Source organism: Lysobacter sp. HA18 (assembly GCF_054057595.1).
The window spans coordinates 412,501-470,171 of sequence record NZ_JBSRZL010000001.1 but is presented as its reverse complement, the minus strand read 5'-3'; the positions used below and the strand labels follow the sequence as shown (position 1 = coordinate 470,171).

51 protein-coding genes and 2 rRNA genes (2 of these 53 only partly in view) are annotated in these 57,671 nt (G+C 65.8%); 12 read left to right on the top strand and 41 right to left on the bottom strand.

The window, feature by feature from the left end; all coding sequences use genetic code 11:
* Together ACVWWW_RS02245 and ACVWWW_RS02240 are read left to right on the top strand one after the other, a co-directional pair.
* On the top strand, positions 1–875 hold the 3' portion of the coding sequence (locus tag ACVWWW_RS02245) for a sensor histidine kinase (RefSeq protein WP_051235618.1). The gene continues 265 nt to the left of window position 1, outside the view; 875 of the gene's 1,140 nt are visible here — the last part of the coding sequence; the start codon falls outside the window, past its left edge; the stop codon is at positions 873–875.
* Between the two features lie 46 nt (positions 876–921).
* Positions 922–1,524, top strand: coding sequence for a response regulator transcription factor (locus ACVWWW_RS02240; protein WP_027084061.1), 603 nt, complete (start codon positions 922–924; stop codon positions 1,522–1,524).
* Positions 1,525–1,530: 6 nt separating this feature from the next.
* Here ACVWWW_RS02240 and ACVWWW_RS02235 read toward each other — a convergent pair whose 3' ends face one another.
* The 21 genes from ACVWWW_RS02235 to ACVWWW_RS02135 all read right to left on the bottom strand — a co-directional run bounded on the left by ACVWWW_RS02235 (position 1,531) and on the right by ACVWWW_RS02135 (position 21,824).
* The gene (locus tag ACVWWW_RS02235; protein ID WP_027084062.1) at positions 1,531–2,907 is read right to left on the bottom strand and encodes a M17 family metallopeptidase; all 1,377 of its coding nucleotides are present in this window, start codon (positions 2,905–2,907) and stop codon (positions 1,531–1,533) included.
* On the bottom strand, positions 2,904–3,620 hold the full coding sequence (locus ACVWWW_RS02230) for an HAD family hydrolase (RefSeq protein WP_027084063.1): 717 nt from the start codon (positions 3,618–3,620) through the stop codon (positions 2,904–2,906). Before ACVWWW_RS02230 ends, ACVWWW_RS02235 begins: the two co-directional genes overlap by 4 nt.
* Positions 3,621–3,655: 35 nt before the next feature.
* Complete coding sequence (locus tag ACVWWW_RS02225; RefSeq protein WP_027084064.1) at positions 3,656–5,059, bottom strand: ATP-binding protein; 1,404 nt, start codon at positions 5,057–5,059, stop codon at positions 3,656–3,658.
* Positions 5,060–5,262: 203 nt separating this feature from the next.
* Positions 5,263–5,946, bottom strand: coding sequence for a response regulator transcription factor (locus ACVWWW_RS02220; protein WP_027084065.1), 684 nt, complete (start codon positions 5,944–5,946; stop codon positions 5,263–5,265).
* Between the two features lie 126 nt (positions 5,947–6,072).
* Positions 6,073–6,405 carry a hypothetical protein gene (locus ACVWWW_RS02215; RefSeq protein WP_051235619.1) on the bottom strand — a complete coding sequence of 111 codons (333 nt, stop codon included), beginning with the start codon at positions 6,403–6,405 and terminating at the stop codon, positions 6,073–6,075.
* Between the two features lie 110 nt (positions 6,406–6,515).
* Positions 6,516–7,439: an arginine deiminase-related protein gene (locus ACVWWW_RS02210; protein WP_027084067.1), complete on the bottom strand. Its 924-nt coding sequence runs from the start codon at positions 7,437–7,439 to the stop codon at positions 6,516–6,518.
* A complete protein-coding gene (gene dusA / locus ACVWWW_RS02205; RefSeq protein ID WP_027084068.1) occupies positions 7,436–8,440 on the bottom strand; it encodes a tRNA dihydrouridine(20/20a) synthase DusA in 1,005 nt (334 codons plus the stop codon). Before dusA ends, ACVWWW_RS02210 begins: the two co-directional genes overlap by 4 nt.
* 215 nt (positions 8,441–8,655) lie before the next feature.
* Entirely contained in the window at positions 8,656–9,129 is a 474-nt protein-coding gene (locus ACVWWW_RS02200) for a DUF4189 domain-containing protein (RefSeq protein ID WP_196804432.1), read from the bottom strand.
* Positions 9,130–9,163: 34 nt separating this feature from the next.
* Positions 9,164–10,267, bottom strand: a complete 1,104-nt coding sequence (locus ACVWWW_RS02195; protein WP_027084069.1) for a type IV secretion system protein — start codon at positions 10,265–10,267, stop codon at positions 9,164–9,166.
* Between the two features lie 46 nt (positions 10,268–10,313).
* Positions 10,314–11,087: a hypothetical protein gene (locus ACVWWW_RS02190; RefSeq protein WP_027084070.1), complete on the bottom strand. Its 774-nt coding sequence runs from the start codon at positions 11,085–11,087 to the stop codon at positions 10,314–10,316.
* Between the two features lie 25 nt (positions 11,088–11,112).
* Positions 11,113–13,578, bottom strand: coding sequence for a VirB4 family type IV secretion/conjugal transfer ATPase (locus tag ACVWWW_RS02185; protein WP_027084071.1), 2,466 nt, complete (start codon positions 13,576–13,578; stop codon positions 11,113–11,115).
* 72 nt (positions 13,579–13,650) lie between these two features.
* A complete protein-coding gene (locus ACVWWW_RS02180) occupies positions 13,651–13,965 on the bottom strand; it encodes a VirB3 family type IV secretion system protein (RefSeq protein WP_027084072.1) in 315 nt (104 codons plus the stop codon).
* A gap of 18 nt (positions 13,966–13,983) precedes the next feature.
* Positions 13,984–14,298 (bottom strand): TrbC/VirB2 family protein, encoded by a 315-nt coding sequence (locus ACVWWW_RS02175; protein WP_051235625.1) that lies wholly within the window; start codon positions 14,296–14,298, stop codon positions 13,984–13,986.
* Positions 14,299–14,343: 45 nt separating this feature from the next.
* Entirely contained in the window at positions 14,344–15,114 is a 771-nt protein-coding gene (locus ACVWWW_RS02170) for a lytic transglycosylase domain-containing protein (protein ID WP_027084073.1), read from the bottom strand.
* A 184-nt stretch (positions 15,115–15,298) separates the two neighbouring features.
* Complete coding sequence (virB11, locus tag ACVWWW_RS02165) at positions 15,299–16,333, bottom strand: P-type DNA transfer ATPase VirB11 (RefSeq protein ID WP_036143299.1); 1,035 nt, start codon at positions 16,331–16,333, stop codon at positions 15,299–15,301.
* Between the two features lie 10 nt (positions 16,334–16,343).
* Positions 16,344–17,588, bottom strand: a complete 1,245-nt coding sequence (locus ACVWWW_RS02160) for a TrbI/VirB10 family protein (RefSeq protein WP_036143301.1) — start codon at positions 17,586–17,588, stop codon at positions 16,344–16,346.
* Entirely contained in the window at positions 17,585–18,310 is a 726-nt protein-coding gene (locus ACVWWW_RS02155; RefSeq protein ID WP_456998737.1) for a TrbG/VirB9 family P-type conjugative transfer protein, read from the bottom strand. Before ACVWWW_RS02155 ends, ACVWWW_RS02160 begins: the two co-directional genes overlap by 4 nt.
* Positions 18,311–18,342: 32 nt before the next feature.
* Complete coding sequence (locus tag ACVWWW_RS02150; RefSeq protein ID WP_027084077.1) at positions 18,343–19,239, bottom strand: type IV secretion system protein; 897 nt, start codon at positions 19,237–19,239, stop codon at positions 18,343–18,345.
* Positions 19,236–19,679, bottom strand: a complete 444-nt coding sequence (locus ACVWWW_RS02145) for a hypothetical protein (protein ID WP_027084078.1) — start codon at positions 19,677–19,679, stop codon at positions 19,236–19,238. Before ACVWWW_RS02145 ends, ACVWWW_RS02150 begins: the two co-directional genes overlap by 4 nt.
* A 220-nt stretch (positions 19,680–19,899) precedes the next feature.
* On the bottom strand, positions 19,900–21,612 hold the full coding sequence (locus ACVWWW_RS02140; RefSeq protein ID WP_051235630.1) for a type IV secretory system conjugative DNA transfer family protein: 1,713 nt from the start codon (positions 21,610–21,612) through the stop codon (positions 19,900–19,902).
* Complete coding sequence (locus ACVWWW_RS02135; RefSeq protein ID WP_027084079.1) at positions 21,609–21,824, bottom strand: hypothetical protein; 216 nt, start codon at positions 21,822–21,824, stop codon at positions 21,609–21,611. The genes ACVWWW_RS02140 and ACVWWW_RS02135 overlap by 4 nt, the downstream gene beginning before the upstream one ends.
* A gap of 136 nt (positions 21,825–21,960) precedes the next feature.
* Here ACVWWW_RS02135 and ACVWWW_RS02130 point away from each other — a divergent pair, with 136 nt between their 5' ends.
* From ACVWWW_RS02130 to dnaG, 4 genes are all read left to right on the top strand, one after another.
* Positions 21,961–24,096, top strand: a complete 2,136-nt coding sequence (locus tag ACVWWW_RS02130; RefSeq protein ID WP_196804433.1) for an ATP-binding protein — start codon at positions 21,961–21,963, stop codon at positions 24,094–24,096.
* Between the two features lie 27 nt (positions 24,097–24,123).
* Positions 24,124–24,567, top strand: a complete 444-nt coding sequence (locus ACVWWW_RS02125) for a GatB/YqeY domain-containing protein (protein ID WP_027084080.1) — start codon at positions 24,124–24,126, stop codon at positions 24,565–24,567.
* 69 nt (positions 24,568–24,636) lie between these two features.
* Complete coding sequence (locus tag ACVWWW_RS02120) at positions 24,637–25,671, top strand: YihY/virulence factor BrkB family protein (protein WP_155914463.1); 1,035 nt, start codon at positions 24,637–24,639, stop codon at positions 25,669–25,671.
* Between the two features lie 178 nt (positions 25,672–25,849).
* Entirely contained in the window at positions 25,850–27,601 is a 1,752-nt protein-coding gene (gene dnaG / locus ACVWWW_RS02115; RefSeq protein ID WP_027084081.1) for a DNA primase, read from the top strand.
* On the opposite strand, the gene ACVWWW_RS02110 is transcribed toward dnaG, so the two are convergent.
* The 7 genes from ACVWWW_RS02110 to ACVWWW_RS02080 form a co-directional block, all read right to left on the bottom strand.
* Positions 27,602–28,729: a GGDEF domain-containing protein gene (locus tag ACVWWW_RS02110; protein ID WP_027084082.1), complete on the bottom strand. Its 1,128-nt coding sequence runs from the start codon at positions 28,727–28,729 to the stop codon at positions 27,602–27,604. It abuts the gene before it with no gap.
* 67 nt (positions 28,730–28,796) lie between these two features.
* On the bottom strand, positions 28,797–29,933 hold the full coding sequence (locus ACVWWW_RS02105; RefSeq protein WP_027084083.1) for an acyltransferase family protein: 1,137 nt from the start codon (positions 29,931–29,933) through the stop codon (positions 28,797–28,799).
* Between the two features lie 22 nt (positions 29,934–29,955).
* Entirely contained in the window at positions 29,956–31,227 is a 1,272-nt protein-coding gene (locus ACVWWW_RS02100; protein ID WP_027084084.1) for a Xaa-Pro dipeptidase, read from the bottom strand.
* Positions 31,228–31,317: 90 nt separating this feature from the next.
* Positions 31,318–32,346 carry a heme o synthase gene (locus ACVWWW_RS02095; protein ID WP_081672331.1) on the bottom strand — a complete coding sequence of 343 codons (1,029 nt, stop codon included), beginning with the start codon at positions 32,344–32,346 and terminating at the stop codon, positions 31,318–31,320.
* Entirely contained in the window at positions 32,258–33,418 is a 1,161-nt protein-coding gene (locus tag ACVWWW_RS02090; protein ID WP_027084086.1) for a COX15/CtaA family protein, read from the bottom strand. The genes ACVWWW_RS02095 and ACVWWW_RS02090 overlap by 89 nt, the downstream gene beginning before the upstream one ends.
* A gap of 5 nt (positions 33,419–33,423) precedes the next feature.
* Complete coding sequence (locus tag ACVWWW_RS02085) at positions 33,424–34,008, bottom strand: hypothetical protein (RefSeq protein ID WP_027084087.1); 585 nt, start codon at positions 34,006–34,008, stop codon at positions 33,424–33,426.
* Positions 34,005–34,721 (bottom strand): SURF1 family protein, encoded by a 717-nt coding sequence (locus ACVWWW_RS02080; protein ID WP_027084088.1) that lies wholly within the window; start codon positions 34,719–34,721, stop codon positions 34,005–34,007. Before ACVWWW_RS02080 ends, ACVWWW_RS02085 begins: the two co-directional genes overlap by 4 nt.
* Before the next feature lie 69 nt (positions 34,722–34,790).
* Between ACVWWW_RS02080 and ACVWWW_RS02075 the strand changes: the two genes are divergently transcribed.
* Entirely contained in the window at positions 34,791–35,021 is a 231-nt protein-coding gene (locus tag ACVWWW_RS02075) for a twin transmembrane helix small protein (RefSeq protein ID WP_027084089.1), read from the top strand.
* Between the two features lie 73 nt (positions 35,022–35,094).
* Here the strand turns inward: ACVWWW_RS02075 and ACVWWW_RS02070 are convergent, their stop codons facing one another.
* From ACVWWW_RS02070 to coxB, 5 genes are read right to left on the bottom strand one after another with little or no spacing between them, the layout of a single operon-like run.
* Entirely contained in the window at positions 35,095–35,973 is an 879-nt protein-coding gene (locus ACVWWW_RS02070) for a cytochrome c oxidase subunit 3 (RefSeq protein WP_027084090.1), read from the bottom strand.
* Positions 35,974–36,010: 37 nt separating this feature from the next.
* A complete protein-coding gene (locus ACVWWW_RS02065) occupies positions 36,011–36,577 on the bottom strand; it encodes a cytochrome c oxidase assembly protein (protein ID WP_027084091.1) in 567 nt (188 codons plus the stop codon).
* Positions 36,574–36,708: a hypothetical protein gene (locus ACVWWW_RS02060; protein WP_456998623.1), complete on the bottom strand. Its 135-nt coding sequence runs from the start codon at positions 36,706–36,708 to the stop codon at positions 36,574–36,576. Before ACVWWW_RS02060 ends, ACVWWW_RS02065 begins: the two co-directional genes overlap by 4 nt.
* Before the next feature lie 13 nt (positions 36,709–36,721).
* Positions 36,722–38,341 (bottom strand): cytochrome c oxidase subunit I, encoded by a 1,620-nt coding sequence (gene ctaD / locus ACVWWW_RS02055; protein ID WP_027084092.1) that lies wholly within the window; start codon positions 38,339–38,341, stop codon positions 36,722–36,724.
* 28 nt (positions 38,342–38,369) lie between these two features.
* The gene (coxB, locus tag ACVWWW_RS02050; RefSeq protein WP_051235635.1) at positions 38,370–39,326 is read right to left on the bottom strand and encodes a cytochrome c oxidase subunit II; all 957 of its coding nucleotides are present in this window, start codon (positions 39,324–39,326) and stop codon (positions 38,370–38,372) included.
* A gap of 291 nt (positions 39,327–39,617) precedes the next feature.
* On the opposite strand from coxB, the gene putA reads away from it, so the two are divergent.
* Positions 39,618–42,842, top strand: a complete 3,225-nt coding sequence (gene putA, locus ACVWWW_RS02045; protein WP_027084094.1) for a bifunctional proline dehydrogenase/L-glutamate gamma-semialdehyde dehydrogenase PutA — start codon at positions 39,618–39,620, stop codon at positions 42,840–42,842.
* Between the two features lie 543 nt (positions 42,843–43,385).
* Here putA and ACVWWW_RS02040 read toward each other — a convergent pair.
* A complete protein-coding gene (locus tag ACVWWW_RS02040; RefSeq protein ID WP_027084095.1) occupies positions 43,386–44,747 on the bottom strand; it encodes a porin in 1,362 nt (453 codons plus the stop codon).
* A gap of 192 nt (positions 44,748–44,939) precedes the next feature.
* Between ACVWWW_RS02040 and ACVWWW_RS02035 the strand changes: the two genes are divergently transcribed.
* Positions 44,940–45,632: a rhomboid family intramembrane serine protease gene (locus ACVWWW_RS02035; RefSeq protein ID WP_027084096.1), complete on the top strand. Its 693-nt coding sequence runs from the start codon at positions 44,940–44,942 to the stop codon at positions 45,630–45,632.
* Between the two features lie 86 nt (positions 45,633–45,718).
* Positions 45,719–46,039 carry a DUF1820 family protein gene (locus tag ACVWWW_RS02030; protein WP_027084097.1) on the top strand — a complete coding sequence of 107 codons (321 nt, stop codon included), beginning with the start codon at positions 45,719–45,721 and terminating at the stop codon, positions 46,037–46,039.
* Between the two features lie 3 nt (positions 46,040–46,042).
* Here the strand turns inward: ACVWWW_RS02030 and ACVWWW_RS02025 are convergent, their stop codons facing one another.
* From ACVWWW_RS02025 to gpmI, 3 genes are all read right to left on the bottom strand, one after another.
* The gene (locus ACVWWW_RS02025) at positions 46,043–47,449 is read right to left on the bottom strand and encodes a S41 family peptidase (RefSeq protein ID WP_081672334.1); all 1,407 of its coding nucleotides are present in this window, start codon (positions 47,447–47,449) and stop codon (positions 46,043–46,045) included.
* A gap of 100 nt (positions 47,450–47,549) precedes the next feature.
* A complete protein-coding gene (locus tag ACVWWW_RS02020; RefSeq protein WP_027084098.1) occupies positions 47,550–48,806 on the bottom strand; it encodes a peptidoglycan DD-metalloendopeptidase family protein in 1,257 nt (418 codons plus the stop codon).
* A 3-nt stretch (positions 48,807–48,809) separates the two neighbouring features.
* Positions 48,810–50,345 (bottom strand): 2,3-bisphosphoglycerate-independent phosphoglycerate mutase, encoded by a 1,536-nt coding sequence (gpmI, locus tag ACVWWW_RS02015; RefSeq protein WP_027084099.1) that lies wholly within the window; start codon positions 50,343–50,345, stop codon positions 48,810–48,812.
* A gap of 143 nt (positions 50,346–50,488) precedes the next feature.
* Here gpmI and ACVWWW_RS02010 point away from each other — a divergent pair, with 143 nt between their 5' ends.
* Positions 50,489–51,163 (top strand): hypothetical protein, encoded by a 675-nt coding sequence (locus ACVWWW_RS02010; RefSeq protein ID WP_027084100.1) that lies wholly within the window; start codon positions 50,489–50,491, stop codon positions 51,161–51,163.
* A gap of 678 nt (positions 51,164–51,841) precedes the next feature.
* Here the strand turns inward: ACVWWW_RS02010 and ACVWWW_RS02005 are convergent.
* Both ACVWWW_RS02005 and ACVWWW_RS02000 read right to left on the bottom strand, forming a co-directional pair.
* Positions 51,842–53,257 carry a M16 family metallopeptidase gene (locus tag ACVWWW_RS02005; protein ID WP_027084102.1) on the bottom strand — a complete coding sequence of 472 codons (1,416 nt, stop codon included), beginning with the start codon at positions 53,255–53,257 and terminating at the stop codon, positions 51,842–51,844.
* A gap of 10 nt (positions 53,258–53,267) precedes the next feature.
* Positions 53,268–54,653, bottom strand: coding sequence for a M16 family metallopeptidase (locus tag ACVWWW_RS02000; protein ID WP_036143314.1), 1,386 nt, complete (start codon positions 54,651–54,653; stop codon positions 53,268–53,270).
* Positions 54,654–54,778: 125 nt separating this feature from the next.
* Here ACVWWW_RS02000 and ACVWWW_RS01995 point away from each other — a divergent pair, with 125 nt between their 5' ends.
* The gene (locus tag ACVWWW_RS01995; RefSeq protein WP_196804435.1) at positions 54,779–55,174 is read left to right on the top strand and encodes an MAPEG family protein; all 396 of its coding nucleotides are present in this window, start codon (positions 54,779–54,781) and stop codon (positions 55,172–55,174) included.
* 278 nt (positions 55,175–55,452) lie between these two features.
* Here the strand turns inward: ACVWWW_RS01995 and rrf are convergent.
* A 5S ribosomal RNA gene (gene rrf / locus ACVWWW_RS01990) occupies positions 55,453–55,568 on the bottom strand.
* Between the two features lie 157 nt (positions 55,569–55,725).
* Positions 55,726–57,671 (bottom strand): 23S ribosomal RNA (locus ACVWWW_RS01985) (it continues 919 nt past the right edge of the window).

Sequence of the window (57,671 nt, the reverse complement as noted above, 5' to 3'; positions counted from 1 at the left end):
ACCCGGGCGCGCAGGGCTACATCATCTATGCCTGTGCCTACATCGCGTTCGCATTCCGGCCGCGCTATGCACTCGTCGCGATGCTGTCGCTGGTGGCGACGTACACCGCGTACTGGCTGATACTGCATCTGCCGTGGGTATTCGTGCTCAATGCCGTCGTCGTCGGCCTGGTCGTCGGCCTGATGAACGTGCACTACATCCGTCGCAAGCAGGCGGACGTCGCGCTCAAGCTCAGCCATGACGAAGTGCGTCGCCTCGCTGCGCTCGCCGAACGCGAACGCATCGGCCGCGATCTGCACGACCTGCTCGGGCATACGCTTTCGTTGGTTGCCTTGAAGTCCGAGCTCGCCGGCAAGCTGATCGATCGCGATCCCGCATCGGCACGACGCGAACTCGACGAAGTCAGTCGCGTCGCACGCGAAGCACTGACGCAGGTGCGCAGCGCGGTGACCGGCATTCGCGCGGCGGGGCTCGGCGCCGAGTTGGCATCGGCACGCCTGCTGCTCGAATCCGATGCGATCGAACTGCAGTACGCGCTCGCGCCGGTCACGCTTCCGCCGGAAATCGAAACCGTGCTCGCGCTGACGGTGCGCGAGGCGGTCACCAACATCCAGCGCCACGCACGTGCGCGACATGCCGAGATCACGCTGTCGTCGACGCCGCGCGAAGTGAAGCTGTGCATCGTCGACGACGGCCGCGGCGGCGCGATCACGCCGGGCAATGGGCTGTCGGGCATGCGCGAGCGCGTCGAAGCGCTGGACGGCAAGCTGCGCATCGAATCGGGCGCGACCGGCACGCAGCTGGAAGCGTGTATCCCGCTGCCGAAGATGGTGACGTCGCTGCCCGCGCCCGACATCGACGTACGCGCCGCCTGATTCGCGTCTGCTACCGTTCGCGCATGTCGAATCGCCTGCAAAACCCGTGATCCGCGTCCTGCTCGCCGAGGATCAGGCTATGGTGCGTGGCGCGCTCACCGCGCTGCTCGCGCTGGAAACGGACATCGAAGTCGTTGGCGCTGCACCCGATGGCATCACTGCGTGGCGCGAAGTCGAGCGTCTCAAGCCCGATGTTCTGGTCACCGACATCGAAATGCCGGGGCTCACCGGCCTCGAACTCGCGCAGCGCATCCGCCGCCATGAACTTCCGGTGCGCATCGTCATCGCGACCACGTTCGCACGCGCGGGTTTCCTTCGACGCGCGCTGGACGCCGGCGTCGGCGGTTACGTGTTGAAAGACGCGCCGGCCGAACAACTCGCCGAAGCGATCCGCCAGGTGCATCGCGGCGGACGCGCGATCGATCCGCAACTCGCCGTCGACGCCTGGTCGGAAGCCGACCCGCTCAACGACCGCGAACGCCAGGTGCTGCGTCTCGCCGGTGAAGGCCTGACCGCCGGCGACATCGCCGCGCAACTGCATCTCTCCGCCGGCACCGTGCGCAATTACCTGTCCGAAGCAATCGGCAAACTCAACGCCGCGAATCGCGTCGAGGCGTATCGGCTCGCGCGGCAGAAGGGCTGGTTGTAGCGCGCGTCAGAGCGTCGCGAACGACTTCAACATCGCGTACACCGCGCGCAGCCCCTGCGCTTCACCACCGACGGGACGCCCCGGACGTTCGGCGTCGTTCCACGCATAGGTGTCCATGTGCAGCCATGGCTGCTTCTCAGGCACGAAGCGTTCGAGGTAAAGCGCGGCAGTGACGCTGCCGGCCATTCGCGACGGGCCGCTGTTGGCGAAGTCCGCCACGGTGCTGGTGAGGTAACGCCAGTACGGGCGCCACAGCGGCATGCGCCACAGCGGGTCGCGCGTTTCGTTGCTCGCCTGCAGCAGCTCGACGGCGCGCGCTTCGTCATTGGCGTAGAGCGCGGGAAGATCGGGACCGAGCGCGACACGTGCAGCACCGGTAAGCGTCGCGAAATCGATCAGAAGCTTCGGTGAGTCTTCCGCCGCGTGTGTCAGCGCATCACCGAGGATGAGTCGACCTTCCGCGTCGGTATTGTCGATCTCGACATGCAGGCCCATGCGCGTCGCAATGACTTCGCCCGGACGCAGCGCATCCGGTCCGATCGCGTTCTCCACCGCCGGCACCAGCAGCGAGATGCGCAACGGCAGGCGACGCGCCATCACGAGTTCGGCCAAGGCGATCGCGTGCGCCGCGCCGCCCATGTCCTTCTTCATGTTGCGCATGCCATCGCCGGTCTTGATGTTCAGGCCGCCGGTGTCGAAGCAGACGCCCTTGCCGACGATGGCGACATGCGGATGCGCGGCGTCGCCCCAGTCGAGGCGGATCAGGCGCGGTGCGCGATGCGAAGCGCGGCCTACGGCATGGATCGCCGGGAAGTTCTGGTCGATCAGATCATCGCCGCTGACGACCTTGATCTTCGCGCCATGCATTTCCGCGATCTCACAGACGGTGCGTTCGAGCTCGTCCGGGCCCATATGCTGCGTCGGCGTATTGACGAGGTCGCGCACGCGAACGCAGGCCGCGATGACGTCGCGCACTTCATCCGCCAGCGTGTCGACGACGAGCTGCGCCGGTGCACGAAGCGGCGCGCGATAGCGGCCGAAGTGATAGCTGCCGAGACCCCAACCGATCTGCAGTGCGTTGCGCTCCGCGTCGTCGAGCGACGTCGCGAGCGTCCAGTCGCGTGCGGGCAACATGCGCGGGCCGTGTGCATAGGCGAAGGGATCGACCGCATCACCGATCGCGAGTAGCGCGGAGTCCGCACCGCCGTTCGCATCAGGGACGACCAGCACGGTGCCGGGCGACGCATCGAAACCCTGCGCGTCCGCCCATGCCTGCGCGGCCGGCGACAGCGCATCGCGCCACTGCGGCGTGCGCACGCGGTCGACAACGTGCAGCGGACGCGCGCTGTCGGATGAGGCGACGAAGCCGGTCGGCGGGCTCATGCGGCGTGGTGCTCCGTTGCGAGGTGCGCGTCGAGCCACTCGGCCAGCGCGGCAAGATCGGTGAAATGAAGGTCAGGACGCAGATCATCGCGCGGCCACTCTTCGTCGCGACGATCGATCCAGCACGTGCGCAGGCCCGCGCGTGCGGCACCAACCACATCGAGTTCGATGTCATCGCCGACATGCAGGACATGCTGCGGCTCGACACCGAGACGCTCGCAGGCTTCGAGATAGATGCTCGGCGTCGGCTTGGCTGCACCGTGTTCGCGCGCACCCAGCTGGAAGCGGAACAGCGGCATCAGGCCGATACGCGCCAGACAGGCGTTGCCGTTACTCACGGACGCCAGCGGCACGCGCGCGGCGAGACGTTCGAGCGCGTCCATCGTGTCCGGGTAGTGTTCGACTTCGCAACGCGCGGCGAAGTAGGCCTCGAAAGCATCGTGCACTAGCGCGGGATCTTCGCCGGCCTCGGCGAACATGCGTTCGAGCATCCACTGGCGCTGCGCCGTCATGTCGTGCGCCATCTCCGGTCGCTCGGCGTCGATCTGCAGGCGCAGCGGCTGGCGCAGCTCAAGTGGCCACTTCGCGGCGACGCGCGGTGCATGCGTCGCGAGCCATGCGTCCAGCGCCGCTTCGGCGCGGTCGATGGCGGGCGCGATCGGCCAGAGGGTGTCGTCGAGATCGAGGGTGATGGCACGGATGCGGAACGTCATTCACCGATTCTAGCGGGGCGGCGCGGACGATCCCGTCAGAGACCGGGCGGCAGTCGCACTTCGAAGCGCGCGCCGCCGAGTTCCGTCGACTTGCCCACCTCGAGATCGCCGCGATACGCGCGCACCAGGTCCTGCACGATGGCGAGGCCGATGCCATGGCCGTGCACGCGCTCATCGCCACGCACGCCGCGCTGCAGCACCAGCGCGACCTTGTCCGGCGGGATGCCCGGGCCATCATCGTCGACCGCAATCAGCAGGCCCGGCCGGCGGTTCTGGTCGCACGGCGTGGGCGTGATCGTCAGCAGCACGCGCGACTTCGCCCACTTGAACGCGTTCTCCAGCAGGTTGCCGAGCAGTTCCTGCAGATCCCCCGGCTCCCCGTAGAACTGCAGGCCTTCGCCCAGCTCGAATTCGCAGAGCACGCCCTTCGACGAATAGACCTTCTCGAGGCTGGTGACGATCTGCTCGGCGTGCGGCTCGATCGCGATCGGCGCGGCGAACAATGCATGCCCACGACTGGCCGCACGCGCGAGCTGGTACGACACGATGTCGGTCATGCGCTGCACCTGCGCGCGCACTTCGATGCGCATGGCGTCGACGTCGTCCTGCGAGTCTTCGAGGCGCGCGTGCAGAACGGCGAGCGGCGTCTTCAGCGAATGCGCGAGATCGGCGAGCGTATTGCGCTGGCGATCGAGGTTCTCGCGTTCGCTTTCGATAAAGGCGTTGATGGAATCGGTGAGCGGTTCGAGCTCGCGCGGATGGCGCTCGCTCATGCGCACCGCCTGCCCGCGCTGCACGCGCTTGAGTTCGTCGATGACCTTGCGCATCGGCAACAGGCTCCAGCGCAGGATCACGCCCTGCAGCAGCAACAACACGAGGCCGGCACCACCGAGATAACGCCACAGGGCCGCGCGGAACACCTGTACCTGCTCGCTGAGCGCGCTCGTGTCTTCGTAGACGTAGATCGTGTACGGGAATTCGGCTGCCCGGTTCGCGTCGTCGTTCGACCAGATCAGCCCGAGCCCGTAGCGATAGACTTCGCCCGCGTGCCCGTCGATCTCCCGCATCGGCAGCGGGCCTTCGAAGCGACGCATGCGTTGCGGCAGCAGGGGCGCGGGCGGCAGCCCCGGGCCTTGCGCGGACTCCGAGTCCCAGTGTCCGTTCGGGAACACGACCTCGGCATAGAGACCGCTACCAGGACGACTGAAGCGCGCATCCGACAAAGAATCCGGCCCGACGAACGTGCCGTCGCGTGCAAATTCACCGTCACGCGCAAGCGAAAGCGCATAACTCTCGAGTCGTTCGCGGAGGTTGTCGCGCGCGGTCTTCAGGAAGGCGCGATCAAGCGCGTAACCCGCGAGCGCGAGGAACGCGACAAGGAACAGGCTCGCCGCCAGCAACTGGCGTGTCTGCAACGAGCGCGGCTGTCCGATCCTCATTCAGAGATCATGCGCGAAGGTCGTTCGTTGAACCACTGCAGCGCGATTCGCGTACAGCGCGAATTGCGACAGGCGAAGACGATGTCGATAGCTCCGGCGCGCGGGGGTTTCAGCGCCGGAGGATGGACATGGCGCAACGCATTCGGCGACACATCCGGGATGGCGCGACGACCGCGGTGCGGTCGTGGCCATGATGTTTTCGCTTACTCGCCGCTGCGCGGAATCGCGAAGCGATAGCCGCGACCGCGAACGGTTTCGATCGGCTTGAGCGAGCCGTCGGGATCGAGCTTCTTGCGCAGTCGACCGATGAAGACTTCGAGCACGTTGGAGTCGCGATCGAAATCCTGCTGATAGATGTGTTCGGTGAGGTCGGCCTTCGAGACCAGCTCGCCCGCATGCATCATCAGGTACTCGAGCACCTTGTACTCGTAGCTCGTCAGGTCGACGTTGCTGCCATTGATGGTGACCGTCTGCGCGGCGAGGTCGAGCACGACCGGGCCGCATTCGAGCTGCGGCTTGCTCCAGCCCGCGGCGCGGCGGACCAGCGCGTTGATGCGCGCGAGCAGTTCCTCGACATGGAACGGCTTGACCAGGTAGTCGTCGGCGCCCTGCTTCAGGCCCTCGACCTTGTCCTGCCAGCTGGAGCGGGCGGTCAGGATCAGGACGGGGAATTTCTTGCCTTCCTCGCGCAGGGCGCGGATCAGCTCCATGCCGGACATCTTGGGCAGGCCGAGGTCGATGATGCCGACGTCGAACGGCACTTCGCGGCCCATGTAGAGGCCTTCCTCGCCGTCCTGGGCCGCGTCGACCGCGAATCCTTCGCGCCGCAAACGGGCGGCCAGGGTTTCGCGGAGGGGGGCTTCGTCTTCGACCAGCAGGATTCGCATGTTCCAGGCTCCGGGACAGGGGGACGGTGCGGCAGGGCCGCCCGGCTGTTCAGGTAGCTTAGTCGTTGCGGCCGTCGTCACCGCGTGTACGGTCGCCGCTGTTCAGCGAGCGGCGGTACTGGCGTCTCAATCCCGGGGCGGACGGCCCTGTGGATGCGGGTCTTCGGTGATCACGCGGACCCGTCCCGTCTGGTCGAGGACCTTGATGCGATTGATGTCGCGGCCGTCGAACGGGACGCGCTCGGCGCTCAGGATCTCGCCGCCTGTCGCCCGCTCGACACGGCGGACCGATTCGGCGAGCGAACGCTCTTCCGGTCGGCTCTCGTGAGGCATGCCACCGGCGACGCCCAGACGCGGCATCTCCGGCGGTGGCGCACCACGGCCGCCCGGCGGACCCGCGAGGGCGCTGCCGGAAGCGAGCAGAAGCGCAGCGATGAGGATGGAGCGACCGTAGGGCATGACGCGACTCGAAACGGCGATGCGGCGCCGTGGTGCGGGGCAGATGATCGAAGCGAAGCAGTGAATCCGCTCTGAACTTTTCAGCTAACGCGCTGTCGCGGTTCAGTTCCTCAGAATATCTCGGCGACACAACAACGCAACGAACCGCCAGCAGCCTCGATCGCATCGAGAGGCACACTGTGCACCGAAAAGCCTGCATCCGCGAGCGCGGCGCGCGTCGACGGACGCAGCGATGCATCGGCACTGCCGCTCATCCATACGCGCTGCGGATCGAGCGCGATGGCATTGCCCGCGAAGCGCGACGCTTCGGCGGACGAAAGCTCGATCGCATGCGGCGCGCACAACGACGCAATGGCGTGCGCGTCTTCGACGTCTGCGAAGCCTTTCGGTGCGTAGATGACGGCGCGCCCGGCAAGAACCGCGAGCACGACATTGGTGTGGTACTCGCCCGGCGCGAGATCGAACATGAAGGTCGCACGCAGGCCGAAAGCCTCGTGCATACGGCGCGCGCCTTCTTCGTCGCAACGTTCGGACAGGCCCGCGAATCCGATCCCGCGCGCACGATCGATCGCAAGTGCACCGGTGAGTTCGCAGGCGTGCGGCTGCGCGGAAAGGTCGATCGGCGAGTAGCCCATCGTGTCGACGAAGAAGTCGCGAATGTCTGCACGTTCGGCTTCGCGCTGACGCACTGGATGACGCATGCGTCCGATGATGAAACGCGTTTCGTTACCGACGCGCGCGGTCGCGAACACGTTGTTGGGAAAGGTCGCGTCGGGCGTCGCCGCATCGCCGGGGAATGCGATTACCGGAACCGACACCGACAATGCCGACTGCAGCGCACGGTGTTGGCGCAGAGCCGCATCGGCGTCGAACTGCGCGGCGTCGGCCATGTAGCGGTTGTCGGACGCGGACTGCTCGGCACGCGAGAAGCCTTCGGGCGTGACGAGGAACGCGGCACGAGCCGTCGCTGGCCCGGCATCGGGCGCGCATCGCGAAGCGGCGTCGAGGAAATGCGCACGATCGCGGGTGATCACGTGATGCGCCTCAGCCAATCGGGCCGCGTGCACGCGAGCGCGGCTTCGACGAGCTCGAGGTCGGCACCGGGCCGGTGCGAGCCTTCACTGAGCACCTGCCGGAATGCGCGACCGCCGCGCTCGCCGAGGAACAGACCGAGCAGATGTCGCGTCATGTGCTTGAGCGCGACGCCGCGGTCGAGCTGTCGCTGCATGTACGGGAGGTAGTCGAGAAGAAGCGACTCGCGAGTGCGCGCCTCGCTGCCGGTCATCCGTGCATCAACGCGATGCAGGACATAAGGATCGTGATACGCGGCGCGACCGAGCATGACGCCATCGGCATGCGACAGATGCTCGAGGCTGTCGTCGACACCCGCAATTCCGCCGTTGACGATGATGCCGAGTTCGGAGCGCAGTGCTTTGAGCCGATACGCCCACTCATAACGGAGCGGCGGAACCTCGCGATTCTCCTTCGGCGACAGGCCTTTCAACCACGCGTTGCGTGCGTGCACGACGAAGGTTTTGCAACCGGCCTTCGCGACGGTATCGACGAAGGCGAGGAATACGTCGAAGTCGTTGTCGTCATCGACGCCGAGGCGACACTTCACCGTGACCGGAACGTCGGGACGCGCGCTCGCACACACCGCATCGTTCATCGCGGCGACGCAATCGGCGACGAGCGCGGGCTCGCGCATCAGGCAGGCACCGAAACGCCCGGCCTGCACACGGTCGGACGGGCAGCCGCAATTGAGGTTGACCTCGTCGAAGCCCCATTCGGCCGCAATGCGCGACGCTTCGCCAAGCAACTGCGGATCGCTTCCACCGAGCTGCAGCGCGACGGGATGTTCAGTCGGATCCATCGCCAGCAATTTCGCGCGGTCACCGTGGATCACCGCGTTGGCGTGGACCATTTCCGTGTAGAGCAACGCCGACGGCGCGAGTACACGATGGAACGCCCGACAGTGCGTGTCGGTCCAGTCCATCATGGGGGCTACGGAGAGGGGGGGAACGAGGGTGTTCACGAGGGACTGCGCAGCCGCGATGGCGACGCCTGACGCGCGTCGAAATCCATTGTAGAACCAGCAAGGCCACGCCTGGTCGATAGCCGCCTTCAACAGTGCGTCAATGGACGCCCAAAGACGCGATGTTCCGCCTTGGGTGAGCGCCGCCGCGAATGGGACAGCGTTGCTCGTCGCCTGACCGTTTCGCCTCGCGTCTCACCGCTCGGCGCTTGCGCTCAGTAGGCGTGGAACACGGGCAGCGCGCACTCAGAGTAGAAGATTTTGCAGCCTTTTCCGGTCGCGGCGCATGTCGCCATCGCCGATTGTTCCGCCATTTCAGGGGTACTTCCGCCGGCGGCCGCAGCCTTGCCACCACCGGTTGCCCACGCTAGGGCGCCGCACTGATCTTCGAATACGATCAGCTTTTTGCAGGCGGAACCTCCACCCGAGCGACATTGCGCGAACGCCTCGTCGAGCGCCTCCCGTGCAGTCGACTTTTTGATGGCGGTACCCACATCCCCGCTTACCGCATCAGTCACGATCGCGCCCCACTGGTCAATCCAGTAGCCCGACGGCTGCGGAGGCGGCATTGGACGCGCGGGCGCGACGTAATACGGAGACGCCGCGTCGGACGGCGGCAAGCACGAAGGATTATTTGCCTCCGGGATTCCCGACGGACAGTTCTGCGCCGACGCCATTGGCGAGGCCATCACTAGCGCCGCGAATAAGAAACTCCGATACATGCTAGACCTCAAAATTGGACGCGCCACGTGCTCCTGGAGTCGGCCTGTCAGGGATGTGCATGCGAGGCTGCATAGTGCGAAGAGTATCGCCCGATGCACCGCCGACCGGACTACGAGCCGGCGCGGATGGAGCATACGTCGGAATGTAGTTCGGAGAGCCCGGCGGCGCGCCGTTACCTGAATATCCGGCACGCTGGAACGCGCTCGTGTAGTTGAACTGCCCTAGCGTGCCCTGGAAAAACGAAGCCGCCATCGGCGGTGCACTGATGATCAGCGCGGTGAGAATCAGGCCGAGACCTCCCTGCTGCATCGCCTGACTGGTCATGCCGTCGCTGAAGTTCGTTTTCGTAAGTATTCCGATCAGCGCCGCGCCCCAAAAGGAGCTGGCAACACGTACGACCATTTCAAGGGCGATCGACACCATCGCGCTCAGTACCGCCATCGAAAACATGGTTCCGATGCCGTAGTACAGCCATCGCCCGAACAGCGGCTTGGTCTGGTCGAACAGCAGGCACAGGATGAACAGCGGACCGAAGCCGATGAACAGCGCCAGTGCAACTTCGTTGAGCAGCAGCATGGTGCCGCCGACGATGGCCGGGCCGCCAGTTCCGATACCCACCATGTAGAGCGCGCGCGTCTTCTGTGCGTCGAGGGTCGGATCACTTGCGACGTCGAGCACGTCGATGCTCGACAACGCGATCTGCATCCACGCGAGGTTGCGGTCGATCGCCTCTTCCGGCGACGACGAGGACCCCGTCACCACGTGATTGATCTCGTTCTTGACGTCTTCCGTCAGGAACTTGTCCATCTTGGTGCCGAACATCGCCATCGAGGTCGCGATGCTGAGGATCAGCGTCGCTTTCAGCGAGTTCATGACGAGCGCCATCATCGACTCGCGCGACTGCCCGGTCACGATGCGGAAACCCTGGATCAGGATCCACAGCGTGAGCAGGGTCAGCGCGATCATGCCAACCCAGCTCATCGCGCGCGCCATCAGGTCGATGCCGAACTTATGAATCGCGTCGCGCAGGTAGCCGAGGATCAACCGGTAGAAGACGAAGTCCCCGATCGAATCTACCCGCGGCGTCAGCCAGTTCAGCCCCATCTACTGTTACTCCTTGTCCTTCTGCGGACCTGCGTCCCGCACATCCTCAATGGATCTTGAGGGCTGCTTCCAGTGTTGCTGTGTGGACCATGGTTCCGATCGGATCGTTCCCGCCCTTCAGCGCGGCCGCCGTGAGCGTCCGTTGCATGTCGTCGAGCGCGGCGATCTGGTTGTCGTACATCTGGACCTTGGTGGAATAGTTCTGGTAGATCGCGCTCAGCCTGACACTCGTCGCAGTAGCGTCGTTGACGCTGGTCTGCACTCCGCCCTGCGTTTCGCCGCCGGCGTCCTGACGCGATGCCATCTCGTTGAGTTCCGCCTGGGTCTCGGCCTTGACGCGTGTCAGGAAGTCGATCGTCTCGTTGAACTTCTGATTGCGTGCCACTTGGCGAAGCTGACAGATCGTCCGCTGCTGCCCGACGATGTCGCCGTTGGGGTCCAACTGGAAGACACTTAGGAGGCGGCGAAGATCGAGTCCGCCGTGGGAGCCGTCACACACCACGTCCACCATGAAGTCGTCGTCGCGCTTGTTCAGTGGCTGGGTACCACTGAACGACAACGTCGACACCATGCGCTGGAGCTTGATGAGCTGCTGGCGGTAGTGGCTCATCACTTCCTGATAGTGAGCGGCGTCCGTCGCCATGCCCTGCAGTTCTTTCGCGTACTGCGCGATGTCGTTGAACTGCGACTGCAGCGCCGTAATGATCGCGCTGATGTCGACGACCGGTATTCCGGTCGCACGTGCATCGTTCGATGCGACGCCTGTGCCGAGGGCTACAGCGAGAACAACCGATGCAATGTGCTGGTAAGTCTTCTTCATCACGGATTCCTTTCCTTGGCGAGGTTTAGGCGACTTGGGCCTTCGGGCGGGTCGCCGACGCAACACGCGACTTGCCCGAACCCTTGCGGCATTCGTAGAACGTGGTGAGCCACTGCTCCGGCGTCAGGCGGTCGACGCTGACGCCATGGCGCTCGGCCTCGTGGGCGAGCACCTCGTGCATGACTTCGATGTTGTCGGTCGACGCCGAGATCACGGCGAGGGCGTCGTCCATGCCGCGCAGGTTGAGTTGGCAGACGCTGGCGGCGTGGCCCTGCTTGACCAGGAAGCAGCGCGAACGCTCGTCGAGGTTCACGACGACTTGATATTCGGACTCGGTCAGCTTCAGGCCGTCGACGTAATCCTCGCGGCTCGCGTTCGGGTTCGGCAGCAGCACCATCGTGGCGGTCTGCTCGATGAGCGCGGCCGCGATGTCGCTGGCCAGCGCGTCCTCGGGGCTTTGCGTAGCGAAGATGCCCAAACCGTTCTGCTTTCGGATCGTCTTCTGCTTGTTCTTGGCGAACTCCTTGAGCCCGCCCTTGCCGTCGAGGATCTTCCAGAACTCGTCCATCACGTAGATCAGCGGACGCCCGTCGATCAGGGCTTCCAGCCGGTGCAGGAGGTAGTTGATGACCGGTACGCGGACTTCCGGGTTGTCGATGATGTCGGTGTAGTCGAAGCCGATGATGTTCGCCTTCGCGAGGTCGATCGTGTCGTCGGCGTTGTCGAACACCCAACCCAGCGAGTTGCCGGCGGTCCACTTGCGCATGCGCGCGAACAGGCCGTCGTCGCCCATGTTGGGCAGGCTCTTCTGGAAGTTGGTCATGGTGCGCAGGCGCACCGGCGTGTCGAGGATGTTCTCGACCGCGCGGAAGATGTCTTCCTCCTCGCGCGAGGTGTAGAGCGTCTTGCCGGCGAGCACCTTCACCAGGTCGGCGAGGAACTGTACGTTCGCTTCGCTGCGCTCGCACTGGAACGGGTTGAAGCCGGTCGGCCGCCCGTTCTCGAGCGCCAGGTAATTGCCGCCGCACGCGCGCACGAAGATCTCGGCGCCGCGGTCCTTGTCGAAGAAAAAGATGGTTGGCGACGGTTCGAGCTTCTGCACCTGGCTCAGTAGGAAGTTGATCAGCGCGGTCTTGCCGGTACCGGACTTGCCGATGACCATCGTATTGCCGATCGCCTTCTCGCCCAGCGAATTCTCGCCCGGGTGCGTGGCATGGAAATTGAAGTAGTACGGCTGGCCGTTGGTGGTCTGCAGCGTCGTGACGCAATCGCCCCAGGGATTGTTCTCTTTCTTGCCGGACGCGAAGTTGTGCAGCGGCGCGAGGCCCAGAAAGTTCAGCGAGCTGACGTTCGCGATGCGCGTGCGGTATTTCCAGTTGCCCGGCAGCTGCGAATAGAACGACGGTACGACGGCGAGATCTTCCTTCGCCGACACGAAGCCGGCGTTCGAAAGCTCCGCGCGGCCAGTCGCGATGTTCTGCGACAGCTTTTCCTGCGAGTCGGCGAACAGCGACATCGTGAAGTGGTATTCGCCGAGCACGAAGTTGCCGGAGGCGAGCTGGTCCATCGCCTGGTCGAGCTCGATGATCTGGCTGACGGCCTTGTCGCCCGACGAAATCATCATGCCCTTGGTGCGGTCGAGCACCTTCAGCGCATCCTGCCGGCCCATCGGGCTGAAGGAGTGCGTGATGACGTATTCGAAATCGAGATACTTCAGGCGATTGAGGATGCCCGGGTAGGTACCGTCGGTGTATTCCTTGATGTTGAGGATTGCGCCGAACTGGTTCGAGCCCGACGGCGACGTCACGACGAAGTCGCCCGTCTTGCCCGAAAACATGTGGCGGCTGACCGGCAGGTAGCTGTGCACCGGCGCGTCGAGCACGGGCACCGGCTCGTCGATGCGATTGATCAGGTAGCCGAAGAACTCCAGCGTCTCGGAGAACACGACGCCGTTCGCCGCCTCGTACATGCCGAGACGGTACGGCGCGTAGTCCTTGAGCACGGCTTCGAGGTTGCCCGCGAGCTCGAGCAGCTTCGCGATCGCCTCGTCCTGCTGCGCCTGCAACTGGCGCACGTCAGTGGACTTCTCCACGAACTTCTTACCGGTCACCACGGGCCGATAGATCATCGTGAGGTACAGCTCGTTCGCCATTATCTTCTGCGACGAGAGCGACTCGAAGTACGCGTCCGACAGCTGCTGGTTGAAGCGCTGGTTGAAGCTGCTGCGCTGCTTGATGCGACGACGACGACGGACGTCGTGCACCCAGAAGGCGAGATTGACGAAGTCCGGCGCGCGCAGCGTCTGCAGCATCCGGTTGAACGTGTTGTGCCGATGCTCGAGCTCCCATTCCTCGCGCCCTACGAAGGGCAGCCCTTCGAGATGCCAGGTCATGAGGTAGTCGCCGCCCGTGGTTTTCACCACGGTCGGGGAGACATGGGTCGACAGCGGGATGAAGTCGCTGATCGGAGTGTCTGGCGTGAACGTCGTCATGGAATTCGGTCAACCGGAAAACATCGGCGACGCGCGGTTGCGCGTCGCCGCGGGGATCGATGAGGGAGCGCCTCAGCGGTCCGGGGACTTCCTGCGCGGGTCGCGATACAGGTTCGGCGTGAACACCCACATGCCGTCGTGCACGTCGAGGTTGCGGACCTTCATGCGCACCTGCAGGCGGAGGCCGAGCAGGCGGAAGATCATCTCGTCGCGTCGGGCCATCTGCCGCATGATGAAAATCACCACCGGCAGAAGCACGAGGAAAAACATGTTGGTGTAGAACGACAGCAGGATCACGGTGCCCGCGCCGATGAAGAACGGCACGTACGGCACGCCCATGAACATGGGCGGCCGCGTGCAGCCGCGGAAAAGAACGTTCTTCTGCATGGCCGCAACCTCGGTCGATCAGGTCCCGCCGATCAGCATCTTCGCGACCTGCGTCGCTGCGCCGATCAGGAAGCCGCCGATCAGGATCGGCGCGACGTCGGCGATGCGTTTGTGCGCGAATGCGATCTGGTAGCCGGCGAAGATCACTGCGATCGTCACAACGGAAACCGACGCCACGTTCAATAGCCCGTTAATGTTGTCAAAAAACTTTTTCGTGGTGCCCGTGGTTTCGGTGATATCGCCGCCACCTTCTGCCAAGGCGAGGGCGGGAAGAAACGCTGCGAACGCGATCGCCGAGGAAACGGTGGACTTCAGGGACTTGATCGACTTCATGGGCTTTCCTTGTCGTTGCGGGACGGCGTTGACCGCCGGGGCGGGTTAGAACACGAATGCCGCGTCGCGCGGCGGTGCATCGGGTGTGGGCTTTGTTGCGGGCGCGGCAGGAGCAGACGCGGTGCTCGCGCCCGCGACCAGCGGAGGTGCGCCGTCGGGGCGCAATACGACGACGCTGTCGGCACTGTTTTCCGGTGTCGCGGCCACGGCGTTTGCAGACGACATTGGAGCGGCGGCCGCGGACACCGACGTATTCGGCATGGTCGGCGCGCTCTGCAGCGGCTCGATGCGCGACGGCACGTCGCCGGTTGCGCGCAACGGAAAGGGTGCGGCTGCATGGCGCGACGTCGGGCTGCCGTACACGGCGATCGCGCCCGGTATGCGCGGGTTCGACGCCGCACGCATCGAGGCATAGATCTTCTGGACGTAGCCTTCGCGAAAGCCCGTCACGAAATTGCCGGAGTAGTAGCAACTGAAGGACTTGCCCCAGTCGCGACCGGAGCGCTCATGGCACTCGGCGAGGATGCGCGAGCCAGCACGCAGGTTCGGGCAGGTCTGGAAGGCCTGCTCATAGGAACCGAGCCCGTAGCGCGCCAAGTTGTAGCGATTGACCTGTGCCAGGCCCAGCGAGAAGTTGAAACCGCGGCTTTCGAGCATCCGCACCGTGGCGAGCGCTTCGGGCAGGTTCGCCGGCTGCCGCGCGAGGCGGCCACCGACCACACCGATCGCGTACGGATTGAACGAAGACTCGACGTGGACGACGTGATGCATCACGTCCGCGGGGACCGCGAGGTCCGGACAGCCCATCAGCTCCATGCCAGGCAACACCGTCAGCCCCCCATCCTTGGCGTGCAACGCGCGGCGGGATCGACAGGGCGATTCCATCCGCGCGCGGCGTCCTTGCGCGGCCGTGCCGGTACCAGGCAACGGCGTCGCGAGGATTGACTCACGCGTCCGCGCGCATTGTCAACGCCGCCTGCTGCAGTGGCATGACCGCACGTCATGCGGCCGCCAATCCACGCTGCGGATCGAAATCGATGCCGGTGATGAAGCGTCGTCCGGCATGCGCCTTGATGTGCACGACGATGTCGATCGTCATCATCAGAAGGCGCTTGATCACCGCGAATTCCAGGCCCGAACCTTCGTTCGAGGCCTTCACCATCAGTGCGAGCTGGTCCCAGGTCTGCGCCGTACTGCCGGCATGGCAACTGGTGATCGACCCCGGGTGGCCCGACGCGCAATTGCGGATGAAGTAGAACGACTCGTCGCCGCGCAACTCGGCCAGGATGATGCGGTCGGGCTTCATGCGCAGGCAGGCTTCCATGCAGCTCTTGGCGGTCACGTTGCTCGCGCTTTGCCCGCCCTTCGAATAGAGCAGGTGCACGACGTTCGGCTGGCGGATGAAGAGCTCGCGCGCGTCCTCGATTGTGACGAGGCGCTCTTCGTCCGGGATATGGTTGACCAGCGACTTCATGAAGGTGGTCTTGCCGCTGCCGGTCGCGCCGGCGACGACCACGTTCTTGCGGTAGTGCACGGCGCGGCGGAAGAACTCGGCGTAGTCGCGACGAGCACGCAGGTCGAGCAGTTCGCGATCGTGATCGCTGACCTCGCCCGCCTGTTCGACGATCTGCTCGAAGAAGCCGTCGGCGTCGTATTCCTCGAGCGTCTTCGTGCGGTGCGACGGCAGCCGGATCGTGATCGACACCTTGCCGGCGTCGCAGGCCGGTGGGATCACGAACTGCGCCCGCTGTCCGGTCGGGAACGTCAGCGATACGACGGGATCTGTGTCGGTGATGCGCTGCCCGGTATTGCTCTCGTTGACGACCGCCGTGCAGAACTGGCGTGCGCGTTCGAAGGTGAGCGCCGGTACGTCGTGACGCTGCCAGCCGCCGCGCGACTCGATCCAGATTTCGCCGGGCCGGTTAATGCAGATCTCGGTGACGTCTGACGACGCCATGTGCCCGAGGATGCCGAGCACCTCGTACTGGTACGACAGGAAGTCGTCCGAAACCTGCGCTAACGCGTCGAGCTCCATCGTGGTCGGCTCAGCGGCCGACAACCTCCGTGAAATCGACATCGCGCGCGACGTATACGCTGACCATCGAGCCCTGATTGATCGTCACCGTCGGCGCATGCGACATGCCTTCCTCGGCCGCCTGGTTGGCGAGACGATCGATGGTGTTGGCCGTGTTGCTCTCGTACGGCGACGTCACCACCACGCCCTGGCTGACTGTCGAGCTTTGCGGCCCGTTCTTTGCCGCGGCGTATTTGAAGGTGTCGCTGAGCAGGCTGACCATCAGCGCCGAGGTGATGCGCGACCCCCAGTGCGAATCGACCTGGCCCGGATAGCCTGCGCTGCCGAGCGGGTCGACGCCGGGGCTGATCATGCTGACGTCGTAACCATTCGGCGTGGTGATGCGATCCCAAACCACCTCGATGCGATTACCTTTCGGGCGCGCCTTGTAGCTGCCGTAGATCTTCGAACCGCGATCGAGCAGCAGCGTGCGGCCGTTGATCGAGTACACCGGCTCGGTGAGGATGCACGAGGTGAAGCCGTCGGCCTCGCTGATGACCCGTGTCTCGAGCACGCACCGCAGCAGCGTGCCCCGCACGAGCAGCGTGTCGGGATTGCGTAGCGCACGTGCAACCGTAGGCCGTTTGGCAGCGTCGATCGGCGCTGATTGTTCCCCTGCCTGACCTGCGCCGCCCGACTGGCCGAGCGCTGCCTGAGCCATCGCGAGCGTTTGTGCATACGCGGCGGCCTGCGGATTGGCGGTGTCACCGGCTGTCGCCGTCGAGTCGTTGCCCATGCGACGCTCCAACAGGGTTGGCGTACGGGCGTAGGACCGTGCGGATGGCGTGGCGGGATACGCCATCGACTCCTGCTGTGCGGGCAATGGCGGAAGCGGAGGGGATAGCGCCTCCGGCTGTGTTGACTGCACGGCGATCGGCTCGACGTTCTGCGCGGCCGGCGGCGTCCGCGGCAAGGGCGGCGTCGCGTCGCTCAGCGTGGGGATGCTGACCTGCTCTTCGCTCGGCTTGGTCGCATCGCTCGGCTTCGAACTGCCGCGGAACACGAGCACGGCCATCATCATCAGCAGCAGGATGATGCCGCCCAGGAACAGCAACGCCTTGCGATTGACGCGTTGCTGTTCCGCCGTGCGCAGCGTGGGCGCGCCGGCATCGAGATCCGGCGCGGCGGCCTGCGCGTGCGCACCGAAGTAGGGATTGGCGTCCGCCACCGCGGCGACGGGGTCCTGCTCGTAGGGATTGCTGACGATCTGGCTCACGAGTGCGGATTCCTGCGGATGCCGACGACGTCCTTGCCGTGGCGGATCACGAGATAGCGATAGGTGCCGTGCACGATGATCGTGTTGCCCTGCACCGTCGTGTTGACGATGAACTCGTCACCGTTCTCGGTTTCGCTGCCGAATACCGCCGGGAACGAACCGGTCGGGAACGGCGAGGTGTCGCCGAGCTTGATGTAGGTGAACCGCCCATCGTCGTAGACGCTCGCCGGCACCAGCGCGCGCAGCCGGGTGCGCGTGCGGTAGTCGTAGTCGAAGTGGTAATTGCGCGACGGGTCCAGCGCGACGTCGAGCTCCGGCGCCTTCACTGCGGACTCGGTGCGGAACTTCGCGTCGGTCGGATAGACGAAACGCACCTTGTATTGCACGCCGGCGTTGCGCGCCTGGTCGAGCGCCTTCCAGTCGGTCGCGACCACGCGCAGTTCGATGATGTACGAATGCGTTTCGGTGCGGATCAGCAGGTTGGTGTCGACGTCGACGTTCTTCGGCTTGACGTAGAAGACGTTGTCGCGACGGCTGATATCCCAGCCGCTCGAGAACCCGGTGCTGTAGTCGACGATCGTTTCGCTCGGCGACAGCTCGATCTCGGTGGTGATGCCGAGGCCCGTGCGCACCGCATAGATGCGGTTGTCGGCGTAGTCGTATTCCTGGATCGGCTCGGCCGATGCGCGCGTGGGCGCGGCGCCGGTGGCGACACCGAGCACGGCGGCGAGGACGATCGCGAACGAACGGGGCGTCACGGGCGGGCTCCGGTGGTCGGCTGTGCAGTAGCGCTTGGCGATGCAGCTGGCGTCGCGGCGTCGTTCGTCGGTGCCGTAGCGGGCGCTGCGGTTGCGGCCTGAGCCGACGCTGTCGGCTCACCCATCTCCGGCATCGAAAACGCCGGGATTTCCGGCTCGACCGGCGGCGCTTCGGCGTAATCGTTGTCGACGCGGTAGGTCGTGACCTGGAAGCCGAGCGGGTTCTCGACGCGGTACTTCTCGTCCATCGCAAGGTTCGCCTTGTAGGTGAACGTGAGCGTGGCGATCTTGCTGTCGAGCGGCGCGGTGCGGCCGGTCGACTTGTCGTACAGCGTGCGCTGGAAGCGCACCGTCGCGCCGTTGGGCCTGCCGTTCGCGTCGTTGATCAGCGTAATGCTGAGGATCTTGACGCGGATCGCCGCCTTGTCCCCGTAGGTGTTGTACGGACGTTCCGGATTGTCCTTGCCGTGCAGCGCGGTGTAACCCGCAGCAACGGACGGGGCGGACATCGTGTAGACCGTCGTCCAGTCGCGCAGGCGCATCAGCGCGATGTCATAGGACTCGCGCGCGGTCACGAAGTGCGCGACGTTGCTCTTGTTGACCGCTTCGCTGAGGGTGATGTTGTTCTGGCCCCAGTTGCCGTCGAGCCTCGCGACGGTCGCGGTGCCGGTGTAGGCGTCGGCCATCACCAGGTACGGCACCTTTTCCTTCAGCGGAAGGAAGTAGAAGTAGCCGCCTGCGAGGATCAGCGAGATGGCGCAGGACGTGCCGGCCACCCACCACGCGCGACGCTCACTGCGGCGCGCGCGGTCGGCCAGGCTGACTTCGTAGTTCACGGCGCGGCCGACGGCGTGCTCGACGCGCAGGCTTTCCGAGGCGACACGTGCGCTCATGGCTGGCCCCCGGTGGCGTTCGCGGCAGGCGTCGATGCGACGGCAGCGCGCTTTACGACGATGCGGTTGCCTTCGACGTCGATCGCGACCTGCTGCGCCGCGTACAGCGAGGCGAGCTGCGCGAGCGTCGAACGCAGGTCATCGCCGTGCAGGTCGGCGACGCCGCGATACAGCGTGAAGTCCGAATCGTGCCGGTACTCCAGCTCCATCTTGCTGTCACGCGCCCAGCGTTCGAGCAGGCCCTTGAGCGTGCGGTCGACAGGCGCGGCGTAGTAGACATAAGCCGGCCGCAACGGCAGCGCGATGGATTGCGCGTCGTAATGGTTGACGGGCATCCAGCGGCCCGTGGCCGACGGCGGCGGACGCGTGGCGCAAGCCGCGAGCGAGGCGGTTGCGACCACGACAACGAGGAAACGAACGGATTGCGAAAGCGGATTCACGGCTCACCGGTACGCGTGAACGCATCGCCGGCGCGCAGGCGCGCACGAAGGCGATGACGGGTCGGATGGAACGGCGAGGTGCGCGGATGTGCGGCGTCCTGCCGGCTTGAAACGAGTCCTTGTCGATGTCCCCTGTACTGCTCCATGACCGGCACGCATGGCGTGCCGCATTCGTCCCTGTTCCGGCGTGGGCCGGGCGAAGACCTTGCGTCTTCTGTGACTACGGTACCGAAACGGGATCGCGGGCGTCAACACCGCGTGAAGTCACGATGGCGAGGGCGGGCACCGCGACCTTGGGCAACAGGCGCGCCGTGTAGCGCTTGTCCGTGTAGTACCGGATCTTCTCGCACAGCACCGGATGCGGGATGCCTTCGTACATCACGACCTCGCGTTCCGGGCCGAGCGCCTTCAATTCCTGCGGCAACATCAATGCACGGCGCTCTTCCGATTCGCTGCGCGATACATCACGGCCGCGCGTGACGTTCTGACGTCGCACCGTCGTATAGCCGAGCATCTCGGAGTAGTCGTTCGCGTCCTGCTGTTCGCGCGGCGCGTAGAGGATCTGCAACGCGTGGTTGGTGACCAGCGTGCGCGCGGTTTCGCGGCCGTAGGTGGCGTCGAGCTGCGCCATGCTCTGGATGATGGGCAACAGACGCAGGTTGTAGCCGGCCATGTAGGCGACGGCGCTGGCGATGATCTCGACCTTGCCGATCGACGTGAACTCGTCCATCAGCAGCAGACATTGATGCTTGAGTTCCGGATTGTTCTGCGGCAGCTCGCGCGTGTTGAGGTTGATGAGCTGACTGAAGAACAGGTTGAGGATGAGCCGGCTCTCGGCGAGCTTGTTCGGCTGGATGCCGATGTAGACCGTCATGCGCTTCTTGCGCAGATCCGTCAGCAGGAAATCGTTGGCGCTGGTGGCGGCGTCGAGCACCGGATTCACCCACGGATTCAGCGGCTCCTTGAACGTGCCGAGGATGGACGCGAACGTTTCGTCCGCCTGCGACAACAACGTCGCGAACGCCATGCGCGCGGGCTCGGATAGGAAGCGCTGCCGTGCGAGTGACTGCAGGTAGGCCCGCAGGTTGTCGCCGGTGCCGGAAGACAGGCGATACACCGCGCCGAGCGTCGGCGGCGTCGCGCCGGGAAAACCGCAGTTGGTTTCGTGGTCGTACTTCTCGAACAGGTAGAGCGCGAATGCGAGGAAGGCGTTGCGGCCCTGGCTCACCCAGAACTTCTGCTCGTCGCCGGCATCGGGATACAGCATCGCCGCGATCGCCATGAGGTCGGACACGCGGAATGCCGGGTCGTTCGACACGTAACCGAGCGGATTCCAGCGATGGCTGCGTCGATCCTCGGCGAACGGATTGAACAGGAACACCTCGTGGCCCTGCGACTTGCGCCAGCCCGAAGTGAGATCGAAATTCTCCTGCTTGATGTCGAGGACGACGACCGAATCCTGGTACTCGAGCAGGTTCGGAATCACGATGCCGACGCCCTTGCCCGAGCGCGTGGGCGCGGCGAGGATCGCGAACTGCTGGCCGGGCAGGCGCAGCAGACGACCGCCGTAACGACCGACGACGAGACTGGTCGGGCCGTCTTCGAACAGGCGATGTTTTGCGAGGTCGCCGGCGCGTGCGAAACGCGCATCGCCATGCAGCGATTTCGCAGGGCGGCGCATTACCGCCGCGAGCACGCCGATGTACGCGAGCAGCGGGCCGCCGAAACCGACCCAGCCCGCCGCGCGGATCTTCGCGGCGTACGGCTGCACCTGCGGGAGATCAATCGTGCGCAGGTAATCGACGTAGACGTACCAGTGCGGCAGCGTGGTGTGCAGGCCCAAGAACATCGCGGTGACGCGGCCCGACAGCCAGAGCCCGGCGAGCGCGACGATCACGAAGCCGAGCGACGCGATGATGACGCGGCGGTTCATGCGCGGCTCCGGCGCGGGCGCAGGGCCTGCACGGGCTGATCGAGTTCGGCCATGCGCAGGTCGACCCAGTCGCAGGCGGCCTCGAGCGCGATGTCTTCGTGAAGCCAGGTGCCGGCGGTGTCGACGACGACGTACGAGCGATCGTCGGCGCCCTGCACGTTCGCGATGACGCGATACGGGCCGCGGGCGTAGAGCACGGGTGGGGTATGCATGCGGACCTCCCTTCCGCGAGTCGCGTCCGATCCTGGACGCCGGGTGCCGCAGTGCGGCCGCGGTAGCGTATCAGCCCGCCGCGGCGGTCGCAGCCCGCATGCATGCCGTCGACTGCCGCTGATGCAGGCTGCGCGCATGTCATCGCCCCGCTCCCCGATGCCGGCAGGCCTGTTGCAGGTCGCCTGCGACAACGCGACGGTCGCGCTGTTCGTCGTCGACGCGCAGCGCCACTGCGTGTACATGAACGCATCGGCGGAGGCGTTGACCGGCTATGCACTGCACGAGGTGCAGGGGCGCGCGTTGCACGAGACGTTGCACCACACGCGGCCCGACGGCACGCTGTTTCCGGTCGACGAATGCCCGATCGACGGCGCCGGCCCGCGCAACGAGCAGGATCACGGCGAAGAAGTGTTCGTCCACAAGGACGGCCGCTTCTATCCGGTCGCCTATACCGCCACGCCGATCCAGGTCGATGGCGAACTCGCCGGCACCGTGATCGAACTGCGCGACATCTCGCGCGAGAAGCGTCGCGAGGAAGAGGACGTCGCGTTCCGTCGCCTGTCCGAGCAGATGCTCGACGAACTTGATCTGGGCACGCTGGTGCAGGCCGTCACCGACACTGCGACACGCCTGACCGGCGCGCAGTTCGGTGCGTTCTTCTACAACGTGGACGACGGCGACGGCGGCAGCTACATGCTGTACGCCTTGTCGGGCGTGCCGGCGGAAAGTTTTTCGAAGTTCGCGCATCCACGCGCGACGCCGCTGTTCGCACCGACCTTTCGCGGTGAAGGCACGATCTGCATCGCCGACGTGCACGCGGATACACGCTACGGCCAGTGGGCGCCGTATCACGGCATGCCGCCGGGTCACCTGCCGGTGCGCAGCTATCTCGCGGTGCCGGTGAAGTCCGACCACGACGAAGTGCTGGGCGGGCTGTTCTTCGGTCATGAACAGGCGGGTGTTTTCACGCTGGAACACGTGCGCGCGGTCGAGTCAATCGCAGCATTGGCCGCCGTCGGCATGAGCCGGTTGAGTTTGTTCGAAGCGACGCAGGCGGACGCGCGCGAAAAAGAACGCCTGTACCAGGATGCGATTCGTGCCGGCCGCATGAAGGACCAGTTCCTCGCGACCATCTCGCACGAACTGCGCACGCCGCTCACATCCATCCTCGGCTGGAGCGAGATGCTCGGCTCGGGTCGCCTGTCGCCCGACATGGCCGAGCGCGCGGTGACGACGATCGAACGCAATGCGCGCGCGCAGGCGCAGATCGTCGAGGACCTGCTCGACATCTCGCGAATCATCAGCGGCAAGCTCAATCTCACGGTGCAGGACATCGACGCCACGCAGCCGGTCGAAGCCGCGGTGGACGCGATCCGCCCCGCCGCGCTCGCGCGCGACGTGCGACTCGAAGTGCATGTCGACGATGCGGTGCGCATGCGCGCCGATCCTGATCGGCTGCAGCAGGTCGTATGGAACCTCGTCGCGAATGCGGTGAAGTTCACCGATCGCGGCGGTCGCGTCGACGTGTCGATCGCGCGTGTAGATGACGGCGTCGAAGTCCGTGTGCGCGATACCGGACGCGGCATCCAGCCGGAATTCCTGCCGCACGTATTCGAACGTTTCAGCCAGGTCGACGCGTCGTCGACGCGCGAACACGGCGGGCTCGGACTCGGGCTGTCGATCGTGCGGCATCTGGTGGAAATGCACGGCGGCACGGTGCGTGCGGATAGCGCGGGGGTTGGTCGCGGCGCGACGTTCACCGTGCGGCTGCCGATCGCGGCGATGTCGAACGGCGTCGAGATCGAGCGTCGCCATGCACCGACAATGACCTCACCGACCGCCGGAGCCGATGCGCTCACCGACTGTCACGTGCTGCTGGTCGAGAACGACGCCGACGCGCGCGCGATGCTCGCATCGGTGCTCGAAGCGCATGGCGCGACGGTCGATGCCTGCGAGTCGGGCTACGCCGCGCTCGAAGCCGCGCGGCTGCACGCGCCGTGCCTGGTCATCAGCGACATCGGCATGCCGGGCATGGACGGCTACGACTTCGTGCAGGCGCTGCGCGCGTGGGAGTACGCGAGCGGGCTGGACGCGGTGCCGGCGGTCGCGCTGACGGCGTACGCACGCGTCGAGGACCGCACGCGCGCGTTGTCGGCCGGCTTCCAGGTGCACGTCGCCAAGCCGGTGCAGCCGTCGGAGCTGGTGGCGGTCGCGCAGACGCTGCGTCACTGGCGGGCGCCGGCGTCGACCGGGCAGGCGGGAGTACCCTAGTGCGCCTTTTCCGCACCGGACCCCGCCATGAGCCTGAAGCAGCGACTCACTGACGACATGAAGACCGCCATGAAGGGCGGCGACAAGCAATCGCTCGGGGTGATCCGCCTGATCAACGCCGCGATCAAGCAGAGGGAAGTCGACGAGCGCATCGAGCTCGACGACACCGCGGTGATCGGCGTGCTCGACAAGATGGTCAAGCAGCGCCGCGATTCGGTGACCCAGTACGCCGCCGCCAATCGCGAGGACCTCGCGCAGGTCGAGCGCGACGAGATCGCCGTGATCGAGCGCTACCTGCCGGCCAAGATGGGCGAGCCCGAGATCAATGCGGCGATCGAAGCCGCCATCGCAGAGACCGGCGCCACCGGCGCGGCCGACATGGGCAAGCTGATGGGCGCGCTGAAGCCCAAGCTCGCCGGCCAGGCCGACATGGGGCTGGTGTCGAAGCTGGTGAAGGCCCGACTGGGCTGACGCACCCCCGCGGGCGACCGCCACCGGCCGCTCGCGATGCCATGACGGCGGCTGCGGCACGCTCGCCGCATGGCCCGATCGCCGTCCGACTCCGACTCCGCCAAGCACGGCGCCCCGAAGATCCACGCCAACGTGGTGAAGCCGGCGTCGCACGACGATGGGACCGGTTCCGCACCGCCCGCGGACGCACCGCCGGTCACCGCACAGCTTGACCCGACCGAGAAAGCCTCGATCACGCAGGCGGACGGCGCGCCGCCACCCGTCGACGTCAAGAAGGTGATCCGCAAAGCCAGCATCGGCTCGCTGCCGATGGCGCTGCTGCGGCGCTTCCTCGATTCCGACGTCATCACCCAGGCTGCGGCGCTCGCGTTCTATGCCGCGCTGGCGATGGCGCCGCTGCTCCTCCTGTTGCTCTGGCTCACCGCGTCGAACGCCAGCGCGCAGCAGGCAGTGATCTCGCAGGTCGGCCTGCTGGTCGGCCCACAGGCGCAGGACGTCGCGCGTCAGGTGCTCGGGCAGGCGGCCTCGACGCCGGACACCGGCTCCATGGCCGGCTGGTGGAGCATCGCGCTGCTGTTCGTCGGCTCCAGCGCCGTGTTCGCACAGCTGCAGGACGCGCTCAACCGCATCTTCCGCACCGATGCCACCGCCCTGCCCGGCCTGTGGAACTGGCTGAAAAAGCGCCTGCTCTCGTTCGGGCTGGTGCTCGCGGTGGTGTTCCTGCTGGTGATCTCGATGACGGTGACCACGCTGCTCGACCTCACCCTCGGCCGCTACGCGCAGGGCGAGACGGTCGCGGCGACGCTGGCGGCGCTGCTGGTCTACGCCTTCACCTTCGCGCTCATGTACCACTTCCTGCCCGACCGCCGCGTGCGCTGGAAACTCGCGTTCGCGGGCGGTTGCTTCACCTCGGTGCTGTTCATGGCCGGCCGCGCGGGCATCGCCTGGTACCTCACCCACCAGACCACAGCGTCGGCCTATGGCGCGATGGGCGCGCTGGTGCTGACCATGCTGTGGGTCTACTACGCCGCGATGATCCTGTTCGGCGGCGCGGTGGTGACGGCGGTCATCGACGAACGCCTCGGGCCGCCGCCGAAAGCCTGAGTCGCAGCCGCGGACACACCGGCCTGCGAAGGTAAGGCGCCCGCGTCGACTACACTCATCGCAGGCGTTCCGCCGCCATTTTCCGCGCCGGGACGCGCCGCGGCCGACTTCACGCGCGGGCATGTCCAACGCGCCGCCGCGCGCTGCGATACTCGCTGACGAGCTTTTGAGCCACCCGATGGCCCGCATCCCCGACGCCTTCATCGACGATCTTCTCGCCCGCACCGACATCGTCGAGGTGGTCGGCAGCCGCGTGCCGCTCAAGCGCCAGGGCAAGGAGTTCTCGGCGCGCTGTCCGTTCCATGACGAACGCTCGCCGAGCTTCACAGTCTCGCCGGTCAAACAGTTCTATCACTGCTTCGGCTGCGGCGCGCACGGCACCGCGATCAGTTTCGTCATGCAGTACGACCGCTTGGAATTCCTCGACGCGATCGAGGAACTGGCCAAGCGCGTCGGCATGGACGTGCCGAAGGACACGCAGCAGCGCGCGGCCGATCCGCAACTGCTCGACCTTTACGCCGTGCTCGAATCGGCGACCACGTTCTTCCGCCAGCAACTGAAGTCGAACACGAAGGCGCGCGCGTATTTCGATGCGCGCGGCGTGTCCGACGAGATTCGCGACAAGTTCCAGCTCGGCTATGCGCCCGACGGTTTCGAAGCGCTGAAGAACGCGCTGGGCACGAGCCCCCAGCGTCTCGAACTGCTCGAGCGCGCGGGCATGTTCTCGAAGAACGATTCCGGCCGCGTCTACGACAAGTTCCGCGACCGCGTGATGTTTCCCATCCACGATCGACGCGGGCGACCCATCGCATTCGGTGGCCGCGTCATCGAGAAGGACGCGAGCCCGAAGTACCTCAACTCGCCGGAGACGCGGCTGTTCCACAAGGGCCGCGAGCTGTACGGCCTGTGGCAGGTGCGCGGCGCCAACTCGAAGATCGAGCGGTTGATCGTCGTCGAGGGCTACATGGACGTGATCGCGCTATTCCAGCACGGCGTGCCGCAGGCCGTCGCGACACTGGGCACTGCGACCACGCCGGACCATGCGGAGCTGCTGTTCCGCAACGCACCCGACGTCTACTTCTGTTTCGACGGCGACCGCGCCGGGCGCAGCGCCGCATGGCGTGCGGTGGAATCCGTTCTGCCACGCATGAAGGACGGCCGCCAGGCGTTCTTCCTGTTCCTGCCCGAAGGCGAAGACCCGGACTCGATCGTGCGCAACGAAGGCCGCGACGGTTTCGAAGCGCGCCTGCTCGACGCGACGCCGCTGTCGCAGTTCCTGTTCGACACGCTGTCGGTCGACGTGAACCTCGCGACGCTGGAAGGCAAAGGTCGCCTCGCCGAACGCGCGAAGCCATTGCTCGCGCAGATTCCGGACGGCGCGTTCGCCGATCTAATGCGCCAGCGTCTTACCGAGATCACCGGCGTCGGCGCGCGCAACGCGTCGCCCGACACGCATGTGCCTGCGCAACGCGCGCGTGCCACGCCGTCGCGCAATGCGCCGCCGCCGAAACGCAGCCTCGTGCGTAGCGCGATCCTCTACCTGCTGCATAAGCCGGCGCTGGCGCTGGAGATTCCGGCGAATCCGCCGTTCGCCGCGTTGCGTCAGCCGGGCGTTCCGTTGCTCGTTGAACTGATTGAACTCGTGCACGCAAGGCCCGACATCGGTGCCGCGGCATTGATAGAGCACTTCGCGGGGCGTGAGGAGCAGGAGCCGCTGCAGAAACTCGTCGTGCAGACGTTGCCCGGCATCGACGAGAACTGGCGCGCCGAGTTGCTCGACAACGTCGTCAACCTCAACAAGGCGGCGACCGATCAGCGCATGGCCGAGTTGCGGCAGGTCCTCGCGGAAACCGGGCGCTTGTCGGACGAGGAAAAAGTCGAGCTGCGCGAACTGCTGACGCAGCGTCCCGGCGCCACGAACGCCAGCTGATTACGCGGCCGCGACGCGATCGCGACCTTCGCTCTTCGCGCGATAGAGCGCGCCATCCGCACTACCCAGCAACGTCGATACCGAACTGCCTTCGACGTACTGCGCGACGCCCGCGGAGAACGTGAGGTCCAGCGCGCCCGCCTGCGTGTCGAATGCATGCGCCACCGTCGCCGTGCGCATGCGTTCGAGGCACTGCATCGCGCCGTCGAGCGTCGTATGCGGCAGCACCAGCAGGAACTCCTCGCCGCCGTAACGGCCGAACGCGTCATCGACGTCCTGTCGCGCGATCAGGTCGAGCTCGCGCGCCTGCCGACGCACAAGGTCGCAGAAGCCACGCAGGATCTCGTCGCCCACCGGATGCCCGTACGCGTCGTTGATGCGCTTGAAGTGATCGAGATCGATGATCGCGACGCAGAACGGCAGGTGGAAACGCTCGGCACGCGCGCGCTCTTTCTCCAGCGCCTGCATCAGGTAGCGACGGTTGCGCGCGCCAGTGAGTTCGTCGCGTTCGGAAAGATCCTTGACCCGCTCCAGTGCTTCTTCGAGTGCGTGCTTTTTATCCGCGAGCTTGGCGCGCAGGTGCGCGAAATAGCCGCCGACGAACGAGATCCACAGCGTGATCATCAGCAAAACGACGAGCCGCAGCACCTCCATGTGGAATGCGGGCGTGTCGAGCGGGCGATCGTGGTACTCGACGACCATGAGCCCGGCATAGCCGCCGACCGCAACGGCCGACAATCGCAGGAACTGGCGCGTATCCAGCCCGAACATGCCGAAGAAGAACATCGCCACGAACAGCATCAACATCAGGCTGCGCGCATCGTTATGCATCAGGTGGATGACCGCCAGCGCCAGCACCAGCGCGACGAGGATCTGCGGCACCAGCAGCGTCGGGTCGCGCAACCTGCGGCTGTAGCCGCTGCGGATCAGCGCGAAGAACGCCACGTTGAACGCCATCGCGATGCCGAGCAGCCCGAACAGCGCCGAGTAGCCGTATTGCATCCATCCCCAGCGCACTGCGAGCGAGCCCGGCAGCAGGAACATGAGGTAGCTCGCCAGCCCCATCAGCTGCCGCTTGAGGCGGACACGCGTCTTGGGATCGCGGGATAGCAGGCGCGGGAAGATCATGGCCGCTACGTTAGACGGGCGCGGGTGGGCGCCCGGTTAGGTTCGCGCCGCAGTCGCGTGCGTCGCGTCACACGGCTTCGGGCAGGGCCGCCGGGGACGTCGCGCGAGCGCGTTGCAACCGTTGCCGTATGCGCAGCCCTGGCCGCTCGACGACGTAGTGGAGCAGCGCGCCGATCGCCACGGCCGCGACCCCGATCAACGCGAACCGCGCGATGCCCTGCATGTCTTCCGGCAGCAGCCCGTCGACCACTGCGAACGTCGCCTTGTGCGTGAGGTACAGGCTGTATGACGCCGCGGCGACCCATCCGGCGCCCGGCGGCGTAAGGCGCGAGGTCCAGCTGTTAGCCGTCGCGCCGGCAGCCACGAGCAACGCCATCGCGAACGACGCCAGCGGGAAACCGGCCACGCTCGCCAGCAACCCGTCGCGCTCGGTCGTTACGACGACGGCGGCCGCGAGGCAGGCGAGCCCGCCAAGAGCGATCGAGCCGTTGCGCGCTGCGATCGCCGTCCACCACGACGGCCGCCACGTGCGGATGGCGGCGAGCAGCACGCCGAACAGCAGGCCGTCGAGGCGACACCACGTCGGGTAGTAGATCCACTCCACCCAGCGCGCACCGAAGGCCGATGGCCCGCCGGACGTGCTGCGCAGGGGCGCCAGCCACTGCGTCCAGACGATCCCGCGCCACGCGATGCCGGCGAGCACCGTCGCAATTGCAATCGCCGCCACGCCGCGACCGCCGATGCGTCGCACCAGCAACATCGCGAGCGCAGGAAACACGAGGTAGAAGTGTTCTTCGACGCAGAGCGACCACGCATGCGAGAACGCCCTGTCGTGCGAGTAGTCGACGAACAGGTTCTGCGTGAACGTCAGGAACATCCATAACGGCGGAAGGCGATGGACTTCGCGGATCGCAGGCACAGCCACATACAGGGCGAGCACCACGAGGAACGCCGGCAGGATCCGGAACGCGCGACGCGTGTAGAAATCGGCGTACGAAAAGCGCTCGCCGCGCGCGATGCCGGCGAACACCTGCGATGCGATGAGATAACCGCTGAGCACGAAGAACAGGTCGACGCCCATCCAGCCCGGCGTCGCCAGCCAGTCCCAGCGCCCCATCCCGCCGACCAGCCAGGAGTGGAACAGCATCACCCACACGATCGCGACGGCGCGCAGTCCGTCGAGTCCCCGAATCCTTTCGTTCATGTGCCTTCCGTGCGTGAATGAATTAGTGGGTGTTCTTGACCACGTCGCCGCCCTTCATCACGAAGGGCACGGTCTGCAGCACGGTGACGTCCTGCGTGGGATCGCCCGATACCGCGATCATGTCGGCGAAACGGCCGGCTTCCACAACGCCGACGCTCTTGTTCGCCAGTGCTTCGGACGCGTTGATCGTCGCCGCCTGGATGGCCTGCACCGGCGTCATGCCGTAGCGCACCATCACCGGGAACTGCTTGGCGTTGTCGCCGTGCGGGTACACGCCGGCGTCGGTGCCGAAGATCATGTGCACGCCGGCCTTGACCGCCTTTCGGAAATTCTCGCGCTGGATCTCGCCGATGTCGCGATCCTTGCGCAGGTTGTCTTCCAGGACGCCGTTCTTCTTGCCTTCGGCCTGCGTGTAGTCGGTGTTGTAGATGTCCATCGACAGCCACGAGCCGTGCTGCTTGGCGAGCTTGATGCCTTCATCGTCGATCAGCGATGCATGTTCGATCGTATCGACGCCGGCGCGGATCGCATCCTTGATGCCGGCCGCGCCGTGCGCATGTGCAGCGACCTTCAGCGACGCCATGTGCGCTTCGTCGACGATCGCCTTCATCTCATCGAGCGTGAGCTGCTGCGCGCCGGGTTCGTCGCCGTGCGAGAACACGCCGCCGGTCGCGCAGATCTTGATCACCTGCGCGCCGTACTTGTGCAGCGTGCGCACCACCTTGCGGCCGTCTTCCGGGCTGTCGACATTGAACGGCCCCTTCTGGTCCATCGACGGCGGGAAGAACGTCGAATCGCAGTGTCCGCCCGTCGCGCCCACCGCATATGTCGCGGTGACCACGCGCGGACCGATCAGCTTGTGCTGCTCGATCGCCTGCCGAAGGCCGACGTCGTCCCATGCATCGCTGCCGACGTTGCGCACCGTGGTGAAGCCGGCCATCAGCGTCTTCTGCGCATTCGGCACCTGGACCACCGACCAGAACCGATCACCGAACTGCAGGCCGGTGTAGCCGCCGTAGGTGGGGTCGCTGTCGAGATGCACATGCATGTCGATCAGCCCCGGCAGCAGCGTCATGCCCGGCAGGTCCACATGCTTCGCATCCGCAGGAGCCGCATCGCCCGCATGTCCGACCGACACGATGCGCTCGCCCTGCACCACGATCTGCGGATGCTCCACGTACTGCCCCGTGCGCACGTCGAGCAATCGATCGGCAGTGACGACGGTGGCCTGCTGCGCCTGTGCGGCGAGCGGAAGAAGCGTGGCGATTGCGACGGCGATCAGGCGATGGCGCACGGGAAGACTCGGTTCGATCGGAACACCGAGTATCGCAAAGCGTGGGCGTGCAGCATCGTGCCGGAACGCACCATCCGTGTACGACGTGGCTTAGCCCACGCGTCGAAACACCACCGGCGACACCGGCTCGAGCCACGGAAGCAGCCAGTGGTCGACGAGCAGGAAGGCGAACAGCGCCATCAGGTAGACGATGGAATAGTTGAAGACCTTCATCGCGTACAGCTCGTCCGGCGGGTCGAGCAGGCGCCAGGCGTGCTTGAGGAACACAAGGCCGAGCACCAGTGCGCCGCCGAGGTAGAACATCCCGCTCATGCCCGCGGCCCACGGCAGCACGGTCACTGCGACGAGCAGCACGGTGTAGATCAGGATCTGCCAGCGCGTGTATTCGACGCCGTGCGTGACGGGCAGCATCGGCACCAGTGCGCGCGCGTAGTCGTCGCGACGGAAGATGGCCAGCGCCCAGAAGTGCGGCGGCGTCCACACGAAGATGATCAGCACCAGCAGCAGCGAATGCGCCCAGTCCCAGTCGCCGCGCATGCCGGTGACCGCGGCCCAGCCGAGCAACGGCGGAGCGGCGCCGGCGATGCCGCCGATCACGATGTTCTGCGGCGTCGCGCGCTTGAGGAACACGGTGTAGATCACCGCGTAGCCGATCAGCGATGCGAACGTCAGCACCGCGGTGATCGTGTTGACGAACAGCACCAGCAGCGCCATCGACAGCGCGGCGAGCACGAGTGCGAACACCAGCGCGCGCGTATGCGTGATCTGCCCGACGACGATCGGCCGCCACGACGTGCGCGCCATCTTCGCGTCGATGCGCGAGTCGAGCAGTTGATTGATCGCAGCAGCGGACGATGCCGCCAGCCAGATGCCGAGGAAGCCCAGCACCGACTCGCGCAACGGCGGCAGGCCCGGCACGGCAAGGAACATGCCCACCAACGCGGTGAACACGATCAGCGCGACCACGCGGGGCTTGGTCAGCGCGAAGTACTGGCGCAGCGTCGCGGTCATGGGCGGCTCCGTGCGTGCATCAGACCCTCGGCGCGCGCACGCGGGCGAGCAGCGTGACGAGCGTCGCGAGCAACAGCGCGGCACCCGCGTTGTGCGACACCGCGACATGCAGCGGCAGGCCGAGCTTGACGTTGGCGATGCCGAGCGCGACCTGCGCGAGCGTCAGCACACCCAGCACCGTGCCCCAGCCGCGCATGCCCGGCGTGCGCAGCAGTCGCAGCGCGAGCCCGAGCAGGTAGACGAACACGACGCCGGCCATGATGCGGTGTGCGAGCTGGATCGCGATGCGCGATGCGCCGTCGAGCACGCCGCCTTCGTAGTCCACGCCGACGCCACGCCACAGCACGAAGCCCTGATGGAAATTCGCGGGCGGCATCCACTCGCCCACGCACTTCGGGAAGTCGTTGCCGCAGGCGAGCGCCGCGTAGTTCGAACTCACCCAACCACCGAGCGCGATCTGGATGCCGAGCAGGACCACACCGATCGCGACGAGGCGACACAGCGTGCGCGCTTCGGCGAGGCGGATCGGAAGATTGGTTGCGCGCCACGCCATCCACAGCAGCAAGGCGAATGTGGTCAGGCCGCCAAGCAGATGGCCCATCACCACGATCGGCTTGAGCAGCCAGGTGACCGTCCACATGCCGAGCAGCGCCTGGAACACGATGGTCATCAGCACCAGTGCGGCGACGCGGGACAGATCGCTGTTGTCCCACCGCACCGCCGCGGCGAGCAGGATCAGTTCACCCGCGATCGCGAGCACGGCGGCCGGCGTGTACTGCGCATGCATGTAAAGCGGAATCGAAATGCCGACGAGCACGCCCGCGACCAGCACCTGCGCGATGCCGAGTCGACGGCGGCGCGCGGCGAGCAGCGCGAGCACGAACACCAGCCCGCCCAGCGTCGCGGCGAGATGCCGGTGCAACTGCTCGCGCCAGGCCTTGGTCGGGTCGGCGACGCGGATCGCGTTGGCCGCGTGTTGCGCGACGTCGCTGGCCTGCGTCGGCCATGCCGCACGGCCGTAGCAGGTCGGCCAATCGGGGCAGCTCAGGCCCGCGTTCGACAGCCGCACGAACGCACCGAACACGATGACGCACAGCGCCAGCGTCGCCGCCAGCCACGCGATGCGATGGAAGTGGCGGTACGGCGTGCGGACCGAATCGGATCGCGGGGTCGAGCCCATGGACGTCATTGCAGCTTCAGAAGTCGGTTGAGGTCCTCGCGCAGGCCCGCGAGGTCGGTGTCGGGCGCGTAGCGCAGCACCACGAAGCCATTGGGATCGACGACGTATACCGGCAGGCCGCCAGCGGCGTCCACCCGCGGCAGCTTCGCACGCGCCGCATCACCGGCGATCACATGCAGCGTGGTCGGCGCCGCCAGGCCCTGCGGCCAACTGCAGCTCGACGTCGCGCACCACCACAGGATGTGGACGCGCGGCGCGTCCTTGTTGAGCACTTCCCAGACGACGCCTATGTCGTGTGCGCGCCGACGGCAGGCGTCGTCGCACTCGTTCGGCGCTGGCACGACGATGCGCCAGATACGCTTGATCGGCGTCCATGCGTAGGCGCGGCCGTCGATATCGCGAAGGCGTGCATCGCGCAGGTCGGTGTACGGATCGAGCAGCTCGCCCTTCTGCTTGGTCGCGGCCGGATGGATGTCGGCGAAGCGCAACAAGCCGGCGATCGCCATCGTGCCGAAGAACAGCACGACGATGACCAGCAACGTGATGCGGTTGCGGCGACGTTGCGCGTCGGGCGGTGTATCGGCGGTCATCGGCGACTCCGGCGGAACGTGAGGACGAGCGCGGTCACCAGAACGGTGATCGCAAGCCCGAACCACTGCACGGCGTAGCCGCGATGGCGTTCGGGCGGAAGCGTATTGACCAGCAGCTCGAGATCGCGCGGATAACCGATCGGCAGCGCGGGATCCAGCCGCAGCACGCGCGGTGCGAGGGCCGGCAGGCCGAGTTCCTTTGCGACGACGGTCGGCTCGAGCCGCACGACCAGCCAAGCATCGCCCTGCTTCGCCATCGGCGCGCCCATGCGCAGGCCGGTCGACGGCGGCGGCACCAGCAGGCCGCGCACCGTCTGCGCTCCGCGCGGCGGCGTGATCTTCGGCAGCACGCGATCGGCAGCAAGCGGAAGCCAGCCGAGATCGACGAGCAGCGGCGTACCGGCATCGGGCGCGAATACGGAATACGCGTGCACACCGACGCGGCCGTCGCGCTGCTGGTTGTCGAGCATCAGCGGCGCGGCATCAACGAAGTGGCCGCTGCCCGCAGTCCATGCGTACGACGTGGACTGCGCCGCATCGTTCGCCGCCGACAGCGGCACGGCGCGGCGGTCCTTCAGCACGCTCGCCACGTTCGCGAGCAGCCGTTCCTTTTCGACGGCGCGATCGCTCTGCCACACACCCAGACGCGCGAAGCCCGCGGCGGTGAGCAGCGCGAAGGTCCAGCCGAGCAGCAGCGTTCCGCGGCGGCTCACGACAGGCGGACGCCCGGACGCGATAATGCGCAGCGACGCATCGTCACCCGAACCCCGTAGGAGCCGCGCGTGAGCCATTCGCTGAAAACGCTGATCGTCATTGCGTTCCTGATCGCGATCATCTGGAACCTCGGCGCGGGGCTGTACTACATGCTGGTCGACAAGGGCGGCAGCAAGCGCACCGTCAATGCATTGACCCGTCGCATCGTGCTGTCGGTCGTGCTGTTCCTGGGTGTCGCGTTCGCCGCGTGGATGGGCTGGATCGACCTGCACGGCGTCGGTTCCAACCCCTCGCACTGACGCCCGACCGCAACCCCCAGACGCCAACGGGCCGGCGAGTGCCGGCCCGTCGTCGCATCCTGCGTCGCGGTGCTTAGAGCACGTAGACGAACAGGAACAGGCCGAGCCAGACCACGTCGACGAAGTGCCAGTACCAGGCCACCGCTTCGAACGCGAAGTGGTTGTCGCGATCGAAGTGGCCCTTGGCGCAACGCAGCCAGATGATCGCCAGCATGATCGTGCCGAGGGTGACGTGCAGGCCGTGGAAGCCGGTCAGCATGAAGAACGTCGAGCCGTAGATGCCCGAACCCAGCGTCAGGTTGAGCTCCTTGTAGGCCTCGGCGTACTCGGTCGACTGGAAGTACAGGAACGTGCAGCCCAGCAGCACGGTCAGGCCGAGCCAGACCAGCAGCGACTTGCGATGACCGGCCTTGAGCGCGTGGTGCGCGGCGGTCACCGTGCTACCCGACGTCAGCAGGATCAGCGTGTTGACCAGCGGCAGGCCCCACGCCGGGATCGTGCGGAACTCGCCGCCGACCGCGCCCGGGCCGTTGTTCGGCCAGCCGGCGCTGAAGTTCTGCCACAGCAGCGCATGCGTCGCAGCGCCGTCACCTTCGCCGCCCCACCACGGCAGCGAGTACTGACGGGTGTAGAACAGCGCGCCGAAGAACGCGGCGAAGAACATCACTTCCGAAAAGATGAACCACACCATGCCCATGCGGAACGAGATGTCCACCTGGCGGTTGTAGTTGCCGGTGATCGACTCGCGGATCACGTCGCGGAACCACATGAAGAGCACGGCCATCACCAGAGCGACGCCCGCCAGGAACACCGGGCGGCCCCACGAGAGTTCGTTGAGCCAGCTGGCGAAGCCGATCATCGTGACGAACAGCGCGATCGAGCCGAGGAACGGCCAGCGGCTGCTGTGCGGCACGAAATACACGTTGCGATCGGTGGGATGGGCGTGGGCCATGTCGGCGTTCCGTAGGTCGTGATTCAAGGTTCCGCAGTCACGGCGCCGCGCCGACACCGGCGGGCGCGGGCCCGAGGCGTGCGGTCAACGTATCGTTGCGGAAGAAGGTATAGGACAACGTGAGCGTCGAGATGTCCGGCGGAAGCGCCGGATCGACGATGAAACGCACCGGCATCTCGCGCGATTCACCCGCCGCGAGCGTCTGCGCGGTGAAGCAGAAGCATTCGGTCTTGACGAAGTATTTCGACGCACGCGACGGCGCGACCGATGGCGCGGCGCTGCCCACGATGGGACGCGTTGCATCGTTCTTCGCGAAGTAGGTGGTCTCGTACGGCTTGCCGACCTGCACGCGCATCGACATGCGATCCGGATGAAACTGCCAGTCGAGCTTGGAGTTGACGTTGCCGTCGAACTCGACCGTCACCCAGCGCGTGCCGACCGCACCGGAACCGCCTTCGCGCTGCGGCCCCTGCGCGAGCTTGATGCCGAACACCTTCTCGCAGGCGATGCGATACAGCGGCACCAGGCTGAAGGTGAAGCCGAAGGCCAGCAGCGACACCGCCACCAGCTTGCCCCAGCCGGAATTGCGCGCGTCGGCGGTCATCGGGTGAGTGCGGTGAACGCGATGAAGCCGACGAACACGGCGACCGCGAACAGCCCGAACCACAACGCAGTACGACGCGCCCGCGCGATGCGCGGGTCGTCGGGTGTACGCGGGGCGGTCGGGCCGGTCATTCGGTCGACGGAATCAGTGCGTGATGTCGCCGTGGGCGAGGTCGCCGTCGCGGATCACCGGCGGCACCGTGAAGGTGTGGTGCGGCGCTGGGCTCGGCACGGTCCACTCCAGGCCCTTCGCGCCTTCCCACACGCGCGCCGTCGCCGGCTCGCCGTACTTCTTCGAATGCCAGAGCACGAACAGCATGATGAACGGCGTGGCGAACATGCCGAACGCACCGATCGAGCTGACGAGGTTCCAGTCCGCGAACACGACGTTGTAGTCGGGGATGCGGCGCGGCATGCCGGCGAGGCCGAGGAAGTGCTGCGGGAAGAACAGCAGGTTCACGAACACGATCGACCACCAGAAGTGGAAGCCCGCGAGCTTCTGGCTGTACATCTTGCCGGTCCACTTCGGCCACCAGTAGTACGTGGCCGCGATGATCGAGAACAGCGCGCCGGTCACCAGCACGTAGTGGAAGTGCGCCACCACGAAGTAGGTGTCGTGGTACTGGAAGTCGGCGGGGACGATCGCGAGCATCAGGCCCGAGAAACCGCCGATGGTGAACAGGATGACGAACGCCAGCGCCCACTTCATCGGCGCTTCGAACGACAGCGAGCCGCGCCACATCGTGGTGACCCAGTTGAACACCTTCACGCCGGTCGGGATCGCGATGAGCATCGTCGCGAACATGAAGTAGATCTCGCCACCGAGCGGCATGCCGACGGTGAACATGTGGTGCGCCCACACGATGAACGACAGGAACGCGATCGAGGCGGTCGCGTACACCATGGCCTGGTAACCGAACAGCGGCTTGCGGCTGAAGGTCGGGATGATCTCCGACACGATGCCGAACGCCGGCAGGATCATGATGTAGACCTCGGGGTGACCGAAGAACCAGAAGATGTGCTGGAACATCACCGGGTCACCGCCGCCAGCCACGTTGAAGAAGCTGGTGTGGAAGTACTTGTCGGTCAGCAGCATCGTCACCGCGCCGGCGAGCACCGGCATCACGGCGATCAGCAGGAACGCGGTGATCAGCCACGTCCACACGAAGATCGGCATCTTCAGCAGGTCGACGCCCGGGGCGCGCATGTTGAGGATGGTGGCGATGATGTTGATCGCGCCCATGATCGAGCTGATGCCCATCAGGTGGACGGCGAACACCAGGAACGCGACGTTGTAGCCGCCCTGCAGCGACAGCGGCGGATACATCGTCCAGCCGCCGGCGGGCGCGCCGCCCGGCAGGAAGTAGGTCATCAGCAGCAGCGTGAACGCGAACGGCATGATCCAGAAGGACCAGTTGTTCATGCGCGGCAGCGCCATGTCGGGCGCGCCGATCTGCAGCGGGATCATCCAGTTGCCGAGGCCGACGAACGCCGGCATGACGCCGCCGAAGATCATCACCAGCGCGTGCATGGTGGTGAACGAGTTGAACAGCATCGGATCGAAGTACTGCAGGCCCGGCTTCATCAGCTCGGCGCGGATCAGCACCGAGAGGAACGCGCCCACGATGAACATCGTGAACGAGAAGATCAGGTACAGCGTTCCGATGTCCTTGTGGTTCGTCGAGAAGAACCAGCGCTCGATGAAGCCCTGCTGGTGGCCGTGCTCATCGGAATGATGGTCGGCGACGGGATGCGTGACAGCCATTGGGACTACCTCTGCGTATTCGGTGCGATCAGCCGGCGACCGGAGCGGTCGTGGCGTCGGTATTCGGGGCGGCGGCGGTGGCCGGCTGCGAGGTCGTGGCCGGCGTCGTCGACGGCGCGGCGGCCGGAGCCGCGGGGGCGGCAGGCGCAGCGGCGGGCTGCGGCTGGCGCGAGGCCAGCCACTGCTGGAACTCGGCCTTGGGCACCGCGCGCACGACGATCGGCATGAAGCCGTGGTCCTTGCCGCAGAGCTCGGCGCATTGGCCGCGGTAGATGCCCGGCTGGTCGACGCGCGCCCAGGCCTCGTTGATTTCGCCCGGGATGGCGTCCTGCTTCCAGCCCAGCGACGGCACCCACCACGCGTGGATCACGTCGTCGGCGGTGACCACGAAGCGGATCTTGGTGTTGGTCGGGACAACCAGCTCGTTGTCGACCTCGAGCAGGTAGTTCGGGTTCGTCTCCGCGGTCGGCACCTTGCCGCTCTGGCGCATCGAGTCGCTCTCGCGCTTGAGGCGGCTCGTCATCGAGACGCCCTGGCCGAGGTAGTCGTACTTCCACATCCACTGGTAGCCGGTGACCTTGATGGTCATCTCGGACTGGCGGACGTCGTACATGTTGATGAGCTTGTGGGTCGCCGGGAACGCCATGCCGACCAGGATCACGATCGGGATGACGGTCCACAGGATTTCGAGCTTCGTGCTGTGCGTGAAGTCGACGTCCGGCACCGCGCCCTTGGACTTGCGGAACTTCACCATCGCCACGGCCATCGCGCCGAACACGAGGATGCCGATGGCGACGCAGATCCACAGCGCGAGCATGTGCGCGGAATAAGCGTTGTGTGAGATCTGCGTCACGCCCTCGCGCATATTGAGCTGCCAGCGATGCGGACTGGTCGGATCGCCCGGATGCTGCTGCGCGATGGCGAGGACCGGCAGGGTGAGGGCGACCAGGCCCGCAGCCCACTGCTTGATACGACCGGCTTTCATCAGATGGAGCCCCAGATCAGCAAATTGGCGTGAATTCGGATTTTCCGCCGGCTGCCGTCCTGCGTCGCGCGCCAGCGCGATCGACGGGAGGAAAGGGAGCCGCCGACGGACCGGGACGGCCCGCCTCCTGGCCGGAGCCAGAGCGTTATGGAAACCGAGAAATGTTAGCCCTGCACGCCGGACCCGGCAAGCAAAAGCGGTCGCGAAAGCCGTATCCGCCGGGCATTCCGCGCGACCCGCGAGGGCGCGATCGCTAGACTACGCGGCTTCCGTCGCAGTTGTTGGGATCCGATGTCGACTCCGTCCCCCGCCGTGCCCGGTACACCGGTGCACGTCCTGATCGCGCCCGAGCTGCCCGCCCCGCCGCCGGGCCCGCGCGCCGCCATCACCGCCGGCTGGGTGCGCGACGAGGCCGCCCACGTCCGCCGCCTGCTCGACCTCGCCCGCCTGCCGGAGGCCGACCGCGCCGCCGTGAAGGCCACCGCCGCCGATCTGGTGACCCGCGTGCGCCGCCGCGCGACCGACCAGGGCGCGATCGAGGCCTTCATGCGCCAGTACGACCTCGGCAGCGAGGAAGGCGTGCTGCTGATGTGCGTGGCCGAGGCGCTGTTGCGCATTCCGGACGCCGAGACCGCCGACCGCCTGATCCGCGACAAGCTCGGCGACGCCGACTGGAAGCGGCACATGGGCCAGTCGCCGTCGGTACTGGTCAACGCGTCGACCTGGGGCCTGATGCTGACCGGCCATCTGGTCGACCTCGCCGACGACACCAAGCGCGACGTGCACGGCGCCTTCAAGCGCCTGGTCGGCCGCGTCGGCGAACCCGTCATTCGCCTCGCCGTGCGCCAGGCGATGCGCATCATGGGCCACCAGTTCGTCATGGGCCGCACGATCGACGAAGCGCTCGCGCGGTCGCGCAAGGGCGACAACGCGGCCTATCGCTATTCGTTCGACATGCTCGGCGAAGCCGCGCTCACGCGGGCCGACGCCGACCGCTATCTCAACGCGTATCGCATGGCGATTCATGCGATCGGCAAGCACGCGGCGAAGGAAGGCACGGTCGATCCGTCGCACGCGGTCGCCGTGTTCGCCGCGCCGTCGATCTCGGTGAAGTTGTCCGCGCTGCATCCGCGCTACGAGCACGCCAAACGCGCGCGCGTCGCCGCCGAACTGACGCCGCGCGTGCTGGAACTCGCGCAGCTCGCGAAGTCGTACGCCATCGGCTTCACCGTCGATGCGGAAGAAGCCGATCGCCTCGAACTGTCGCTCGACGTCATCGCCGGTGCGTATTCGGATGCGTCGCTCGCCGGCTGGGAAGGGTTCGGCCTCGCGATCCAGGCGTATTCCAAGCGCTGCCCGGAAGTCGTCGATTTCATCGCCGATCTCGCGCGTCGCACCGGTCGCCGCATTCCGGTGCGCCTGGTCAAGGGCGCGTACTGGGACGCGGAGGTCAAGCGCGCGCAGGTCGACGGCATGCCGGGCTATCCGGTGTTCACGCGCAAGCCGAATACCGACGTCAGCTATGTCGCGAACGCGCGCAAGATGCTGGATTCGTCGGATGCGATCTACCCGATGTTCGCGACACACAACGCGCAGACGATTGCGCACGTGCATCGCATGGCGGCCGGCCGCGCATTCGAGTTCCAGAAGCTGCACGGCATGGGCGACGACCTGTATGCCGAAGTGATTCCCGCCGATCGCCTGAACGTGCCGTGTCGCGTGTATGCGCCGGTGGGTTCGCACGAAGACCTGCTGCCTTATCTCGTGCGCCGCCTGCTCGAGAACGGCGCGAACTCGAGCTTCGTCAACCGCATCACCGACGAATCGATTCCGGTCGACGAACTCATCCGCGACCCGATCGACGTCGTGTCGCAGTTCGAGTCGATCCCGCACCCCCGCATTCCGCTGCCGGTCGATCTCTACCGCAGCTTCGGCATTTCCAGGAGCAATTCGATGGGCGTGAACCTCGCCAACGACGACGCGCTGCGCGCACTCGCCGACCAGGTAAATGCCGCGGCCGCGCAGCCGTGGTTCGCGGAGCCGCTCGTCGCGGGCGCGAAGGCATCGGGCGAACGCATCGCGGTGACGAATCCTTCGGATCGTCGCGAAGTGGTCGGTCACTGGATCGCTGCCGATACCGCGCTCGTCGAGCGTGCGCTCGTCAATGCAAGCGCCGCGCACGATGCGTGGAACACGACCCCGGCCGCCAGCCGCGCCGCGATCCTCGAGCACGCCGCGAACCTGCTCGAACAGCGCATGCCGGCGTACATCGCGATGTGCACCAAGGAAGCGGGCAAGACGATTCCGGACGGCATCGCCGAAGTGCGCGAAGCCGTCGACTTCCTGCGCTACTACGCCGAGCAGTCGCGCACGCTGTTCAAGCCCGAGGCCCTGCCCGGCCCGACCGGTGAATCGAACACGCTGCAGCTGTCGGGGCGCGGCACGTTCGTGTGCATCTCGCCGTGGAATTTCCCGCTCGCGATCTTCCTGGGCCAGATCACCGCCGCGCTTGCGGCGGGCAACTGCGTGATCGCCAAGCCGGCCGAGCAGACCAACCTCGTCGGCTTCGCCGCGGTGAAATTGCTGCACGAAGCCGGCGTGCCGGAAGCGGTGCTGCAGTTCCTGCCGGGCGACGGGGCCACCGTCGGCGCCGCATTGACGCGCGACGATCGCATCGTCGGCGTCGCGTTCACCGGTTCGACCGACACCGCACGTGCGATCAACCGTGCGCTCGCCGCACGCGAGAACGCACCGATCGGCGTGCTGATCGCCGAGACCGGCGGCCAGAACGCATTGATCGCCGATTCGTCGTCGTTGCCCGAACAGGTAGTGAAGGATGCAATCGGCTCGGCGTTCACTTCGGCCGGCCAGCGCTGCTCCGCCGCGCGCGTGCTGTTCGTGCAGGACGACATCGCCGACAAGGTAACCAAGATGCTTGCCGGCGCGATGGCCGAACTCGTCGTCGGCGATCCGGGGCTGCTGTCGACCGATGTCGGCCCTGTGATCGACGAGGACGCACTGCGCGTGCTGAAAGAACACGCGGCGCGCATGGACAAGGAAGCGGTCGCGAAGATCGCTGAAGTCGGCCTCGGCGAGAACGCCGCGCACGGCAGCTTCTTCGCGCCGCGCGCGTATGAGCTGCGCTCGCTCGACCAGTTGCATCGCGAAGTGTTCGGTCCGGTGCTGCACGTAATCCGCTGGAAGGCCGACCAGCTCGACGTGGTGATCGACGCGATCAACGCGACCGGTTACGGCCTCACGCTCGGCGTGCATTCGCGCATCGACGCGACGATCGACAAGATCGCGAGCCGCATCAAGGTCGGCAACTGCTATGTCAACCGCAACCAGATCGGCGCGGTGGTCGGCGTGCAGCCGTTCGGCGGCCAGAACCTGTCGGGCACCGGCCCGAAAGCCGGCGGCCCGCACTACCTGCCGCGCTTCGCGACGGAGAAGACGATCACCGTCAACACGACGGCCGCGGGTGGCAATGCATCGCTGCTGACGCTGGGCGACTGAAGCACGCGGCACAGATGCACAAGAGCCCCGCGAATGCGGGGCTTTTTGTTTTGGCGATCTCACCGTCGAGGTGCAGCGGGAACAGCCAAGCGCCCACATCAATCGTCGGACGTGGTCGTGCGTCGCGCCAGTGCGTTCGAAACAAACTCGAGTTCAGATCACGAGGCACCGAAGGCCATGCAAAGCGTCGGAGCCACGCACCAACTCCTCTCGACAACCACATCATTCGTGAAACCCGAAGGGCGGCGCACACGGATGTGCGCCGTCCGCACCCGAGCCAGGATGGCAAGTGTGCGGATCGTGGAAAACTCACACGATCGCGCGCTGTAGATCTGATCGGGGAAGGCGCTTTCTTTGGTTACCTTTTTTTGCACCAACAAAGAAAAGTAACTCGAGCGCGCAGAGCACGAACGCTCTCGCTTCAACGCAACGCAACCGAGCAGCCGAGCAGCCGAGCAGCCGAGCAAGCAAGAAAGAACTCGCACGCGGCCAAAAGAAAAGCCCCGCCGAAGCGGGGCTTTTTAGCGACACGGTTGCAGCCGATCAGAACTTGAACTGCGCCGCCACACCGAACAGATCCGCGTGCGCGTTGAACACGCCGGTCAGCTTCGAACCACTCGACGACGTAGCACCGTTGATGGTCGGATCGTCAACGTTGATGCGCATATACGCCGCATCGACGCTGAACGTCTCGCTGACGTTCCAGGTAGCGCCGAGCGAGAAGATCTTGCGATCCGCGTCCGGCAGGCGCGGCGTGCGGTACGTGTCGTTGGTCGGCGACTCGTCCAGCGCGATACCGGCACGAAGCGTCCAGGTCGGGCTCAGGTCCCACTCTCCGCCGAGCGAGTAGAAGTTCGTGTCCTTCCACTGGAACGGCTCATTGCCGAGCACGCCGCCGCCTGCGCGGAAGATCTGCACGGCCTTGAGCGAATGCCAATCGGTGGCCTGATAGTCGGCCATCAGGCGGAAGCTGTCGCTGAAGTCGTACTCGACCGACACGGTCGTGACGCTCGGAGTGGTGAGCGGGGCGGAGATCGCACCGTTCTGGAAACGCGACGCTGCGACGGCCATGACAGCCGACGGCATCGTGAACGTTGCGTCGCCCTGCAGATCGTGGTCGATCTCCGAACGGTGTGCCACGCCAATGGTCAGCGCATCGGTCGGGCGCCACTGCAGGCCCACGCGCCAGCCGAGGCCGGTGTCGTCGCCCTGCACTTCCACGGTGCCGTCATTGCCCTGCGGATGGAACGGCGAGACGGGGCTGAAGCAGGTGGCCGGGTTCGTGGAGCAGATGGCCGTGCCCGCGTCGATCGCGTTCGACAGCGTGACGTCCGCGCGCTGCACGATCGCGCCGAAGCCGATCGAGAAGCGGTCGGTGATGGCGAGCGCAGCCGAGAGGTTGAGGTCGACGGTCTTAACGTCCGACTTGATGGCGTTGTAGCGGCCCACCCAGTTCGGGTCGTATTCGGTCTTGAGGCCGAACGGCGCGTCGACGCTGACGCCGACGGTGACGTTGTCGAGCGCGCCCGACAGCGGGAACACGGCCGAGAGCGCCGGGACGATCGTCGGATCACCCGGGTCGCCGCCGTTTCCGCCAGTGAGCGGGGTCGGCGGGAACGGCGGGCTCGGCAGGGCGGTGCTGCCGCCTCCAGTAAATTCCGCGTCGAGGTCGATATCCGTCAGATCAACCTGCACGGCGTTGCGGGTGAAGTTCACCATCGCAGCCGGGTTGTTAGACACGACGGAAGCGTCGTTCTTGGCCACGGCGGTACCGGAGTTGGCGCGGCCGAGGTTCTTGACGCTGTTCTCGCGGATCTGGAAGCCGGACGCATGGGCATTGCCCAGCGTCAACACGCCGGCGACGCCGAGCGCGAGCGCGGTGAAGCGCATGAAGCCGTTCTGCATGTCTCTCTCCGAAGGAATTTTGTGCTGTGCCGGTCGGGCCGGCTTCTGTGGCTGGCCCGTTTGACGGCGACCATGCGGGACCGAATATAGCCTTTAACCCTCACCTAACAATAGGCCATCGGGCGGGGAGCTGGGCGTCGCCCGGGCCGTGCCGCATGATGCCCGGGCCCGACCGGAGCGCCCCGCCAAGCCGTGTTCGTCGCCATCCCCCCTCGCGAGAAGCCGCCGCTGCCCTGGGCCATGCCCACGCTGTTCCTGCTGCTGTGGGGCAGCTTCGTCGCCACGATCCTGCTGCCGGAGGCCGAGCGCCAGCAGCTGGTGATGCAGTGGGGGGCGCTATCGGGCGACCTCCGTTCCTGGCCCGAACTCAAGGCGGCGGTGTCGGACGGCCATCTGGCGCGCTTGGTCACCGCCCTGTTCCTGCACGCCGACTGGGCGCATCTGGTCGGCAACCTGTTGTTTCTGCTGATCTTCGGCGTGCCGGCCGAACGGGCGATGGGACCGTGGCGGTTCCTGACCCTGTTCCTCGTCGGCGGCGCGGTGGCCAATCTGGCGACGGTGCTCGCGATCGGCACGCCCGATCGGCTCATCATCGGCGCAAGTGGCGCAGTTTCGGCGCTGATCGGCGCTTATCTCGCCCTGTTCCCGACCGCCCGGCTGGGCCTGGTCGTCCCGCTGGGCCTGTTCCTGCAGTTCGTGCGCATGCCGGCCGCGGTACTGATCGGGCTCTGGGCCGGCCTGCAGCTGGTCTACACCTTCGTCGGGCCGGCCTTCGGGGCGGTGGCGTGGTCGGCGCATCTGGCGGGCTTCGCGTTCGGCGGAGCGTTCGCGCTCGTCTCGGCCAAGGCGATCAAGCGCCGGATGAAGCGCGAACCGCGGCTCTGACGCCAGCGTCGCCATTGCGGCGCATCCTATTGAACCGCGGCGATTGCCCACCCCACTTCGCTGCGACCCCGCAGAACGAACCCGACATGTCCAAGCCGCTCTACAAGGTGACCTTCCTCAACGCCGGCAAGGTGTACGAGCTGTACGCCCGCAACGTCGCCAGCGGCGCGATCTGGGGTTTCACCGAGGTCGGCGAGCTGGTGTTCGACGTCAACGAAGGCGTGGTCGTCGATCCCACCGAGGAACGCCTGCGCGACGAATTCGGCAACACCCGCGTGCTGCACCTGCCCATGCATTCGATCGTGCGCATCGAGGAAGTCGAGCGCAAAGCGCAGTCCGCCATTCGCGACGCCACCACCGGCGAGCGCGTGGTGACGCCGTTCCCGATGCCGGGCAAGCCGCGCTGACGATTACTTCGTCTTCGGCGCCGGCTTTGCAGCAGGTTTCGTCGGCGCCGGCGCGACCGGCACGCCGGCCATGCGCTTGAGTTCGTTCAACGCCTGCTGGATGTAGCCCTCGCCTTCGAGCACGTCGCCGGCGTCCTCGTTGTCATCGGCATCGCCGCGCAGATGTCCCGGCAGGCTCGCTTCCGACAACAGCAGGCGCGCGTCGTCGGGCGAACGCGTCGCGGTGTACGCAACGTCCGGCACGATGCCCAGCGCCTGGATCGACTTGCCGCTCGGCGTGAAGTAACGCGCGGTGGTGAGCTTCACCGAGTCGCCGTTGTCGAGCGGAAGCACCGTCTGCACCGAGCCCTTGCCGAACGTGCGGCTGCCGACGATGCGCGCGCGGCCGTTGTCCTTCAGCGCACCGGCGAGCACTTCCGACGCACTCGCCGAACCGCCGTCGACCAGCACCACCAGCGGCGCACCGTCGAGGCGATCGCCCGGCGTCGCCGAGAACTGCGCATCGCTGATCGAGATGCGACCGCGCGTGCTGACGATGCCGCCCTTGTCGAGCAGGTCGTCGGCGATCTGCACCGCGCTGGTCAGCAGGCCGCCCGGATTGCTGCGAAGGTCCATGACCAGGCCGCGCAACTTGCCGTTCGCCTTGAGCTTGTCGAGCGCCTTCTCGAAATCGGCCGCGGTGTCGGCCTGGAACGCGGCGACGCGCACGTAGCCGAAGCCCGGCTCGAGCATGCGTCCACGCACCGACGCGACGTGGATGGTGTCGCGCACGACGGTGATCTGCATCGGCTTGGTCGCGCCCTTGCGCACGATGGTGAGCACGACCTTGCTGCCCGCGGCGCCACGTAGCGGCGCCGACGTGTCCCCTTGGTCGGGGCCGAACGGCTTGCCGTCCATCGCGACGATGATGTCGCCCGACTTCAAGCCGGCCTTCGCTGCCGGCGTGTCGTCGATCGCCGACACCACCTTGAGCGTGCCGTCCTTCTGGCGCTGCAGTTCGACGCCGATGCCTTCGTACGCGCCGCGTGCGTTCTCGTCGAAATCCTCGGCGTCGCTCTTGTCGAAGTAGGTGCTGTGCGGATCGAGGTCGAGCAGCAGGCCGTGGATCGCGGCCTTCATCAGTTTGTCGTCGGTGACCGGCTCGACATAGGCCTGCTTGACCGCGTTGTAGACGGTGACGAATCGACGGATCTCGTCGAGCGGCACCTTGCTCGCGTCGTCGTCGGCCTTCGCATCGGCGGCGACCGCAGCCTTCGCGGCCGGCGCTGCGGGCTTGCTCGCGGGTGCCTTCGGGTCCGCGGCGGGCGCGGGCGTGGCCGGCGTTTCCTTTGGCGGCGTAGCGGGCGCGGGCGCCTGTTGCGCGGCCACGGGCAGCGCGGCGAGGAGAGCTAGGGCAAGCAGGCGGCGCATGGCGACTCCGGAACGGGGGCGACGGTGGGACCGTCGAGGAAGCGTCGAGTTCAGCACGTTAACCAGCCGCTCGGAAAGCGGCGTCGAGACGGGGTTCGACTCAGCGACGCAGCCAGGTGCCGGGATCGACCGGCTGGCCATTGCGGCGCAGCTCGAAATACAGCGATGGCCGACCCTGCCCGCCCGAGGTGCCGACGGTCGCGATGTTGTCGCCGCGATGCACGGACGCACCCGTCTGCCGGAGCAGCGAGTCGTTGTGCGCGTACAGGCTCATGTAGCCGTTGCCGTGGTCGATGATCAGCAGCTGGCCGTAGCCGGTCATCCATTCGGAATAGACGACGGTGCCGTCGGCAACCGCATGCACGGCGGTGCCTGCACTGGCGGCGATGAGCAGGCCGTCGCTGCGTCGACCGTCCGGCATCGTGCCGCCGTAACCGGCGAGCAATGCGCCCGACAACGGCCAACCGAGTCCACCGACCTGCGGTGCCGGCGCGCTCGCCACCTGCACCGGCGCACGCGCGGGACGTTTTGGCGGCGGCGGAAGCCCCTTCGCCTGCGCGGCTTTCGCGGCGGCGGCATCGGCGGCTGCGGCTTCGCGTGCACGTTGCTCGGCGATGCGCCTCTGTTCGGCGCGCGCTTTCGCCGCGGCGACGCGCAGCTTCTGCAGCAGCGACTCCAGCGCCTTCGCATCGCGACCGAGCGCCTGCTCACGCGCGGCGCGATCCTTGTACTTGGCGTCGAGTTGCGCGACCAGCGCAGCGCGTTGCTGGCGATCCTGCTCGAGCTTCTTCAGCTCATCGGCCTGCGCCTGCTGCGCGGCGGTAAGTTCGCCCGTGCGTTGCGCGATCTCCGCTTCAACCCGATCGAGCCCGGCGAGTTGCACAGTGAGTTCGCGGATGCGCTTGGCGCGCGCCTTCTCGAGATACGCGTGATACGTGAGCAGGCGCTGCGCGTCCTCGACGCGATCGCGCGCGAGCAAGGATTTGAGTGGCCCCGCAGGGCCCTGTCGATCCGCCGCACGCAGCAGCGTCGCCAGTTCCTCGCGCGCACCGCCGAGGGTCGCGCGCAGTTGCGCCTGTTGCACGCGCAGCTGCGCGAGGCGCGACTTCTCGCTTTCGATGCGCGACTGCGTGGTCTCGAGCCGCACGCCGGTGCGGCCAACCTGTTCGTCGGCCTGGCGCAGTTGCTGGCTTGCGCTGCCGCGCTGCGTCTCCAGCTGGCGTCGCTCCTTGGCGACGCCCTGCAACTCGCGCTTGATCGCCTGCAGTTTTTTCTCGGTGCCGCGCGTGTCCTGCGCCGCGCCGGCCATCATGGGCGACGCCAGCATCAGCGTGAGCAACGCGACACGCAGGCGCATCCGTCAGCCCTGCAGCAGGCTCGTGCCGGTCATTTCGGCCGGTACGCCCACGCCGAGCAGATCGAGGATGGTCGGCGCGACGTCGCGCAGCGCGCCGCCGGTGCGCAGAGTCGCCGCACGCGGGCCGCAGTAGACGAACGGCACCGGGCCGACGGTGTGTGCGGTATGCGGCTGGCCGGTGGCGACGTCGCGCATCATTTCCAGGTTGCCGTGATCGGCGGTGATCAGCAGCGCGCCGTGCACGTCGGCAACCGCTTGGCGGATCGCACCGAGTGCGATGTCCACCGCTTCGGCAGCCTTGATCGCCGCGCTGATGATACCGGTGTGGCCGACCATGTCGGGGTTCGCGATGTTGCAGATCGCGACATCGATGTCGCCGGACCGGATCGCGGCGCACAGCCTGTCGGTGACTTCCGGGCAGCTCATTTCCGGTTGCAGGTCGTACGTCGCCACCTGCGGGCTCGGCACGAGGATGCGCGTCTCGCCCGGATATTCGTCTTCGCGTCCACCGCTGAAGAAGAAGGTGACGTGTGCGTATTTTTCGGTCTCGGCGATGCGCAGCTGCTTTAGGCCGCGATCGGCCAATACTTCGCCCAGCGTGTTGCGAAGATCGTCCGGACCGAACGCGACCGGTGCGGGAAGCTTGGCGTCGTATTCGGTGAGGCAGACGAAACGCGACAGCCGCGGACGTCGCGCGTCGAAACCATCGAACGTCGGCAGCACGAACGCGGCGGTGAGCTGGCGTGCGCGGTCGGCGCGGAAGTTCATGAAGACGATCGCATCGCCGTCGTGCATGCCGGTGTAGCCGTCGAGCACCGTCGGCGCGACGAACTCGTCGTTCTCGCCACGCTCGTATGCAGCGGCAAGTGCGGCCTGCGCATCGGTCGCGCCATGTGCGGCGCGTGCATCGACCATCGCATCCCATGCGCGCTGCACGCGATCCCAGCGCTTGTCGCGATCCATTGCGAAGTAACGGCCGCCGACGGTCGCGATGCGTGCATTACCGAGCTTGTCGCAGACCTCCTGCAGCGCGCGCAGGCTCGGCTCGGCGGACTGCGGCGGCGTGTCGCGGCCGTCGAGGAAGGCATGCACGGCGACTTTGCCGACGCCGAGGCGATGCGCCATCTCCAGCATCGCGAAGATGTGCTGTTCGTGGCTGTGCACGCCGCCGGGCGAGAGCAGGCCCATCACGTGCAGCGTCGCGTTGGCGGCTTTCGCGGCCTCGCAGGCGGCGCGCAGCTCGGCGTTGTCGAAGAACGTGCCGTCCTCGATCGCCGCATCGATGCGGGTCAGGTCCTGATAGACGATGCGGCCCGCGCCGAGGTTCATGTGGCCGACCTCGGAATTGCCCATCTGGCCTTCCGGCAGCCCGACATGGCGGCCTTCGGTGTGGATCAGCGTGTTCCGGCAGTCGCGCACCAGCGCATCCCAGTTCGGCAGCGAGGCCTGCGCGAGCGCGTTGTCGGCGGGATCGTCGCGATGGCCCCAGCCATCGAGGATCAGGAGGACAACGGGTTTCACGGCGGGGGCGTTCGACACGGCGCGGACCTGTGACTTCGGGCAGGTGCCCGGCGGGAGCGGAAGCGCGATTGTACCGGCGCATGATCAACGCCCTGCCGCGGCGCGCTTAAACCTTCGCGCCGCTCGCGGCATCCCAGACGTACAGACCACGAGGAAACGCCATGCGCACCCGCCTGATGATCCTGCCGCTCGCCCTCGGCCTCGCGCTGTCGGCCTCCGCCGCAGCTGCAGACCGCACCAGCATCGACAAGGTCAACGGAAGCATCCACGCCGAGGCCGGCCGCGCCTACGGAAGCCTCGAGACCGTCAACGGCGGCATCGAGATCGACGCCAACGTCCAGACCGGTTCGGCGGAGACGGTGAACGGCGGCATCCGTGTCGGCGATGGCGCGCAGGTGGGCGAGCTCACCACGGTGAATGGCGGCATCCATGTCGGCACGCGCCTGCGCATCACCGGCGACGTGACGACGGTGAACGGCGGCATCTTCGTCGACAACGGCAGCACGATCTCCGGCGGCATCGAAACGGTGAACGGCGCGATCGGGCTGGTCGGCACGGATGTATCGCACGGCATCCGCACGGTGACGGGCGACATCACGGTGGGCGTCGGCAGCCACGTGCACGGCGGGATCACGATCGAGAAGCAGCGGATGCAGGTGATCAGCTTCCACAAGCGCGACCCGCGCATCGTGATCGGGCCGAATGCGCAGGTGGACGGCGCACTGGTGTTCGAGCGTCCGGTGACGTTGTTCGTGCATGACAGCGCGAAGATCGGGGCGGTGACGGGGGCGACGGTGCAGAGGTTCAGTGGGGCTGTGCCGCCGGCTGCGCCGTAAGGGTTGGGTTGTTTTCGTCGGACGGGGCCGCCTTTGGGCGGCTTCGTTGTTTATGGTCCGGCTGGTAGGCGCTGTTTGGCGTGTGTGGCTGTTGTGGTTGCTCGTTGCTCGTTGCGAGTTGCGAGTTGCGAGTTGCGAGTTGCGAGTTGAGCGAAGCAAAAGGCGTTTCGTGCGCTGACGCGCCCGAGTTACTTTTCTTTGCTGGTGCAAAGAAAAGGTAACCAAAAGAAAGCACCTTCCCCGACGGATCTACAGCTCGCGACCTGCGGACTTCTTGCGATCCGCACACTCGCCATCCTGGCTCGGGTGCGGACGGCGCACGTCCATGTGCGCCGCCCTTCGGGTCTTACTACCCCAAGTCGCTGTTTGTAGGTGTTGAATTTGGATCGCGATGGATACGATGCCTGCACCGACGTCGGGTTCGCAGCGTCACGCTAGCCATGACTGTAGCTGGCGCGACCGCGAGGTAGTCGTGGGCGACTGGCGAAACGATCGTGTGATGTTCAGTCGATGCAGCGGCTTGCGTGACACTGGTTAGGCGTTACAGGTCGGGCGACGTGCCTCGAACATTCGCGTCGCTCGGAAGACGGCCAATGGCGGCAGGCAGGTGGTTTCGCTCTCATGTGTGCATAAAAGAAAAAGCCGCCTTTCGGCGGCTTTTCTCAATTGCGATGTCGCTTACTTGGTGCGAACTTCGAAGCTGCCGTACGGCTTGAGCTGTTCGTCGACGGCCTTGGGATCGCCGACCACGACGATCGACTGGTCCTTCGGGTCGAAGTACTTGCGGCTCATGGCTTGCACCTGGGCGGCGTCGACGGCGCGGATCTTGGGGACGTATTCGCCGAGGAATTCGGCGGGCAGTCCGACGAGCCAGTTGGTCGCAAGCGTGCCGGCGACGGCGGCCTGCATCTGGTTGCTCAGCAGGTAACCGCCGGCGACGTAGCGCTTGGTGTCTTCCAGTTCCTGCGCGGGCACGGGTTCGTCGCCCATGCGCTTGAACTCGGCCATGAACTCCTTGATCGATGCGCCGGTGACTTCGTTGCGCACATCCGCCGACGCGCTGATGCGGCCGCCTTCGCGCAGTGCGCTGGAACCACCGCGCGCGCCGTAGGTGTAGCCCTTGTCCTCGCGCAGGTTCTGCATGAGGCGCGAGCTGAAACCGCCGCCGAGCACTGTGCCGGCCAGTTGCAGCGGCACGTAGTCGGGATCGGTCGCTGCGATCCCCGGACGGCCGAGGCGAATCGCGGACTGCACGCTTCCGTCGCGCTGCACGAGCACGTACTTCGGCCGTGCCGTATGCGGCGCGGGCGGCGTATCGGCGAGTGCCGTGCCGCTCGCGGCCCAGTCGCCGAATGCGGCATTCACCGCGCGCATCGCTTCGTCGCGATTGACCGGCCCGGTGACGACCAGCAACGCGCGGTCGGGACGGAAGCGCTGCACATACGCGTCGCGAAGCAGTTGCGGCGTCACCGACATGATCGATGCTTCGGTCGGCTGCGTATGCGCGTACGGGTGATCGCCGTACACCGCTTCGGCGAGCGCGCGTTCGGCCTTGAAGCCCGGCTGCGCTTCGGCGGCCTTGAGGTTCTGCAGCGCATTGGCCTGCGCGAGCTTCACTTCGTTGTCGGGGAACGTCGGCGTGCGCGCGACTTCGCCGAGCAGCGCGAGCATCTCGTTGGCATGCGATGCGAGCGAGTTCGCCGACACCATCACGCCGTCGTTGTTCGCGCCCGCGCCGACACCACCGCCGAGACTCTGCGCGAGTTCGGCGATGGCCTTGGAGTCGTGCTTCGTCGTGCCTTCGTTGAGCAGGCCGGCCAGCGTGTTCGCGAAACCGGGATGCTGCGCGTCGTCCGCCGCGAGACCGGCCCCACGAATCGCGAGCACCGCATCCACGCGCGGAATGCCCATGCGCGGCACGATCCACACTTCGAGACCGTTCGACAACGTGGTCTTCTGGATTGCGGGCACCGGCAATGGACGGTCGGGCGCGTACTTCGGCAGGTCGGCCGGGATTACGGCCTTCGGCCCGGCGACGGCAGCGCCGGCAATTGCCAGCGATACGGCGGCGGCGAGCAGGGAAATCGTCTTCATCGTCGTCTCCTTACTTGCCGGCGGCCGGTGCGACCGGCGCGGCCTTCGCCATCGCGGTCGGAACGCGGTCGATGACGGTGCGGTTGGTGCGCGCGAGATAGGTCTTCGCCACGCGCTTCAGGTCGGCGCTGGTCACGCCCTCGATCCACGTCGGGATCTTGTTGACCACGTTCGCGTCGCCCCACAGCGTCTGCAACTTGGCGACCGTGTCGGCGCGGTTGAGGAACGACTCGAGGCCGTTGTACCAGTCGGCCAGCATCTTGGTCTTGACGCGCTTGAGTTCCGCGTCGCTGACGCCGTCCTTCGCGACCTTCGCGATCTCCTCGTCCATCGCCGCGAGCACGGCGTCGGCCGTCGTATTCGGCTTGTACAACGCGAATGCGGTGAACAGCGTCGGGCCGTCGTATTCCCACGGGCTGGTGAGGCCATACAGCGACTCGACGTTGATGGCGAGCTGCCGTCCCTTGACCAAGCCCTGATAGAAACGCGATGCGTCGCCACCGGCGAGCACGTCACCGAGGACCGCCATCGCCGCCTGATCCTTGCTGCCGCGCTCGGGCATCTTCCACGCTGCCGCGATCGCCGGCACCTGCGCGAGTGCATCGGTCTGCTGGATGCGCTTTTCCGCGGTGTTCAGGCCTTCCTTGACGTCGGGACGCTTCGGCGTCGTGCGCGCCGGAATCGCACCGAAATACTTCTGCGCGAGCGCGAACGCCTGCTGCGGCGTGACGTCACCGGAGATGCCGAGCACCGCGTTGTTCGGACCGTAGAAATCGCGATGAAAACTCGCGACGTCCGCAAGGCTCGCGCCTTCCAGATCCTTGAAGCTGCCGTAGCCGTCGTGGTTGTTTTCCCACTTGTTGAAGGCCTGCTGCCCGATGTCGATCCACATGAAACCGCCGTACGGCTGGTTTTTCACGTTGACGCGGATCTCTTCCTTCACCACGTCCTGCTGATTCTTCAGCGTGACCGGATTGAAGTCGAGCGTCTTCATGCGATCGGCTTCGAGCCACAGGATCGGCTCAAGCGCGGACGCCGGCGCCATCTCGATGTAGTTGGTGAAGTCCGGACGCGTCGAACCGTTGTTACGGCCGCCGCCACCGGTGATCACCTTGTCGAACACGCCTTCCTTCGCATTCGGCGTACCTTCGAACATCAGGTGCTCGAACAGGTGCGCGAAACCGGTGCGGTTCCTCGGCTCCAAGCGCATGCCGACGTGGTAGACCATCGACACGCCGATGGTCGGCGAGCTGTGGTCTTCGGACACGACCACGGTCAGGCCGTTGTCGAGCTTCTTGACCGACACCGGCACCTGCCAGCGGTCGGGCGTCGCGGCATGCGCGGACGCGGTGATGAGCAGCCCGCCGAGCAGCGCGGGCAATAGACGACGTCGCATCGGAATTCCCCTTCCGGTTGGAAGCGGCCAGCCTAACGGCAAATGCGGCGAATTCCGGCCGCCGGAAGTCATGGCCGTCGCGATACGCGCTCGGTTAGTCTCGCCGGACTCTCAGGGGAACCGACATGCCGATCTCGATCGCCTACTGGTGCGTGCTGATCGCCGCCGCACTGCCGTACGTCTGGACGGTCATCGCCAAATCGAAGGGCGAGCGCTACGACAACCGCGAACCGCGCGCCTGGCTCGCGCGCCAGACCGATCCGCGAATCCAACGCGCGAACGCAGCGCAGATGAATGCGTTCGAGGCGTTCCCGGCGTTTGCTGCGGGTGTGATCGTGGCGCATCTGTCGGGAGTGCCGGAGGAGCGGATTTCGCTGCTCGCGATCGTGTTTGTCCTCGCCCGCGTGCTGCATGGCGCGTTGTACGTCGCAGGTTTCCCGCGCGCGCGCAGCCTGAGCTGGCTCGTTGGCGTCGTATGCGTGTTTGCGCTACTGATGCAGGCGGCATTAGCAGCGGCGTAGTTGGCGTAACGCCGCGCATTGGAGCGTTGTCGCCGCTTTCCTGCTCTACGCGCTCGATGCTCTATGACAGTCGGCGAGCATTGCCCGAGCCCGAAGATCGCGCGGCGTACGAACGGACGTACGCGCACTCTCTGTTAGCGGCTCACCTGCATTACCTAGCCCTGACACTCGACATTACTTCTGCCCAACTAGCCGCGGACATTTAGCCGCAAACATTTCCGCCCGCGCAAAGACAAACCCCCGCCTGTTTTCACAGGCGGGGGTTTGCGGGATAAAGACCCTGGCGATGACCTACTCTCGCATGGGCAAATGCCACACTACCATCGGCGCGGGTGCGTTTCACTTCCGAGTTCGGGATGGGATCGGGTGGTTCCACACCGCTATGGTCACCAGGGAGAGGGTGGAGGGTCGCCTTTCGGCGCCACGCTCTCGACGGTTACCGGACAGACCTTGCGGTCTGAGCGGAATAAGTTGGATGTAGCGAGCAGTGAATGTCGTGACGTGTCACGAGGGTAAGGTGCTTTGGTTAACCCAAAGCGTCTTGAGGTTATATGGTCAAGCCGCACGGATCATTAGTACAGGTTAGCTCAACGCATTGCTGCGCTTACACACCCTGCCTATCAACGTCGTAGTCTTCAACGTTCCTTTAGGGGAGTCAAGCTCCCGGGAGATCTCATCTTGAGGCGCGCTTCCCGCTTAGATGCTTTCAGCGGTTATCGCTTCCGAACATAGCTACCCGGCAGTGCCACTGGCGTGACAACCGGAACACCAGAGGTTCGTCCACTCCGGTCCTCTCGTACTAGGAGCAGCCCCTCTCAAATCTCCAACGCCCACGACAGATAGGGACCGAACTGTCTCACGACGTTCTGAACCCAGCTCGCGTACCACTTTAAATGGCGAACAGCCATACCCTTGGGACCGACTACAGCCCCAGGATGTGATGAGCCGACATCGAGGTGCCAAACACCGCCGTCGATATGAACTCTTGGGCGGTATCAGCCTGTTATCCCCGGAGTACCTTTTATCCGTTGAGCGATGGCCCTTCCATACAGAACCACCGGATCACTAAGACCTACTTTCGTACCTGCTTGATCCGTCGATCTTGCAGTCAAGCACGCTTATGCCTTTGCACACAGTGCGCGATGTCCGACCGCGCTGAGCGTACCTTCGTGCTCCTCCGTTACTCTTTGGGAGGAGACCGCCCCAGTCAAACTACCCACCATACACGGTCCCCGCGCCGGATAACGGCGCCAGGTTAGAACGTCAAGCACATCAGGGTGGTATTTCAAGGATGGCTCCACCGAAGCTAGCGCCTCGGTTTCATAGCCTCCCACCTATCCTACACAGACGAACTCAACGTTCAGTGTAAAGCTATAGTAAAGGTTCACGGGGTCTTTCCGTCTTGCCGCGGGAACGCTGCATCTTCACAGCGATTTCAATTTCACTGAGTCTCGGGTGGAGACAGCGCCGCTGTCGTTACGCCATTCGTGCAGGTCGGAACTTACCCGACAAGGAATTTCGCTACCTTAGGACCGTTATAGTTACGGCCGCCGTTTACTGGGGCTTCGATCAAGAGCTTCGCCTTGCGGCTAACCCCATCACTTAACCTTCCAGCACCGGGCAGGCGTCACACCCTATACGTCCACTTTCGTGTTTGCAGAGTGCTGTGTTTTTGATAAACAGTCGCAGCGGCCTGGTCACTGCGGCCCTTCTCAGCTATTAACCAAAAAGGGCGCACCTTCTCCCGAAGTTACGGTGCTATTTTGCCTAGTTCCTTCACCCGAGTTCTCTCAAGCGCCTTAGAATTCTCATCCTGCCCACCTGTGTCGGTTTACGGTACGGTCTGCGTAAGCTGAAGCTTAGGAGCTTTTCCTGGAAGCGTGATATCGGCAGCTTCGCCCTAATGGGCTCGTCCTTAGTCTCAACGTTGCTCCCCCGGATTTGCCAAAGGGAACCGCCTCAACTCTCTCACCCGGACAACCAACGCCGGGCCTGCCTAACCTTCTCCGTCCCTCCATCGCACTTACGCGAGGTGCTGGAATATTAACCAGCTTCCCATCGACTACGCTTTTCAGCCTCGCCTTAGGGGCCGACTCACCCTGCGCCGATTGACGTTGCGCAAGGAAACCTTGGGCTTTCGGCGTGCGGGGTTTTCACCCGCATTATCGTTACTCATGTCAGCATTCGCACTTCCGATACCTCCAGCAACCTTCTCAAGTCACCTTCAACGGCTTACGGAACGCTCCTCTACCGCGCATACAGAAGTATGCACCCCAAGCTTCGGTTCATCGCTTAGCCCCGTTAAATCTTCCGCGCAGACCGACTCGACCAGTGAGCTATTACGCTTTCTTTAAAGGGTGGCTGCTTCTAAGCCAACCTCCTGGCTGTCTGTGCCTTTCCACATCGTTTTCCACTTAGCGATGAATTTGGGACCTTAGCTGTGGGTCTGGGTTGTTTCCCTTTTCACGACGGACGTTAGCACCCGCCGTGTGTCTCC

Excerpts from the sequence above, each read along its gene's own strand:
- ACVWWW_RS02235 (WP_027084062.1), bottom strand. The coding sequence starts at position 2,907 with ATGAGCCCGCCGACCGGCTTCGTCGCCTCATCCGACAGCGCGCGTCCG.
- ACVWWW_RS02230 (WP_027084063.1), bottom strand. The coding sequence starts at position 3,620 with ATGACGTTCCGCATCCGTGCCATCACCCTCGATCTCGACGACACCCTC.
- ACVWWW_RS02225 (WP_027084064.1), bottom strand. The coding sequence starts at position 5,059 with ATGAGGATCGGACAGCCGCGCTCGTTGCAGACACGCCAGTTGCTGGCG.
- ACVWWW_RS02220 (WP_027084065.1), bottom strand. The coding sequence starts at position 5,946 with ATGCGAATCCTGCTGGTCGAAGACGAAGCCCCCCTCCGCGAAACCCTG.
- ACVWWW_RS02215 (WP_051235619.1), bottom strand. The coding sequence starts at position 6,405 with ATGCCCTACGGTCGCTCCATCCTCATCGCTGCGCTTCTGCTCGCTTCC.
- ACVWWW_RS02200 (WP_196804432.1), bottom strand. The coding sequence starts at position 9,129 with ATGGCCTCGCCAATGGCGTCGGCGCAGAACTGTCCGTCGGGAATCCCG.
- ACVWWW_RS02195 (WP_027084069.1), bottom strand. The coding sequence starts at position 10,267 with ATGGGGCTGAACTGGCTGACGCCGCGGGTAGATTCGATCGGGGACTTC.
- ACVWWW_RS02190 (WP_027084070.1), bottom strand. The coding sequence starts at position 11,087 with ATGAAGAAGACTTACCAGCACATTGCATCGGTTGTTCTCGCTGTAGCC.
- ACVWWW_RS02185 (WP_027084071.1), bottom strand. The coding sequence starts at position 13,578 with ATGACGACGTTCACGCCAGACACTCCGATCAGCGACTTCATCCCGCTG.
- ACVWWW_RS02180 (WP_027084072.1), bottom strand. The coding sequence starts at position 13,965 with ATGCAGAAGAACGTTCTTTTCCGCGGCTGCACGCGGCCGCCCATGTTC.
- ACVWWW_RS02175 (WP_051235625.1), bottom strand. The coding sequence starts at position 14,298 with ATGAAGTCGATCAAGTCCCTGAAGTCCACCGTTTCCTCGGCGATCGCG.
- ACVWWW_RS02170 (WP_027084073.1), bottom strand. The coding sequence starts at position 15,114 with ATGGAGCTGATGGGCTGTCCGGACCTCGCGGTCCCCGCGGACGTGATG.
- virB11 (WP_036143299.1), bottom strand. The coding sequence starts at position 16,333 with ATGGAGCTCGACGCGTTAGCGCAGGTTTCGGACGACTTCCTGTCGTAC.
- ACVWWW_RS02150 (WP_027084077.1), bottom strand. The coding sequence starts at position 19,239 with ATGAGCGCACGTGTCGCCTCGGAAAGCCTGCGCGTCGAGCACGCCGTC.
- ACVWWW_RS02140 (WP_051235630.1), bottom strand. The coding sequence starts at position 21,612 with ATGAACCGCCGCGTCATCATCGCGTCGCTCGGCTTCGTGATCGTCGCG.
- ACVWWW_RS02135 (WP_027084079.1), bottom strand. The coding sequence starts at position 21,824 with ATGCATACCCCACCCGTGCTCTACGCCCGCGGCCCGTATCGCGTCATC.
- ACVWWW_RS02130 (WP_196804433.1), top strand. The coding sequence starts at position 21,961 with ATGTCATCGCCCCGCTCCCCGATGCCGGCAGGCCTGTTGCAGGTCGCC.
- ACVWWW_RS02125 (WP_027084080.1), top strand. The coding sequence starts at position 24,124 with ATGAGCCTGAAGCAGCGACTCACTGACGACATGAAGACCGCCATGAAG.
- ACVWWW_RS02120 (WP_155914463.1), top strand. The coding sequence starts at position 24,637 with ATGGCCCGATCGCCGTCCGACTCCGACTCCGCCAAGCACGGCGCCCCG.
- dnaG (WP_027084081.1), top strand. The coding sequence starts at position 25,850 with ATGGCCCGCATCCCCGACGCCTTCATCGACGATCTTCTCGCCCGCACC.
- ACVWWW_RS02110 (WP_027084082.1), bottom strand. The coding sequence starts at position 28,729 with ATGATCTTCCCGCGCCTGCTATCCCGCGATCCCAAGACGCGTGTCCGC.
- ACVWWW_RS02105 (WP_027084083.1), bottom strand. The coding sequence starts at position 29,933 with ATGAACGAAAGGATTCGGGGACTCGACGGACTGCGCGCCGTCGCGATC.
- ACVWWW_RS02095 (WP_081672331.1), bottom strand. The coding sequence starts at position 32,346 with ATGTCGCGGTGTCGCACAACGCGGGTGCCGCGCTGTTGCTCGCGACGC.
- ACVWWW_RS02090 (WP_027084086.1), bottom strand. The coding sequence starts at position 33,418 with ATGGGCTCGACCCCGCGATCCGATTCGGTCCGCACGCCGTACCGCCAC.
- ACVWWW_RS02085 (WP_027084087.1), bottom strand. The coding sequence starts at position 34,008 with ATGACCGCCGATACACCGCCCGACGCGCAACGTCGCCGCAACCGCATC.
- ACVWWW_RS02070 (WP_027084090.1), bottom strand. The coding sequence starts at position 35,973 with ATGGCCCACGCCCATCCCACCGATCGCAACGTGTATTTCGTGCCGCAC.
- ACVWWW_RS02065 (WP_027084091.1), bottom strand. The coding sequence starts at position 36,577 with ATGACCGCCGACGCGCGCAATTCCGGCTGGGGCAAGCTGGTGGCGGTG.
- ACVWWW_RS02060 (WP_456998623.1), bottom strand. The coding sequence starts at position 36,708 with ATGACCGGCCCGACCGCCCCGCGTACACCCGACGACCCGCGCATCGCG.
- ctaD (WP_027084092.1), bottom strand. The coding sequence starts at position 38,341 with ATGGCTGTCACGCATCCCGTCGCCGACCATCATTCCGATGAGCACGGC.
- coxB (WP_051235635.1), bottom strand. The coding sequence starts at position 39,326 with ATGAAAGCCGGTCGTATCAAGCAGTGGGCTGCGGGCCTGGTCGCCCTC.
- putA (WP_027084094.1), top strand. The coding sequence starts at position 39,618 with ATGTCGACTCCGTCCCCCGCCGTGCCCGGTACACCGGTGCACGTCCTG.
- ACVWWW_RS02040 (WP_027084095.1), bottom strand. The coding sequence starts at position 44,747 with ATGCAGAACGGCTTCATGCGCTTCACCGCGCTCGCGCTCGGCGTCGCC.
- ACVWWW_RS02030 (WP_027084097.1), top strand. The coding sequence starts at position 45,719 with ATGTCCAAGCCGCTCTACAAGGTGACCTTCCTCAACGCCGGCAAGGTG.
- ACVWWW_RS02025 (WP_081672334.1), bottom strand. The coding sequence starts at position 47,449 with ATGCGCCGCCTGCTTGCCCTAGCTCTCCTCGCCGCGCTGCCCGTGGCC.
- ACVWWW_RS02020 (WP_027084098.1), bottom strand. The coding sequence starts at position 48,806 with ATGCGCCTGCGTGTCGCGTTGCTCACGCTGATGCTGGCGTCGCCCATG.
- ACVWWW_RS02010 (WP_027084100.1), top strand. The coding sequence starts at position 50,489 with ATGCGCACCCGCCTGATGATCCTGCCGCTCGCCCTCGGCCTCGCGCTG.
- ACVWWW_RS02005 (WP_027084102.1), bottom strand. The coding sequence starts at position 53,257 with ATGAAGACGATTTCCCTGCTCGCCGCCGCCGTATCGCTGGCAATTGCC.
- ACVWWW_RS02000 (WP_036143314.1), bottom strand. The coding sequence starts at position 54,653 with ATGCGACGTCGTCTATTGCCCGCGCTGCTCGGCGGGCTGCTCATCACC.
- ACVWWW_RS01995 (WP_196804435.1), top strand. The coding sequence starts at position 54,779 with ATGCCGATCTCGATCGCCTACTGGTGCGTGCTGATCGCCGCCGCACTG.